The following is a 56539-nucleotide window of genomic DNA, read 5'->3' as shown; positions in this document are numbered from 1 at the left end:
GACGTCTCGATGCCGCTGATCCCTGCTCCCGCAACCGCGATTGTCATCAGTCGCTTTCGTTCCTCAGGATTCGTCTCTCCGCTTGCTTTCCGAAGGTTGGCTCGCCAGCGCTCCCGAATGTCTGCCGCGGCTTGCGGGTCGGTCAAGGCGATGCCGCCCTGATCGGGATCCGGTCGCCGAACGATGCTGCCGACCGCCACGACTAGAAGATCATAACGAATTCGGGCTTCATTTCCTTGCGCATCCGTATATCGAATCCGTTTTTCCACACTTTCCACGGACGTAGCCGTACCTTGCACGAATTCGACTCCTTCTGAACTATAATGCGTCCAGGGAACTATAATCTCTTCCCCGCTCGCGGCCGGTCGGAACATCATCACTTTGCGCACATGACCGGGCTGCTTGTCGAACAGAACAAACCGAATCCGCCGTCCCTTCGCCATGCCTCGGGTCGTTTCCTTTATTGCTTTGAGCACTCCAAGCCCTGCATGGCCGCCTCCGATGATTATGCATGTCATGTCATTCATCATTCCTCAGCTCCTTTTACGTTTTGCATATATAACGATTTAAGGCTCTGATTTGTGACATCGGAAACGAACGATTAACCTTGCATGAGCCCGTTTAATAAGCCGTACTTTCGTGCCAGTTTGTTGAGTAAATCTGCCCGTTAGCTCAACGAAGAATGAATTGCCAGTTTGGAAGCAACTCATAGTCCCTAATGTGTTTGTATTTTAGAACCATTACAGCTCCCGTATTATCTATACGAAACTTCATCGAATCCATCCCTACATCCAAATGAGGTCCCACATACGGAATCACTGTAACATTAACATCAATATGCGAAGGATGATATTCAAAGTTTAATTCAGTCCCTCCTAGAAAAGGCGAAAACGTAGGTATCACAGTTAGTTTATCTTCATAATATCGATTAATCTGTTCCTGTATATTTGGAGCTAACAAAGTAAGTACAAGCCGTTCCAATGGTTCTTCGTGTGGTTTAGCATAAACTGGCTGTATAAGCACGGAGAAAATGATGACTGCTAACAATAACCCGATATAGCTTTTAACATTCACTACTAATCACCCCATTGAAGTAATTTCCGTTAAGTGATTTGGGTTTATGCATGCAACTAGATAAAATGAAGATCCATTAACGTAATCTGCCAGTTAGCGCAACGAGGCTGCCGAACTATGCCGACAGCCTCGTTTTAGTTATTTATTAAGCTATCGTGTCCCCCCTGCTTACCCTTCCTTTTGTTTTGAAATATCTCCCTAAGGAAGAAGCGAGAAAAAGTAATGTAGATGTATTGGGTTTATTTCTCGTGGGTATTTCGGCAGCCCTACTCCTATACTCTAAACATACTTCCAATCACTGTTGTTTAGTTTAAAACTTGCGATAGAACTATGAAGTGAAGTGCCTCTTCAATTGATCCCATGTCAAAATCTTGATAGACCTCCCATTCTTATCGCATAAGAACAGATAATATTCATTGGAATTTTCGTATTTCGCAAGGGCTAACCCTGAAATGATTATTTCCTTAGAAGAGCCATTATCTTCTTCACATAGCATTTTTGTAATTGGACGGTTCACGTCATTATCCACATACATTATCACCTTCGCGCCGTCCAAATAAGCAGATACAATCATTGAAGACCTCCCCCTACGGTTTGCTCCCTGGATTAATTGAACAAACGTGTCCCGTTAGCTTAACCCCAAACAGAAAACAGCCATCTCCCCCAGTGGACGAAAATGCTGTTATGACGGTACCGGGTGGGTGGACGTGTTTGCCGTCAGCGCGCCTTCGCGAGTTTCGTGCCGCGAACTGTTGCCGTAGCGTATACGACAAGCGCTGTCCAGATGAGCGCGAAGCCGATGAGAAGAACCGGCGAGACCGATTCCTTGAACACGAATACGCTCAGTAACAGCATGATCGTCGGCCCGATGTATTGTACGAAACCTAGCGTGGACAGTGCCATCCGGGCGGCCGCTCGCGCAAAGAAAAGCAGCGGTAGCGCTGTTACCACGCCGGAAAGAAGCAGTTCGACGAACGTGGATACAGGTAGCGTCCATGCCGTCGTCTTTCCCACGGTGGCCAAATAGATCCAGTAGCCGAGCGCAACGGGTAGGACTACAGCCGTCTCCGATAGCAAGCCTACAGAAGCGTCTTGTCCGATCTTCTTCTTTGCGAGGCCGTACAAGCCAAACGTCGCGGCCAGTGAGATTGAGATCCATGGGAACCGTCCGTAGTCGATGGCGATGATGAGCACCGCGGCACCAGCGATGGCAATCGCGAGCCATTGGCCACGGTTTGGCTTCTCACGAAGGAAGACAACCGCAAGCAGAACGTTAAGCAACGGGTTCAAATAATAACCGAGACTTGTCTCGACGACATGATCGTTGTTGACCGCCCAGATGAAGATGAGCCAATTAGCAGCGATCAGCAGTCCGCTAGCGGTGAGCGACAGTAGGAGCGAGCGGCTAGCCGCAATCCGCTTCATGTCACCCCAGCGACGCTGAACGGTGACGAGAATACCCATGAAGACGAACGACCAGACAACCCGATGTGACAGAATCTCGCCTGCCGGCACATCGTTAAACAACTTCCAATAAAGCGGGAGAACCCCCCACATGATATACGCGATAATAGCATTGACCAACCCGTTGTTCATAATCAATTTCCCTCTTCTCACTCCGATATCTTAACGGATTATACGCCTCGATCATCGTTTAAGTAAAGGGATTAATATTTTGGCCCAAATAATATGTTACGGTATTGTATCACTTATTATAGGAAGGATTCTCGTGAATTTTGCTTCTGTACGCATAACGCAAAATTACCTTAAACTGCCCGATAGCGAAACGCGGCTACCGATCTATGTCGGCAGCCGCATTTTAGATATCTATTAAGCTATCGTGTCCCGTTAACTCAATAGCAAATGAATTACAACTCGGTATTTCTCCTAAAGCACACCGAACAGCACTCCCTAGATTATTGTTCAGTGGTAGTATGGTTATTATTGTTCTTCTGATCTTTTGATTTGTTATTAATCTTTATACAAGTATAGAAGAATATTAGGAAATCGTAATCGCCAAGCAACTTCATTATGAACGGCACCCTCAGCAATTTCAAAACGATAATTGATATTCTTTTCATCAATCACATTCTTGAAGGAAATATTCGAGTTAACATAAACATCCGAACCAAACGTTGCTGTTTGTTCTTTCGTTCCTACATCAAAATAAAACTTTTTTACATCTGATAAATCACTTTTTTTAGCAAAATCCTCTATTTCTTTCTGGCTTAACCAATAAGCATTAGAAAGTGCAGCTACTCTTTTAAATATAGACGGGTATTTGCACATTGCATAAGTAGAAATGATTCCTCCTGATGAGCTTCCCGCCATTGCCGTATCATCTACTATTGTCCTGTACTTATCATCGATATATGGCTTTAATTCTTCTACGATAAAATCAATATACTGTTCTCCTTCTCCACCTAAATCAATCGATTCATCAATGGATAATCCTCTATTTATGCTTTTTTCACTTACCCAAGGACCGTATTCATCAAATCGTTTTGTTCCTTTCGGGTTACAATCAATACCAACAACTATAAGTTCTAGGCCAATTTCCTCAAGACAATCAGCAATTCTCCAACTAGAACCAAAAAATGAATCTTCATCTCTATACAAATTCTGTCCATCGTGCATATATAAGACTGGATAATGTTTATTAGAATTCTCATACCTCTTTGGAAGACAAACTCTTATCAATCTTTCCGTGTTTAGTGCTGAGATATTAACTGTAAATTTTTCAATCATGTCTTATTTCCTTCCTAACATTTGTATATTCCTTACATACATTCGCCTTTTTGTTCACAAAAGCCTCTTATTAAAGCATAAGTTTTTTAAATAAATGACCCTGTACCGAAACCACTTTAGTAACTCCCTACCGAATCTATTCGCAACACTACTCTCCGCTTTACCACTATCTATAATACGGTTCACCGTAATTGATCTGCAACCTAATTGAAAATCGTCCTCATTTATGTAAACAATATATGTTCTTATCCTCAATCGGTAAACGATATATGTTCTTGTCACACGACAAAAAACAATATTTCTTATTCTATTATTAAATTTTAAAAGCCATTTTCACCAAAGGTTTTGTAACAAAGTGATAAATAATTACCGATATAATTAGACCTAATCCAAGACTACTAAAGATGCTACAAATAAGGAAAAAAACCACAAACATCGCCACTAAATCTGTTATATAATAAATTACTTTATTCTTTTTATTATTCACTACATCCACCTTCTTTCAGAATTGGTACGGCTTATTTACGAACTTAGTAAATAACTCCCTCCATATGTAGAGTATTCGTGAAATCATTGAGCTAATCTGCCCGTTAGCTTAATAAAAACAAGGAGCAGCTGCCATAGCAAACTGCTCCTCGCTCTGTTCAACTAACGTGTCCCGTTAGCGTAAAGCATCAGTGCTTTCAAGTACTGCCTTTATCCTCCTTACGCTAGAAGACGAGCTCTCTTCCTTAACAATTTTAAAAGTACCAAGGTCAGCCGTATTCACCGCGTGAGGACCGCCGCATATCTCTTTGGAGAATTTGCCCATCGTATATACTTTTACCATCTGGCCATACTTGCTCTCGAATAGACCAATAGCCCCTGTTCTACGTGCATCTTCAAGCGTCATCTCTTCGAACGTAATCCCGACGCCCTCGGCAATCGCTTCATTGACCAGCCGCTCGGTTGCCACGATCTCTTCTTCAGTCATTTTACGATGGAACGAAAAATCAAAGCGCAGTCTCTCAGCCGTTATATTGCTGCCCTTTTGCGCCACCTCATCTCCGAGAACCTTTCGTAGTGCAGCATGCAGAAGATGAGTTGCCGTATGCAGATTTGCCGTCTGTGCAGAATTATCTGCTAAACCGCCTTTAAACTTTTGGGCTGCTCCGGCTTGAGATAACTCTCTATGCTTCTGAAATTTCTCTAGATATCCTTCCAGATCGATGGCGATGGAACGCTCTGTTGCCAGTTCCATGGTCAATTCGATGGGAAACCCATACGTATCATAAAGTTTGAATGCAGCTGCACCGTCTATTTGACCATTTACTAATGAAATCGAAAGCTTATCGAATTCACGAAGTCCCTGCGCGAGCGTTTTTTGAAAACGAGCTTCTTCCGCCTGGAGTTCCCTAATAATTTTATCGCGATTGCTTTGCAGCTCTGGGTATATTAGCTCGTACTTGTCAATCACAGCGCTAGCGATATCCGCTAGACCGCCTTCTTGAATACTCAATTGCATTGCGAATCTAACAGCTCGGCGAATCAATCTTCGCAGCACATAGCCTTGGTCGACATTAGACGGAGTAATGCCGTAATTATCACCAAGGATAAATACTGCCGTGCGGGTATGATCCGCAACAACTCGATACGCTTTGGGTTGATTTTCGTATGCCGTCTCCGACAGTTCTGCAATTCGTGAGAATATCGTAGTAAACAGGTCGCTATCATAGACTGTTCCTCCATTCAAAGCGACTAGCACTCTCTCTAAGCCCATTCCCGTATCGACGTTTTTTTGATCAAGCGGTTCAAACTTTCCCTCCGCCGTTTTGTTATATTTCATAAATACATTATTCCAGAATTCAACATAGCGCCCACATCCACATGCTGGCGAACATGTAGGACCGCAACGTTCTTTATCCGAGATAATGAAGATTTCCGTATCGGGACCGCAAGGACCTGTTTGACCTGCTGGCCCCCACCAATTATCGGCTTTAGGCAAGAAGAAGATCTCTTCCTCACTTTGACCTAATGCACACCATATCTCGTACGACTCCTGATCACGGGGAGCATCATCATCTCCTTCGAATACAGTAACCGCAATTTTATGCTTGGGTATATCGAGCCAGTTCGGCGAAGTGACGAACTCCCAACTCCAGGATATGGATTCATGTTTGAAATAATCGCCAAGTGACCAGTTGCCCATCATCTCAAAAAAGGTGCAATGGGTATCATCACCGACTTCATCTATATCCACAGTACGTATACACTTCTGAACATTGGTTAACCTCGTTCCAGATGGATGCTTCTCTCCAAGTAAATAGGGCACCAGCGGGTGCATGCCCGCTGTCGTAAACAATACGGTGGGATCGTTATCGGGTATAACGGAAGCGCTAGAAATGACGGCATGACCTTTTTCTTGAAAAAACTGAATATACTTCGCTCTAATCTCTTCAGATGTATACAGTTTCATTGATATTTCTCCTTTTACTCTATTTTAGACAACAAAAAAACGCCCCAAGATTGGGACGAATTAATCGCGGTACCACCCAAGTTATTGTCTTCGCATTTAGCGATACAATCAGCTCAATTGACTATAACGAGTCAAATCGGCGGGCATTAACCGCACTCCTGAACCGGCAACATACTAAGTTTCGTAGGATTTCACACCAAAACATCCCTCTCTGAACGAAATGTAGCATATTTTGTTCATTCATTGATTTCATTTACATCATTTCCTAATTATTGTTATTGTAGCCAGTTAGAATTCAGATGTCAATCGTGTATATTAGCAACCTGCATAATACTCGAAAACCCACTCGTAATTAACGTAAACTGCCCGTTAGCGCAACGCGGCTGCCGATCTATGCCGGCAGCCACGTATTAGCTATTTTGTTAATCTATCATGTCCCGTTAGTTCAAAGTAAATCAGAGTTTCAATACGGTTATTGGTTCGTTGTGGATGATTTCGCCGTTCTCACGAAAGCCGAAACTTTCATAAAACTTTTTAGCGACAAAGTTATCGGCCTCATAACAAGTCCAGCAGTAATGTGCAGGCCCAGCCGGAAATGTCCGGATAAATTCCAAGATTTTTCTCATGACTTCCCGACCATAGCCTCGGTTCTGGTGGTTCTTGTCAATCATCAGTCGTAAAATACAATAGCTGTCATGTGCGATTGACGGGAGGTCGTATCCGGTGATTCCATAAGTTAACATAACAAAACCGACAGGCTGCCCATCCGAATAAATGGCAAATGGAATTGGATGTCCCCCATTGGTTGCAAGGATATAGCACGAAGCCACACTTGATAGATTGGACGCAACAAAGCGCCGCTGTTCTTCGGATACTTCCAAGTTAAATATGGCGCGTCTGTTTTCCAACGTTATTTTTCTGAGAGTAATCATTCAGGTCTTCTCCCTTTATCCATTATCGTTTTGCGCCGCGGTCGCATAAATAATATTACAGTTTTCACCAAAAAATTATAGACTTATATTGAAATTTTTTATACACTATTATGTATCCGTGACTTTTTTAGGTGTATCCTTTTTGGCATAAGGCAATTAGTGAATCGGTACATAATTGTGCCGGTTTTATTTTTTATTAACGTAATCTGCCAGTTAGCGCAACGCGGCTGCCGATCCATGCCGGCAGCCGCGTCTTAGTTATTTATTAAGCTATAGTGTCCCGTTAGCTGAATCAGCAAGCTGGCAGATCTCAGCATAATAAGCAGTAAGTAAACTACACTTATTCGCTACTTAATTGTTTATACATGTACCATAGAAGGTCTTGTGGCATTTTCTTTCCATGTTTACTTTCCTTCTTAATTATCCGCCAGTTCCCTTGAGCATCAATTAAGGTATAGACATAATTTGTTCCGTCGGCCTTTTTGAATAAAATATATGCCCTGTCATCTTTTATGAAAGTAATTGGGTTAATGAAATTCTTATAACCTGTACCCGCTTTATAGTCCTTCATTAGTTCTTTCTGAATTTCATCGCTTATTTTATAAAGGGATTTGAATCGTCCTTGCTCGGACTGATACGCTAATTGTTGATACTCAAACCTTTCAAATGAAGATAAGTCTATATTAAAGGTTTTTAAAATGTCTTCAAGGACTTCATTCTTAAATTTCGCAATTTTGAGTTCCCATTCATCGCCTTTGTGTTCATAGTTCATAAGCTTAACCCCTGTGGGACTAACATTAAAGGTGATTGTTTCAGTACCGAAAGGATTAGAATGGGCGTGTTCAAAAGTCGTAACTTCTAACTTTACAATGAATGAATATCCACCTTCAGATTCCCTTTTTATATCCAATACTTTTGACCAAAATAAAGCAAATTGTTTGGGATAACCATAATGGTGAATGATGGCATCTTTTATGTTTGGGGTAAGTGTTGTAAGCAAAGCATCATTAGCGATTTTTTCTTTCGATTCTTGTGGTTCAGCAAAAACAACAGAATACGTCGTTGACGCAGCAATAACGGAAATCAACAAGACTAACAAGCATGTTTTCCTCATAAAGCATCACCTCTTACGTTATGCTTCCCAAGAAAAGGTAATATATGAAACACAGTAGTGTCAAATTTTCAGACGTTCCATTTATTGGAACCGATAAAATAAGCAGGCTTTGGCAGCCTGCTCAACAATGTGTGTTATTCAACTATCGTGTCCCGTTAGCTTAATGATCTACGACGATTTTTGAGGATTTACCGGAGTCGGCACGGCGGGCTCATTCTCCCCTCCCATACGGCGGCGCGACGTCTCCATTTTGCCAACAGCCGGAATATGCTCCGACACCTTCGCAAGACCAAACACCGGCATATTGCCGTATACGCACTCATACTCGTCGGCTCGGATCTTATAGGTTTCATGGTAGATTCCGACTGTTCCATCCGTTCCGACCTTGCGGTTGAAATTTCTCCATGCGGTAAGATGCTGCCCTCCGCGGGCATATGCCTCCAGTTGCTCATACGAATCCCAATATTGGAGCAGATGGACGCTGCGCCAGCCCAGCATGAACTCCGTACCACGGAAGCCGAGCTTGCGATTGGTGTAAAGTTCCCGCAGCATGGGTCCCATTGCAAGAAATACCGGTAGCCATTTGTGTACAGCCCAGAGCCGATTGACGCGCATGCCGATTAGGAAGACGACGAAATCCCCCTCCATACGAGCTGTGTATCTTCCCGGTATTACTTTCGCCATTGTGATTCATCTCCCTCTACATTCCATTATTAATTAATAAAAAAGCTTAATTCTTTTTTATATTTCGCAACCTTCAAACGGCATTTATTTCCTTATAATACCATACTATACTGCCCGTTACTTCAATGAACATCAAAGCGAGCTTTCATGTATTTTTGACTTCCCCAAAAGAAAGAACATGCACTTCAAACTTGATTTCCATGTCAGACAATGCTTTTAATACATCAGGTTTCAATTCAAATCCCATCTGCCCCAAACCAGACCGTAGGCTAAAGAATATGTATGTTTCATGGTTGTTAGCAATGCTTCTTATGAACTCATTTGATGGCTTCAAACTGTTGAGAAAAGATTCCAATGCAGTATCCATTTGACCATCGCCAAACTTAACCTTATACGACCAATAATCATCGTTAATAACTTGGTCTGATGTGAGTGGTTCACCTTTTCTTTTTATCGTTGTAGGTTGAAGTTTCAAACTCGTTGTTATATCTTCAAAACTCAAGCTATTCCCTCTAATGATTAAAGAAACAAACCCTTCCAAACTGTTTTCACTCCCATTCCAAATCAAATATAATCATTCTTTCATCAACGTGTGCACCATATGTTGGAATTTACTTGTTATCGTGCGCTTCGCTATCACCAGTCTCTACCATACTCTACTGCCAGATAGTTGAGCAGGCTGCCAATCATGTCGGCAGCCTGTCGTCATGGAGCTATCGTGTCCCGTTAGTTCAATCATATCTCCGTAGATGTACTACTCCTCGTCATTAACTTCTGGATAAAACCGCTGTAAAACCTCATTCATACTTTTTTCTTTTGATACATCAAACTGTCTGGAGTAAATCTCGGTCTTCTTTAATCTCATCGTCAAAAAGATGAAAACAATCTAATGGCTGGACATATACCCACTCCACTAATTGACCATAAGGATTGAAATGCTTGGTTTCTGAATCTTTAGCTTCACGTTCTGCCTTTTCATACGCTTCTTCAAATGAATCAGCATATATAAGATATAACCTTTCTTCGTAAGTTTTCGATTCATCATAAGCGTCATCTATTGTTAATGGTTTTGGCTCACCAGTGATTTTAGCTTCAAACAAAAGTTTTACAGAATACCATTTTTCACTCTCATGAGCAACGTGTTCCATCACTTTGTTGCCTCCTTAAGACATATATAATTCAACAATCTCCCCGTAATAAACTTGATCTAATCATCTAAAGTCCATGTATGAAAGATAGCAGCAATTCCGTAATTTACTGCTTGGTCAAAACATTCAAGCGTTTCAGCTAATTCATCATCACCCTCATACTGTTCACGGCTTGCAATAAACTGATCTTCAACTTTCATCACTTCCCAGCCTTCATCGTTAATGTAGGCAGTCGCACTCGTCAAAGCAGAATTAGGAGCGGTTGAGTTGACCCAGCACGTAACATACGCACCTGCGAACTCATCTCTCTCTGGATTATCTATTTTAGGGATCGCCTCAAACATAAAACAATAAATTACCATCGAATTCCTCCACTATCATTTATGTTGTTTTCCTTTATACTGTTTTTCATTATCCTGCCCGTTAGCGGAACGCGGCTGCCGATCCATGCCGGTAGCCGCGTTTTAGTAATTTATTAAGCTATAGTGTCCCGTTAGTTCAATTTCTTATTATCGTATCTTAATCTCATCACATTTATAAAGCTGAATATGAAGATAAATAATGAGCCCCAAATAATATAGGGACCTATACTGAAAAGTCCAATCATCGAAAACGCTGTACAAAGAAAACCGATTGACAAGCACAGCTTCCAATATTGTTTGTTCATCAGCCACAATGTGACAAGAAAGATTAAAGTGAATGCTGAACCATACTTAATGAGTAATATCCCATTATGGTAATCGCTTGTATCAGAACCAAAATTATTAACATGCTGCAATCCAATCATTACGAGCCAAACGGAACCAGTTACCCCCACCATTATTCCTAGAATAGCAGCAAGTTTCATTCGTCGCCCTCCCTTTCTCGTTAACTAAAAAGGCAACCTTAAGCTATAGTTTCCCGTTAGTTCAATTTATTATTGTTTCATAGATTCCTTTTTTTCCTACGTTCCATTGATCTAGAGTAACCAAAACATTCTCTAAATAACTTCCTGCCTATATAATGTTGAAAATTTTTGTATTTATATTTGTAATATTCGTTCCAATAGCTAGTCATTCTATTATAGCTTTTGCAAAACAACTCAATATTTTCAAGACAAAATTTCTTAATACGTTCTGTATCCTCTTCTTTTAAGAAATCATAATTCATTTCTAATATTTCTACGACATATTCATCACATATTTTTACGATATAAGGAATTGTCCAATCTTCATAATCCATCTGAAGCAACGAATATATATGTTTTTGGCGAACAAACCCGTCACAACTTCTTGAATAAATGCAATGCAAAATCATTTTTTGTCGTACACTTAAATTTTGTATAACTTCATCTGAAATATCAATGTAGTAGATACGATAAGGAAACCTAATCACTTTGTTATCTTGAAAATATTGAATAATATCCTGGGACACACCAATAGTGACGTTACTATAAGTTTTATGGGGAATCAGTCCAACCGCTTTATTTACATCGTCTCTCAAAAGGTTTGGAAATCCATCTTGAAACATACATTCACATCCTTGCTTCACATAATGCTACAAATGTGTAGTTCAGCAAATCTACCAGTTAGCCTAATGAGGCCGCCGATCCATTTTTGGCAGCCTTTGTTTGAGCTATCGTTCCCAGTTAGCTTAATCTAATGCTCATCTACGTTTGCCTCTGTTTACCCAAGTGTGCCAAAGAAGAAAACTTGAAATAATGAAGGCTAATATTGCCAACAATAACTTAGTTCCAAGATCTTTAAACACAAAGGCAACAAGAAAATAACAAATTACAACTCCTACAGTTACCCACTTTTCTATGCGAAGAAATCTTCTACTTTGAACAAGATCATACTTTTTTACTATGAAAACCTCTAAATGATTAATTACAACAGAGATGAGAATTATTATCAATATTAATAGCAATCTTCATTCCCCTTTGCAAAAATGAAATGTTCTTCCTATCTAAGTTTTCGCGAGGTAATTTTAAAAGCCATTGTTAAACTCCAGGTAATAACTCAGGTATGATGTTTCTTCCATAATCAACAAGGTATGTGTTTAGTTTCGAAATGAGCTCTTGGTTAGTGGACTTGTAGATGTTCTTGTTATAAATTAAATAGCCTTGGCTCGAAAATTCTTTATCACTTGAAAATTCTAATGTGAAAATCTGTCCAACTCCACCAGGTCTATTGACCTTTGTATATTGCATTGCCTGTAAGTCGTTTATTATTTTTTCAATGGTCATCTTATCATCCAGCTTTAGAATGTTGCCATCACCGTATTTTATAACTACATGTTCAGGAACAGTAAGTATCTGAGTGACATTATTCTCAATCTGCTGAGTAACAGCCTGTTCTTTCTCACACCCAATCAGTTGCATAGAAATGAGTGCAACGAATAATGAGATTATCAATGACTTCATAATTACACCCCCTAACATATTTGACGCTTTTGTTTATTGGTAGGTTACAGACTAATTTCCTCCATAATCCTTCCCGTTAGCTTAATAAAGTGAGCAGGCTCCGCAGCCTGCTCAACAATGGTCTGTGATTCAACTATCGTGTCCCGTTAGTTCAGCAATTGAATTCCTGTTTTAAGACAAAATCCCCACCCGAATACAGTTTCTTTACTTGTTATCTCTGCCCGAATTGTGTTGACACCCGATCTCCAAGTAATAGGAATACATACATGGTCCGGGCGAATTCGGCCATCACGTTCTGGTGGGTCCCACATACATACACCTCGATACACTTCTTCCTCATTTATCCAAATCCGCACCTCATCACTGAATCCAAAGGAAACCGTAGACATCGCTTCCTCTGATAAGGTAAGAGTGCTCTTAATCTGTACTGATTTATCCTTTTCTGACGTATAGAGCCTATTAATATTTAAAGTGCCATTTTCTTCGGTAGATGTTTTAGTCCATTCATGCAGCTGATCTGGCTGCGAATTAGAGAAGTATGATTCAGACACAAGCCATTCATTTACAAACTGATCTTTATTTCTTTCATTTAGGGTTGACGGAATACTTGGGATTTCCTCAATAGATAGATCTCTTATGTACGCCGGTAAGTAGCCCCAAACTCCAATTTTGCCAAAAACCTCTCCATGCTGAAGTTTTGAAATAACTAGTTGTGGAATGCTAGTATCTTCGCCAATGTAAACTTTTGCTGAATGTCTGTCCACATCAATAGTAAACTTAACCCAGTCGCCGACATTATAATGTGTATAGGATACGTAACTTGGTCCATTATAAATTTGCCACGTAGTTGATCCGTTCATTACCGGATCATACTGAATCTCCCCATTCCCTTTGGTATAACCGGGGGAAAGATAAATTAACTCATAATTAGCCGAATCGCGTGCCCCAAAAGCCAACCCAATAAATCCTACTGCTTCTGGTATAGCTACAAAAGCCTGTATACGAAAGGATTCCAAATAAAATTCACTATTTATGAAAGCTGCAGCTCCTGCCTTATTTATATGTAATGCTTTGATTCCTTTCCATTCGCCTATAAATGCATTTGAATCTCCAAGACTAAGCTCTTGTAAATCATCTACCAAACTCCAAGACCGTCTACTGAAAATTCCCTCTACATCTTTCACTACATCCCCTCCATTTACTTTATTTACCATCAATTGTAAAGAACATTTGTTCCCTTGTCAATGTCATCAATATTTGTGTTAAACTGCCAGTTAGTATAACGAAAAAAGCAACCGATCGATAATCGGCTGCCTTCTTGTTGCTATTGAACTATCGTGTCCCGTTAGCTTAACCCATTCATCTTCTTTGCCTCAATAAAATAGTTCAAAGAATAAGTTTACTTTCTGTTCCTGAAAGCAGTCTTTTTATATTTCCCGTATGCCTGAAAATAGTCATAAACGCCATTAGGCATGCAAATAAATAAAAATATAAGGTATTCCCAAAAACAGGAATAAATGAAATAGCCGCAAAAAGCATTGTAGCACATATTGTACCTAAAGAAACATAACGGGTTACAGCTACTATTATCACAAAAAAGCCAAGGCATAAAAGGGCCATAACCCAGTTAACCATAAACAGCACAGCCACTGCTGTAAGTGCCCCCTTTCCTCCTTTAAACTTAAAATATACCGGCCAGTTATGCCCTATAACTGCTCCTGCGCCTGCTGCTAAAAGGCTTACGCAATCTTTAGTCTCTCCCGAATAAAAGTAAACGCCAAGGAACAAGCCTATATAACAGGCAACTACCCCTTTTAATATATCTCCCGCAAGAACAAACACCGCGGCAGATTTCCCAAGTACCCTCAGAGTATTGGTAAGCCCGGCGCTTTTACTTCCATGGCTTCTTATGTCCTTGCCGTATATTTTCCCTACAATCACCGCTGTATTAAGGCTGCCTAACAGGTAGCCCAAAGCTAAGGCCACAATAAGCTTTAAGATATCAATCATGACTCATCTCCCTTGAAATTATTTATTACGATTTATCTTCTTCAACGACACCACGCTATTCTGCCAGTTAGTTGAGAAAAGGCAGCCGATCTCAAGAAGTCAGCTACCTTTAATGTCTTTTATTGAGCTATCGTGTCCCGTTAGCGTAATCTCCAACGTTCTCTAAATAAGAAATAATATATCAACTGATCTCTTAGTTTTGTTTCTCTTTCAAAATTTAGTTTTCGAAGTAAGTTTATTGATTTTTCATTTTCTTGCTCGACAGTAGCTTCAATGAAATCTAAGCTCATCTCTTTGAAGCCAAAATCTATAACAGGCTTCAATGCTTCTTGCATAATTCCTCTTCCCCAATATCCCCTCGCTAAATCAAATCCGATTTCAGCTCTAGGTTGTTCACCTTGAAACCAGCAATGGAAGCCACAAGTCCCTATTAACTGAGCATCGCTCTTGCTAAAAATTCCCCAGCGACAACCAGTATCATCAATATGAAATCTTATGATTTCTTCAGCTTCATCTATATCTTTACAAGGACTTATATCCATAAATCTTGTAACATTCTCATCTGAAAAATGCCTAAATACGGCTTCAGTGTCGTCTAAAGTAAGAATGGCGAGTTTCAACCTGTCTGTCTCTATTTCAGGAAATATAATGGACAATTCTTATGGCCTCCGTTAAGTAGATTTTTCTAACTAGATAATACCACATATTGGAACTATCCTGCCCTTTAGCTTAATAAAAACAAGGAGCAGTTGCCGTAGCAAACTGCTCCTCGTTCTGCTCAACTATCGTGTTCCGTTAGTTAATTTACTGTTGCTTCCATTTGTTTCAATGGAATATAGCGACTGTTCCTCTCCAAACCTTTGAAGTTTACTTTCTAATTTCATTCCAACTCTCTCTAAAAGTTTGCACGATGTAACATTGGCAGTCTGTGTCTCAGCTAATACTTTATTTATATTTAGACCATTTAAAGCGAAATTAAGTATTTGACTGATGACTTCAGTTGCATATCCACCACCCCACCAGTCAGGGAGAAACTCATAGGATACCTCTGTGCCACCAGTTACATGCTTATCTAGGGAGACTAGACCGATAAACTGGCTACTGTCTTTGAGCCTAACAACCCAAAAGTAGCCATCATTATGCGAACGGTTTAAAGTATCATTGAACTTTGCTTTCGTATGTTCTTCAGGAATGATACCACCTAAGTATTTTCTAACCATTTCATTTACATATATTTTTTTCACATCTTCATAATCATCCGTTGTCAAACTCATAAGAAAACAACTTAAGGTCTCCAAAATGACTCCCCCAGCTCACTAACAATGTACGGCATATTCAATAGTACCATAATTCTCAGGCGGAATATTGAGCAATCCTGCCCGTTAGCTTAAAAAAATGAGCAGACTGCCGTAGTCTGCTCAACAATGTTTTTTTCAACTATCAAGTCCCGTTGTCACATCCCAACTATTGCACCAAACCACTTAGCACGTTGCAGATCGTCTTACTTTTCCTCGTCCGTTCTTACCTCTCCTTCGATGGGTACGATGAGTACGTTTTTGTATTGCGACTGCTGCAATCGGTCGATGCGTCCCAGCTCCATCCCTTTGCCGCTAGCGTCAATCTTGCCGAATATAAGTAGATCGTTCATCACACTATCGGTGAAGAATACTTGACTGCCAAGGATGTCCGGTTTCGTACCCTTCTCAATTATTTGGGGATAATTAAATGTGTCTCTCTGCCATTTCACTTCCGCTAAACCATCTTCGTTAATCTCCACATAGTTAGTTAATGACTTGTAATCAACCATGAAACGCATCGCCTGACCTTCGGGAAACGTATAATCTGTCGTGAAGCCTTCTCCCTGAGGAGTTAATGCGTCCTTGGCGTAGACCCGGGATAGACGGATCGCTAGCGTACGCGCTTCTGTTAGATCACCGCTCATTAGCTTCTTGTACTCTTTCTGGCCAGCAGGAGTCCGGATAATCACACGCTTGTCAGCAACATTATATGTAACGTATGCATTCAACGATTCGCTTATAAACCGCAGCGGCACATACGTGTGACCGTCCTTTATTACAATCGTGGCATCTAGAGTCATCTTCTTACCGTCGACGGTAGCCACTTTCTCTCCCGCTTTCAGTTGTACGACTCTGCTGTTATCCTTGCTTCGAGCAGAAACCGTTCGCGACTTAGCATCATAGGTATAAGTGAGCCATTCCGGATCATCGAGTGCCCTCAGCTGCACAAGCGTCCTTCCCTGTACGGTAATAACGCTGTCCTTCATCATTCCGTTGATAAACACCTGGTTCGATACTGCTGGCGTGCTCGCGTAAACCGAAGATTCCGTAACCAGCAGGCCAACTAGCAAAGTAGTCACTACCAAAGATTTCATCCATTTTTTCATTTTTCCACTGCTCCCATCTTTCTAAAGTGCCTTTATGATTTGAACGGGGATCCCGAGTATTTGTCGCACAAATCCCATGCTATATTAAACATTCAGGGTCATCAACTCCATCCACCTAGATCTTGCTATATTCGACGAAGCGGTTGAATAAACCTGCTACTTACAGCAGACAGAGTTCCTAATCCTAATGTTGCGCATAACTGCCCGTTAGTTGAGAAAAGGCAGCCGATCTCAATAAGTCAGCTACCTTCAAATGTCTTTTATTGAGCTATCGTGTCCCGTTAGTTCAACGGAAGCAGTCCCTTTGGCAGTAAGATATTTGAGTATTATATCGATTTCTTACATTCGCTAATATCGCAAATAGTAGATAATTTCAGATAATTTCTATCTGTCCAGTATCTTTTTCGAGCCTCTATTCCCCAATGTATCCAACTTAATTATTGAATTTAAAAACTTTGGAGAATCCGACATCATTCAGTTCTTTATCTTCTTCGGTAAATTGATTATTTGTGTACCCAGATAATGTTTTTCTCCAGAAACTTATAGTGTTCAAATTCTTGTCCGTTGGTGTAGTAAAGAGCATCCATTTTCCTCGATGTAAATTGAAGACTTCTCTTACGCCGTTTTCGCCTATACCTTTACCTCTATAGGGTCTTAGAATAAATATTTCGTTTATCATAAAGTCACAATTGTCAAATAAATAGGGTGGCGTTGTAACCAAGATAAATCCTGCTGGTAATCCATCAACTTTCAATAGATATGGAAACAGAACCCCCTCTTTTTCCCACCATATATCAAATACAGGTATTTGTTGTTCAAGTGTATGATACTTTTCATCATCCTCGAAAACACCATATTTATTTGGCAGTACATTCCGAATTTCCGCTAAATCGTGTAAGTATAGTGGATATAGGTTATTGATGATAAATTTGTTGTTACGTTCGCACAATTCGATTGTTAGATTATTCATAATATCCTCCATAAAATTGACTCTCTAAGAATACCGTCCATTTGTCACCATATTAAGGCGGCGAGGGAACTAAAACAAGGATATATTTTATTTAATTTGTTTTGTACTGAAGTTTGAATTATCCTGCAAGTTAGTTTAGAAAACGGCAGCCGAATAACCGGCTGCCGTTACTGTGTCTTATATTGAACTATCGTTCCCAGTTAGTTTAGTAATTTTGAAATTAACTAATACTGTCTTGCAGATATATTCATATCCATTTTCGCACCATCTTTGGTATAAATGTATACTTTCCAATTACCAGAAATGCCTGAAGCAATTTTTTCTTCAAAAGTCTGGTTTTTTTGAACACCAGTTGCGACAGCATAATCAGATAATAAACTCTTGACCGTTACGATAGATTGTCATGTAAACAGTTCCAACACCATCATTTTTGTAATAGACATCCAAATGTTTACCGTTTTCTGGAGCGGTTGTAAATTCACCCGTATAGGCACCTTTACCCGTATGACGAATTGGATTGATAACTTGAGAATTTCTAGGAGAAATATCACTACTGTCTTTTCCATGAGCCACATTTTTTGAAGTTCCAGATGCTTGAGTTGAATCTGTTCCAACTAAAATGGCTTCTTCAGCAGAACCGTATGTCTGTCCATATTCATTTTCAGGATAGTTAGGAGAATTTGTGTGGCTTTGATTAGTTGTACTTTTAGCAAATGTGCTTTGGAATACCATTACACCTCCCACTACACATACGATAAAAACCACACCAATCAATATTCTAATGCTTTTAGAATACATCCTCACATTTGTTCACTCCTAAACGTTTTCTCGCTCTTCACTCTATAGCCGTTGTCCCGTCTGTTTCACTTCTTAAACGACACCATATAATACAAAGTTCCACTAATCTGTTAGCACAACGCGGCTGCCGATCCATGTCGGTAGCCGCGTCTTAGTTTATATATAGCTATCGTGTCCCGTTAGCTTAAACACCAGGGCTTATCATCCCCCATGATTCGGTCAACGATATGTTCGGCTCCCCACACAGCTGCTATCTCTAGTCCTTCACATTCCGAAGAAAATCCCATAACAACCGTGCTTGGATTCTGAAATGAATATTTTGGGTTTTCAAATCATTCAAAACATATACTTAATTTACTTTCGTAAAATCGATGTGTTAACGACTTACACAAGTATATATATAATGACGTATAAAATAACAATGAAATGTATAGGTATCTTAGTCTTTTTACAAAAGATTTCTGTTATTCTTGCCATATATGGAATTACAAATTTCCAGAACAAATAAAACAAACAGATTTGAACCACAAAAAATAATAAATCATATTCTAATAAATTTTTTAACGGATCATTTAGTTTTAAAAGTACTAAAGTTATTCCAACAAAACTCCAAAACGAATAGTATGAATTTTCTTCTTTTTCCTCTTTCAAAATTATCGACACCTTTGCTTTTGAGCGTTTGATACCTCCAAAAAATTCTATAAATAAATTTATGGATCAAGTATTATTACGCTTCTATTATAATAATAGTAATCCATAAATTCCATCTTTTTCCGTTATCCTGCCCGTTACTTCAACAAACGAAAAGGAGCGACCGCGGAGGAAGTTCCTAAATTATCGTTCCTCGTTTTCTTAATGCTTACTTGTATCGTCCTTCATCAATTCTGTTCTTTGCCAATGTTCGTATGTCTTCGTCCTCATCGTTAATTAATATACTTAGAACTTGCAATGTTGCTTTTTTATTATGGACAATCCGTTGTCTGACAGAGCTATCTGAGTCTTTTGCCAGTTTTAATTGTAAGTGTTCAGGTAGTCGATTTTTTGTTGCAACGTTAAATCTAACCCTTTCATCTGCATCGTCAGCGAGAATTTCCATTATCTCAACAGGAATTGATTTATTATGTGCTACCCATACACGCATATCAGGGTACTATTTAATTACTTCTAACCAAACATCAAAAGGTGCATCATCCCATGCAGCTTTCAGGTACTCATCCATATTTTCACTAGTTCTTAACCTAACAAATTCTTCAGCAGTAATAATCATCTCTCAACCTCAATTTGCAGATTCATTCCACCATTTTATCATAAAGAGTTTTAAACTAATCTGTCCGATAGCGCAACGCGGCTGCTGATCAATGCCGGCAGCCGCGTCTTATTTATTATTAAGCTATAGTGTCCCGATAGCTTAGTTAACTACTGTACTTCTTTTCCCAATTGTCTAACCAATCCTTATTATTCATTCCCGTTACTTCCTCCAGCGTTTTACCATCAATTGAGTAAACGCTACCTACCAAACCGTCGATATTAGGAAAAGAATATCCGCCGATAACCTTTCCTTCGCTAAGCATTATATAAACATTTGTATTCGATTTATTTATTTTTTCTAAAGGGTGATTCGATACAATAAATCGATAGATAATTATTTCCTTCCCAAAATACTTATCGGGTTCTACTTTTTGAACAGCCCACGCCTGTCGGTATGGTATCGATTCCGTAGTTCCGTATAGTTTGTTTTTCTCTAAAGTGTATCTGTGAAATTCACCTTTATGTGAGATGATTGTAAAGCCTTGTGCCTTAACATATTCTGCGGCAGTTTTTTCATCGCCTGTGAGTTCTTTGTTGCATCCAATAAGGACGAGAAACAAAAACCCTATTATTAGACCAATGCTTATTACTCTCCTCATTCACACCTCCGAAATCGTTTATTCTTTTAGACGTTGGAATTCTATGGAAGTTGCATTAAACTGCCCGTTAGTGAAACGCGGCTGCCGATCTATGCCGGTAGCCGCGTTTTAGTTATAGATTAAGCTATCGTGTCCCGTTAGCTCAATAGTCTTATGTTTTAATTAGAGTCGCTGCTTATAGTTGTGAGGCTTGCCGAACACCTAACGCAGTGACGTCCCGACGGGCTTAGGGGGCTGGATGTGGTCATTCGCTTCTCAGAGTGACCCGGAGCGTCAATATGGTGTTAGCCGAAGGAAGTTCTGGAAGCAGCCATTGCATTTAAGGCGTTCTCAAAATAGCTATATACTTCATCTGCAATTCCCAGAAACTCTTCAACAAGTACATTACTATCCAAGTAACAAGCATACAGATAATCAACTAAAGCGGAGTCAATCTCACAATAGTTTAATATGGCATTCTTCATCTTAATAATGTCATCTTGCCATACACCTGTATCTTCTAAAACCAAAGAGTATAATGCACGAATTAATCTCTTAGAGTAACCTTTAATATATCTAGTTTTCATTGTGTTATCACTAGCATTAGAAAGTAAACTATGTATACGATCTACTTCCTCCTTGGTCTCTGTATTTAAGTCTAAAATGAACTCTGGAGAAATAATTATCGGTGGTACTTTTTCACCAACGTCATGACCATATATGCAAACACAAATTATCTTTACCCAAAAACCCCACTCATTTGGTTTACTTAATACATCGTCAATCGAGCAAATTATCGTATCAATCTTAGTTACTACTGGATATTCTTCCAAAAGCCTGTCTTTAATATTTGACAATCTTTCGTAATCAATATCTTTGGGATTTACACATACAATAGTAAAGTCTGCATCTGACTTAAAAGGTTTAGCAGTTCCTTTTGGAATCGAGCCACACATATAAATGCTATGAATCTTACCTTTAAATTCGGTAAGTATATTATCTATATACTTATCAACAAAATCCTTATATTCACTTTGTATTACAATTCTATTTATAACTTTTTCTAATATCATATAGACTCCTCCTAAACTAAGAACTTCTTTCGACTAACGTCTTTTTGCGAACTTCGTAAATTCGTCGTGACTTAAGTTATTCGCGAAATCATTCAACTATCCTGCCCGTTAGCGGAACGCGGCTACCGATCCATGCCGGTAGCCGCGTTTTAGTAATTTATTAAGCTATAGTGTCTCGTTAGCGTAACGGAACGTGCCGATCGTGTGGTATTTGGCCACTTCGCTTAAAATTCATTTAACACCTGAAATAAAAATTGTAGGCAGAGCCCATACGACGCGGCTTTACCTTATTTTCTCATAAACTATTTTATCGTTGATTAGGAAGCTTTTGAATAATATCGGAATAAATATTGACTTTTGTTTTTAACTCCACCGATTTGCCGTTTTCATCTTTGTAAATAGCTCTCGCTGGCCCGTATCTATTTTCTATAAACAGGACGTTACTATTGTGATAGGCCTCAAAGAGGGGATCGGTATCAAAAATAAAATTGGGAGGAATATCCCCAGATGTATGGGATCGATCAGAATCCGCAAATTAACCGACAGCCGTTGCTTTCCCATCTTTAATGTTAACAAGAGTTTCATTCCGACCGTCCAGTAACATGTATACATCTGCTCTTCCTACAGGGAAAGAATATTCATGGTAGACTCCAGATAAATCAAGCGGTTGAAAATCAAACTTTATAGGCAAAGAAATTGCGGCTTTACGTGCAGCTTGCAAGTCCTGTTGAGTAATCTGCTTCATATCAAATTTATAACTGTCGGAGTTCACAAAAACCATTTTGCGAAGGGTTTCATAGTCTACATGATAGCCTAAGGCCTCACTCACAAATCGAATAGGGACAAGCACACGTCCATCCTGATTTTTTGCGGCCTGATCCATTTGTATTTTTTGATTCCCTTTATAGGCGACCTTACTGCCTACAGTAATCTTCAAGTATTCTCCGTTTTTATTCTGTAAAGTCACTACCTTTGAAGAAGGATTCCAACTGTAATGAATCCCTAAAGACGCTAATGAACGGATAGGAATAAACAAGCGATTATTATCCATAGTCGGGTGTACATCCATTGAAATAAAATTCCCATTAACGTTTAGCTCCACAGGCCTTTTATTATAATCCACCGCTGCATGAGCATGTTGATAGCCCATTAAACTAAAACTTAGTACCATAAATAAGGCTACAACCAATTTCTTCATTATTCATTCTCCTCTTGTAAAATTATACCTCACCTTCTCAAGTAGACGTATTAAGCTGCAATGAAGTTGCGCTAAACTGCCCGTTAGCGCAACGCGGCTGCCGATCCATGCCGGCAGCCGCGTCCTAGGTATTTATTAAGCTATAGTGTCCCGTTAGCTGAATAAGGCTCTTTCTTTTAGCCCCCGTTTATTACTCCGTATCTATTTTGTTTTCCCATCCAAGAACTAGCATCACGCCACTTTAGACCCTTGGCAGAAATCCAGCTATTAGAGCCAAGTGTATAATTTTCGGGTTCCCAATCATAGTTATCAGCCCAATAATATAAACCTTTATGGAAAATCAGTTTTGCATCAAAAATAATTGGATCGTAATTAATCTGACTTGGAACAATATGAAATTGGGTTACACCTTCAAACAACAACTCAATTGCAGATGGATCACGAAACTGCCTCTGGAAAAGGATTCGTACATTAGTATCGAGTTCTAGTGACATACCCATCGATAAATTTTCATCAACATAACTCTCTGTCCACATGTATAGTTCCTTTAAACAACTATCATGGAATCCACCAAATTTATTCAAAAGATTTTCAATATCTTTATTATCTTTAACTTCTAGCCAAGCCATTGGTTACCTCCTGCTTATTAGATATTACCTTCATTTAATTACCATTTTCTTCTTCAACTAAACTGCCCGTTAGCGCAACGCGGCTGCCGATCCATGCCGGCAGCCGCGTTTTAGTTTTTTATTAAGCTATCGTGTCCCGTTAGCTTAACTTTAGAGTCTGCTTAACCAAATTAATGAATGAGTGTTTATGCTCGGGATGGCATGCAATTATGTATGGTTCAGGATTCATTCCTTCAAAATCTCCCCCGTTGAAATCAACTATGGAGGCTCCAGCTTCTTTTGCAATTAGTATCCCAGAGTACAAATCGTCACCTTCGGAATTAAAAAGAAAAATCCCATCTATATCCCCACGGGCTAGCATGCACCAAAGAAGTGTAGGCGCCCAAAGTCGTAAGACTCTTTTGAATTCTATATCCAATTCATGCTTTAAAGACATAGCTTTCTCGTCTTTTTGCACCAAATGACCTTGTATCCAACCAACTGTCATTTTATTAGTCTTTTTCAAGTTCTTCCCGATTGATAAAGGTTTGCCATTAAGCGTCGCACCTTTGTCTTTTTGTGCAACATATAAATCTCCTAAATGAGAATCATATATGACTCCAAGTACTGGTTCTTTTTTATAGATGAGGGTAACCGACACACCATACACAGGGAGACCAATTGCATAGTTGTTTGTTCCATCTAACGGGTCAACTAACCATAACCAATCACTCTCATTACCCGACCATCCAGTCTCCTCGCTCCGTATCTGATCATCTGGAAAATGAGCGAGAATGGATTGTAATATTATTTTTTCTGCTAGGTGATCCACAATTGTGACCACATCACCGTCCTCGCCTTTTTCAACGATTTCCTTTTCCTTGAAAAAGTATTCTTTCGCAAGGTTTCCAGCTTCTACTACCGCTTTAATCGCAACTTCCGTTGCTAAACTAATTTTATCTTGCATATTCATCACATCTCTCTAATTTTCTATTATTTTAAAGTGTTTCTTTTTCTACTATTTTCTATATTTATTCACGTTATCCTGCCCGTTAGTGAAACGCGGCTGCCGATCTATGCCGGTAGCCGCGTTTTAGTTATAGATTAAGCTATCGTGTCCCGTTAGCGTAACAGGCTCGCAAAATAAAACCAACATCCTCAGGTATCGTACCAAACTTCGTCTAAACAAATATCAAAATAAAGCTTTTGCGTAACAATGCCTAGGATTTCCACCATACATTTGGCGGGTAAATTTGAGGGAAAACCCTTCAGTTTCTAAATTTTTTATGCTTATAAAATTTTCGGGATGGACTGTTGAATATAGATAACGGCATTCTTTCTCCCTAGCTCGTTTTTCACGCAACTTGTTAAAATGACTTTGTAAACCCCGACCCCTAACGGATTCATGGACTATCGTTCCATCAAGAACAGCTACATAATTTAGTTCTTGCTCATGAACCCCGAATTCCCTGCCAAGATTTTTTTCACTCAGTCCAGGGAACGCCAATACTGAATATGCTACGAGCTCCCCTTTAATAAAAGCACAATATATTTCACCTTTATCTTGAATGTAGGTGCTAAAATAATAATTATCATGCATCGCAAAAAGCTCTTGTGATGGGAGTCTCGATAGTACACCTTCCATGAGTGTAAACATATTTGATACATCCGAAAACCCTAACCGTCGGATCTCAAAATCTTCTATACTCCGCAAAACAAAACCCCCATCAGCATTTTAATAATAACCCAACTCACTCTTAACTGAACTATCTACAAATATATATAACTATCCAAATAAATCCAACACTTTATTATGCAAAACTGCCCGTTACATCAATGAAAAAGGCAGCTGATCGTTTGACCTGCTGCCGCTATATCATGATTCAACTATCGTGTCCCGTTAGCTTAATCGAGATTACGTACCTAGCGCCGAGTCCGACGGACTTAGCCTTGCAGGGTTGTGAGCTTGATTCACTTCTCTGCCTATCACTTCTTGCTAACCTAGGGCGTAGCCCGCAGCGTAGATATGATGTTAGGTTAAGGTAATGCCATCTTTGATACACTTACGAGTCTTCTTTAATTGTGTGTACAGTCCTTGGGTTTCCGATAATTATTATTCCTTTATTAAGATCTCTAATATGCCATGATTCTTCATCACTCGGATCTGATACAAATGTTCTTATAATAATCCCATCGTCCATCTCGATTTGTAAGTCATTTGTAATTGGTTCAATAGTTATTCTCTTTATTGGCTTACTATACAATTGTTTGAAATACCCTATAATATTTTCAAGTTCTTTTTCATCTTCCGTTTGAGCTGCTCTTGATCCCGTTATCACTTCTACACTACATCTAAAATGCCATGTCGGTTCTAACCAGATACTATATCCTTGTTTAAGGTCTCCTGGTTCACAATCACAATATATTATCAAGGAATTCCCAGCTAAACGAACAAATTGAACTGTTCGATTCACTATCGAATTAATCATTTCTTGAATTTCCTCTGAGATCATCGATTCACCTACAATTTATATAATTTTGCATTACGCCTAACGTCTTATTCATGAACTTCATAAATAACTCCATATGTAGGCTATTCGCGAAACTTTTGAACTATCCTGCCCGTTAGTTGAACAAAGGCAGCCGACCATTACGTCCGGTTGCCTCATGTATTGGTTCAGCACTATTGTATCCCGTTCAAGCCTATTTCACAGTAAAATCTGCAAAGGCAGTTGTCTTGTACCACTCATATATTTATGGAGCCCAATTAATTGAGCGATCATCATTTTTAGGTACACTACGATTCTCCATGCCGACTGTAACGGCAAGAATTAAAAATGCCCCATGGCGGGGTGATTGGCCCTCTCTGAACTTATACACCAAATTGCTTTAGGTGGTGGTCTAAATGCTTATAAGTTCCTTTGCCCCATTGCTCAGGCGTAAGTTTTCCAAAAAACGGATGCAGGCGATTCGCGCACTTCTCCGGCCCATTCGCTTGAAACGCTCTTAGTTTTCGTTTCAATTCGCCCCTTTCGAATTCGAATTCTTTTTCATCCGTTATGCGTGCCGCCGGAACCGTGGGTGAATTGGGTTTCATTGGCTTGTCGTTGTAAATAATCGATTTGAACAATGGGCCTATTAACTTTCCGAGCCAATGCCTCTGGGGAACGTAAATGCCCATCGCGATGTCCTGGAACGATGAACAATGGGCAAGCATCTGAGCGACGTTCATTATCCCCCATCGCGGTTCGGAATTCGGCGTTAAATTGTCGATACGGCAAATGATCTCTTCCATATGTGAATCAATGAAAATATTATTCATGCGCGAATTGTCCCCTATTCTTTTTGATTTCGAGTTCCACAATACATCACTCACATATGTTGAAGTCCGATGCGATTTCCTTCAGAATCAATGAATGTCCCTATATAACCCGATGATTTTCCTGTATATGTTTTCTCCATGACTATCCTTCCCCCCGCCTCGATAACCCGCGTCAGGATTGTTGCTAAATCAGGGCTTCCGTCCAGATACACGGTGACGCCATCAGCTGCCGGTTTGTGTTTAGACCCCTGAACCAAGGCGCCCCCATTAAACTGCTCCTGTACTGGAAAGAATGCATATCGATCTTCTCCCAACGCCATGGTTGGCATTTCTATCTGAAAAAGATGCTCGTAAAACGTTTTGGCTCGTTCCAAACTTACCGCGGGAATTTCCACCCAAATAAATAAGCGCTGCATGAAGTCGTACCTCCGAATTTAGATTTTGCCTTTCAACTTTACAGACGAATGAGCATATCAAAAATCATCGGTACCTTATAAAGTTTTTCTCATGAGTTCTATTTCGTTATGTAGGCAGCTCGAATCGACTGAACAATTCGCTATCAATGAAGGTATGAATATGTAATATCTTATTGCCTTTTAATTCGAGTACATGTATACCCCATGGTACGAATGACCGCTCCTTGGGACTCCATATATATTGGGCATAGGCTGAATTTTGTCCATTGGCTGAAATAGGAAGAAGCCGAGATCCCTCACAATGGCTTCGTGTAATTTTATAAAATGAGGCCAGATCAGCTCGGCCGCATACCCACATATCAAATGGTGGCATCGATAGGCTGCCGTTCTCATGAAATAGCTCCAATAGCGCGTCAATATCATACCGTTCGAAAGCATCCACATAGCAGGAGAGAAGGTTCGGGTCAGGCCCGTCGTCCGTATGTCGGAGTTCATCTGAACGAAGCTTCGTACGAGTCATCGTTCCTCGGGCTCTCTGTAACGCACTGTTGACGGCTGCCGGCGTCATGCCTAATGCTTCCGCCGTCTGATTGGCCGGCCATCGAAAGACATCATGCAATATGAGCACGGCTCGTTGGCGGGGCGGTAGCGTTTGCAGAAGTGCAAGAAACGATACTCGGAGTGTATCCCTCCGGACCAGTGAATCCTCAGGATCCCCTTCAGCATGAGGGGCCGGCCAGATCCAAGCGGAATGGTCTCGCTTATGACGAGGTTCCTCGATGGACACCGCAGGATCGATCAGATCCATGGGAAGGGCGCGGCGTTTAGCCTGCCGCAACTTATCTAAACATACGTTTGAAGCAATACGGTAGGCCCAGGTTTTGGGGGAGGATTCATGTCTGAACTGAGCTCGACTTTGCCAGATACGGATAAAGGTTTCCTGTACGGCATCATCCGCATCGAAAATGGACCCTAACATTCTGTAGCAGTATGAAGTTAGTTCCGGCTTTAAACTCTCGAATAGCTTCTGATCTAAAGCATTTCCATTCATTTGCTCACCCCCAAAATGCCAGATAGTTTCCCGGAATTCGCACCTCTACCTAATATTTGAAAATTATTTTCTTTAATATATTTTCCATAGTACCGCTTTTATTAGCCGCTTGATTTTACCACTTTTAGTCTCATTATATCTTAAAGTATTGAGCTATGCTGCCCGTTAGCGAAACGCGGCTACCGATCCATGCCGGCAGCCGCGTTTTAGTTATTTATTAAACTCTCGTGTCCCGTTAGTTCAATAACAATAGTTATTTTTCATGGCAAATACTGATTGTCATTGCTGCTTTTTATTTAGATGCTACAAAAATAGAGTTTTGTTTTTGCCATTCGGAGGGACCAATTTTGTTCCAGTAATCACCAGTTTGCTTATCGAAAATGATAAAATAATCACTTGCTACCATTATGAATTCATATCTGTTTTGCACATCTTGTGTTGGAACTTGCTTGTTCGGCGTTTGGATATTTTTTGTTTCTAAAGATTGCGAAATAAACCATGAACTTAAAAGAAGACATATACCTAAAAATACTACTGATAAGAACTGAAAGTTTTTACTCATTTACAACCTCCTTAAAGTAGTTAACACTAGTATGTATGTATTTACTTTAGTACGTTTCCAATGGTTGGAAAGTTGCGTTAACCTGCCCGTTAGTTCAATGACAGATGAGAAGCTGCAGTGATTCGAGTACCTCCACTCAACCATCAAAAATGATCAGATAATTATCTATTCGGTCAAGTATCCATGTTCTTGTCGTTTTCCGAGAAGTATATATGTTCTTGTGATTCACCTTTATTCATATGCATCAAAAGTATACCTTTGCACACACGTGCGATTTATACACTTAAAAAGGCGTCCGTTATCCGGCACGCCTTTTCTAGATCATACTAAAATTCACCGCTTCGCCTTATAAAACTCATGATACAGCTTCATCAGTGCCCTCTTCTCGATCCGTGACACATAACTCCGCGAGATTCCCAGTTCCTTCGCGATCTCCCGCTGCGTACGCTCCTCGCCGCCTGCTTCGAGTCCGAAACGGCCTACGACGACCTCTTTTTCACGATCATCCAGGATCTCGAGGTTTTGATAGATTTTCGATTTCTCAATTTTCAGCTGTACCTTCTCCACAACGTCGTCGGCTTCGGAGCCGAGAATATCAATTAACGTAATTTCATTGCCTTCCTTATCTGTCCCTATGGGGTCATGCAGGGAGACGTCCTTACGTGTCTTCTTCAGACTGCGGAGATGCATCAGGATCTCGTTCTCAATACACCGAGCCGCGAACGTCGCTAATTTCGTGCCTTTATTGGGTTGAAAGCTCTCGATGGCTTTGATCAGACCGATCGTGCCGATCGAAATTAGATCCTCGAGATCTTCGCCGGTGTTATCAAATTTCTTGACGATATGCGCGACGAGCCGTAAGTTATGTTCCACGAGCATATTCCGCGAATACGCATTGCCCTCCGCCATCTGCTGCAGATGCTTCATCTCTTCCTCTTCGGTTAATGGCTGGGGGAACGCGTTATTTTTAACATAGGATACCAACAGAGAAAGCTGCTTAATGAACATGGCGATCGTTGACAAAAATCCAAGCATTACTCCACCTCCTAAGACGTGCACGGTCTCCATCCGAATGACTGAGATCGTTACATTCTATGTGGGCGGGAGCCTATCTGTGCCTGTACGCGGGAAAATAGTACATCAGCCGCGATGCGAAAGTACGTTGACGGCTAACGAATCCCAGTAGTCTTATTTACCCTAAAAATGCCCGAATAAAAATCTAAGGAACTCCACGAGCGCTATGTACACCAAAACCGCACAAAATCGTTCGTTCTGAACACAATAACGCCGCTGGAGTTCCTTAGCCAGAAAATCCCCCTAAATTTACTCCAATAGCGTCTATGAGATTCGTTAGATGATTGCGGCCAAATGTACTTAGGCTGAACACGACCAAGTGAGTTTGGCACCCTACGATCCTGCGCTACTGCTATCCATCGCCCCCATGCGCCAAAGCGCCCGAACAACGAAAAAAACCAAGCCCGCACTTGGCGAACTTGGCTTTCCTCTTCTATGACACCGACTGCAACTACCGCAGTAAGCTTGGGCCTATTGATTAGGCATTACAATATACAGGCTGGACGCATACCGGTTTGGAAACTTCAACCGATTGCCCGGTATAGTTCAGCTTCCCTGTCGATGCATCGACGCGGAATACGACAATATTGTTCGTGTCGCGATTCGCTGCGAGTACATATTCCCCGCTTGGCGTTAGTGCAAAATGGCGCGGATGGCGGCCCTCGGTCGATACATGCTGGATGACCGTCAAGGTACCTGATTCAGGATGAACTTCGTAGACGACGATGCTGTCATGTCCGCGGTTCGATCCATACAGGTAGCGTCCATTGGCGGAAATAGCAATTTCCGCGCAGCCATTCTCGCCGCTGTAATCATCCGGCAGCGTGGACACGGTCTCAATCAAGCTCAGCTCGCCCGATTCCGAATGATAAGTGAAGACGCTCACGGAGGAACTAAGCTCGTTAATCACATAAGCGAATTTGCCATTCGGATGGAATGTCAGATGTCGCGGACCTGAACCTTCCGGAACCGCAGCTTCTCCTTGCGGTACAAGAACGTTACGATCGGAATCAATCGTGTAACACTTCACGCGATCAATGCCCAGATCGGATACGTAGAGATAACGCTCATCCGGACTGAAAAAGGCCGAATGCACATGCGGTTGATTCTGATTCGGATGCGGCCCATGACCGTGGTGCTGCTGTACATCAAGTTGCTGACCAACTTGTCCATCCGCTTCAAGCGCGACTAACCCTACGCATCCCCCATGATAGCTGGATACGATCAGATAGCGGCTATGCTGGTCCCGCTGAATATGGCATTGCGGAGCATCCAGTGACTTCGCGCGGTTCATCACATTCAGCTTACCGCTCACCGTATCGATCGAGAAGCTGACGACTTCTCCGATCTTCTTACCTTCTTCCGTTGCATTTTCGGCGATGGCATACAACCTTTGGTGATCCATATCTACATTTACATAGGTCGGATTTTTCAATCCCGACACTTCATCAAGCTGGGTCAACGATCCAGACTTTTCGTCAAATGAATACACATATACGCCGAAAGCATCCGCTTCGGCATAGGATCCTACGAATACGAGCATGCGTGGTTCCATTGAAGTAACCTCCTTCAGTACATAGATAATATGTATGTTGCTGTTTCATAACTTTACACTTGATACAGGAGGAAAATCAATACACCAAGCACTTCCCGCTCAATCTGAGCGGAAAGCGACCTAATATTTCTATGCTTGTCCACCCGTAAGAAATCCACGACTAGCGTCGGTTCGTGTTCATATCGTGTTTGACGATGTCCGTGACGAGCCTTAAGTGATGTTCCACGGGCATATTCCGCGAATACACGTTGCCCTCTGCCATCTGCTGCAGATACTTCATCTCTTCCTCTTCGGTTAATGGCTGGGGAAAGAGTTATTTTTAACATAGGATACCAACAGAGAAAGCTGCTTAATGAACATGGCGATCGTTGACAAAAATCCAAGCATTACTCCACCTCCTAAGACGCGCACGGTCTCCATCCGAATGACTGAGATCGTTACTTTCTATGTGGGCGGAAGCTATCTGTGCCTGTGCGGAGGGAAAATAATACGTGGAGCAACCCTCGTTCTTGAGCTAGAGCACTCCAATGACAAAAAAGCCAAGTCCGCTACAAAGCGAACCTGGCCTTATATATTCTCGATTTTATCTCGTAGATTGAAGTAAAAATCGGTCGACATCCTCTTTCACCGGCATGCCGTCCTGCGCACCGAACTTCGTCACCGCGAGCGCTGAGACGCCAACGGCGAACCTGACGCTTGTCTCGATCTCCTGCCCCTTGGACAGGGCGCAGGCTAACCCCGCGTTGAACGCATCGCCAGCCCCCGTCGTATCGACGACTTCCAGACGGTGGGCGGCCATATACTGCAGGCTTCCGCCTTTCTTCTTCCATGCGGCGCCCTTGCTGCCTAACGTGGCAATGACAACTTCCGGACCTTGCTCCAGGAGCGCATCCATCACGGATTCCAAGCCTGCATCGCTTGGATCGATGCCCGTGATTGCGCGAAGCTCAGTTTGGTTCGGCGTGATATAGCGGACCTTGCGAAGGATGTGATCCGGAATGTCACATGCCGGGGCGGGATTCAGAATGACTGGAATGCCATGCTGGTCAGCGATATCGACGGCAGCCGCTACAGCTTCTATCGGAATTTCGAGCTGCACCAACACCATCGAAGCTTCTGCGATGACACTGCTCCAGGCGCGTATATCTTCGGCCGTGAGTGATCCGTTCGCGCCCGGAACGACGAGAATTGTGTTATCGTCAGGCGTCAGTGTAATCGAAGCGATGCCGGTTGCCGCAGCATTTGTCTGCTTCATATGCTCAGTGCTTACGCCGCTTGCCTGCAAAGATGCAATCAGGCTCTTGCCGAAGCTATCCTCGCCGACAGCGCCCAGCATGACAGTATCATGTCCGAGACGTGCACACGCAACTGCTTGGTTACCGCCCTTGCCGCCAGGAATAAAATGAACCTCCTGCCCGAACAACGTCTCCCCGCTCTCTGGGAATCGCGAAGATTGCACGACGATATCCATGTTCAAGCTTCCGACGACAACCACTTTCCCATGATCCGCTCTCATGACGCGTCTCCTCCCAATAGACGACGCATCAATAGCTGAACAAGCCGTTCCGAATCAACGTCTAAGCATACCTCCACATTGGCATCTTCCGTGAAGGATGCTACGGTCTGCCCCGTCCTTGGTCGATGGTCGTATTCGATCTGCACGCTCATTTTCTTCGTCTTCACAAGACTACGATCGATCAGTAAGGATACGGTAAGCGGATCATGCATGAAGGTGTGCTCTTCCTTCACGAAGTCGAACCAGCGTCCCATCATATCCGCAAGCTTGAGGTTCAGCGGATCATTTGAGCGGATGAGATCCTGTCTCTCCTTCTCCGTGATCTGCACCTTCAGCGTAACGTCGAGCCCCACCATCACAATCGGCGCTCCGCTGCCGAATACAACCGATGCAGCTTCCGGATCGCAAGCGATGTTGTGCTCCACGACCCGAAGGTCCGCGCCATTATCGCCTAACCGGGTAACGCCGCCCATCAGCACGATCTCTTTGACGTTTTTCGCGACCATCGGTTCACGAATTAAGCTCGTGGCAATATTCGTGAGCGGACCGATCGGAATCAGCGTGATTTCGCCGGGATTGCTCATCACCGTGTCGATAATAAAATCGACGGCGTGGCGCGAATCATAGACGAGCACTTCGTCGCCATCCAGCAACCCGTCTCCCTCATGCCCAGCCATCCAGATCGGACGGTTGCTCAGCAAGGAATTATCAAGTCCTGCCATGACAGGCACGTCCGTCTGGCCAGATAACTGCAGCATCTTCGCAACCATCTTCGCGCGCAGATCCGAATTGCCGTAAACCGTTGTAACCCCTTCTAACTTCAGCTCAGGCGAGCGCAGAGCAAGCGCAATCGCCAGTGCATCATCGATATCGCTCCCGATATCGGTATCTATAATGATACGATTCATCGTTGTCATTCTATCCACCCTCTCCCCATGGTTCTGAATCCATGCTCTCTGCTCTGTATGAGATCTAGCAAAAATACTTCTGCATGATTCCCGATTTAACCTCATCTTCAACGAACGCCGCTTCCATCGCGTAAGCGTTCATGCGCTGCAGCTCGCTCATATGGAAGTCGTGATGAAGCATAAGCCGCTCATACTCCTGATTCAATGTCGTATTCGATACGGTTGTGTTATCCGTATTCACGGTGACCGTGATGCCTGCATCAAAATATCTTCGAATCGGATGCGCTCCCCAAGCCGTTGCAGCCTTCGTCTGAATGTTACTGCTTAAGCACATCTCGAGCGCAATCTGCTGCTCTCGGATGTGTTGCAATAAGCCAGGGTCCTGCGCTAAACGGACACCATGCCCAATTCTTCGGGCATGAAGGCCAAAGATAGCCGTACGTATGCTCTCAGCTCCTGCCGCTTCACCGGCATGAATCGTAATCGGAATGCCTAAGCGGAACGCCTCCTCGAAGACAGGCTGGTGAAGCTCCGGCGGATACCCCGCCTCGTCGCCAGCCAGGTCAATCCCGACAACGCCCTTGCCGATGAAGGCCTGAACCTGTTCCAACACCTGCCAGTTCCATTCAATCGGGTGGTTACGTAGACAAATCAAGATAAGACGAGCTACCGTTCCAGTCGCCTGCTCCCCGGCTTGCATCCCGGCGAGCACGGCGGCCACAGCCTCCTTCAGCGACAATCCTTGCTCGATATGCAGCTGCGGGGCAAACCGAATTTCGATATATTTCACATTGTCCTTCGAAGCATCTTCTACCGCTTCATAAGCAACGCGCTTCAGATTGGCCGCTGTCTGGAGAAGCGCTGCGGGCAGCTGGAACTTCTCCAAATATTCAGCCAGACTCGTGCAATCATCCGTAACGTGCAACTTTGACAGCAATTCGTCTTCCGTGTCCGGAAGGGCGATCCCAATCTCCTGGGCCAACGCCTTAACCGTGGACGGACGAAGTCCACCGTCAAGATGATAATGAAGCTCTACTTTGGGCAACTGCTCTATCGAATTTGTCATCATGATCGGTTCGCTTTCGTCTTGGCTAGCTTACGTTTCTTCATTTTCACTTCTGTCACCGCATACACGACCAACCCGATGACCGTAACGACATAAGGGGTCGTACCGACAAGCTCGGCTGGAATCTTCAAGACTTGCAGCGCGTTCGCAAGCGCATCTGCCGCACCGAACAGCATCGAAGATAAGAACGTGCCGATTGTCGTGCTTCGACCAACCGCTTCCGCGGCGATCCCGATCCAGCCCCTGCCGGCGGTCATGTCCCGTGTGAAGAGAGACAAGTAACCCATCGACATGTAAGCACCGCCAAGTGCTGCGAAAAATCCGCTGATCAGCAGTGAAATAAACTGAATACGGTTAACCCGAACGCCTACCGATTGTGCAGCCTGCGGGTTCTCCCCGACGGATCGAATCTGCAAGCCGAGCGGCGTTTTGGCGAGCATGTAATATAATCCAGCAACGCATAACAAGGATACATACGTGAGCACGTTATGTCCTGATAAGATTGGCCCGAGCACCGGAATGTCCTGCAGGAGCGGAATATGCAAGGACGGCAGCGTCATGCTCTTCAGCGAAGTCGATGCGCCTTTATCCCCACTAACGAGGTAGAGGATGAACACCGTACCGCCGGACGCGAACATATTCACCGCGATACCGCCCAAGATAATGTGCGTCTTGAACTTCAAAGTAAAGAATCCAAGTAAAGCCGCGATCATCACGCCTGCCAATACAGCAAGCAGCAGGCCGATCCAAGCGCTTCCCGTATAGGCGCTCACAATGACGCCCGTTAAGGCGGAGACGAGCATCGTCCCCTCCAAGCCGATATTGACGATACCTGCCTTGTTCGAGATTAAGGCGCCTAGCGCAGCGAACAAGATCGGCGTCATCACGCGAAGCACCGAGAAGGCGAAGTCCGTCGAGAACAGAATATTGAAAAAGTTATTCACGGATACCCGCCTCCTTCAGCAGCATTCGTGTCTTCCAGAATTTCAGGAATTGCTCTGCGGAGATCAGCAGAATGATGACCGCTTGAACGATCGAGATCATCTCCGACGGAACGTCAGACATGCGAGCCATCAAGTCGGCCCCGATTCGGATATAAGCTAAGAATAACGAAGCACCGATGACGGATAATGGATTATTTTTCGCAAGCAGCGCAACTAAGGCACCATCCATGCCGTATCCCGGCAGTGAAGTCCATTGGAACCGGGAATACATCCCGAGCACTTCAACCGATCCGCCCATACCAGCCAAGAAACCTGCGATCAGGTGGACTGTGATAATCACTTTGGTCGTATTGATGCCGGAATATTCGGCAAAGGCACGATTCGAGCCTGTCATGCGAAGCTCATAGCCCCATTTGGTCTTATACATGTAATAATGCACGGCGAAAATGCACAGGAGCGCAAGAATAAGCCCTGTATGAATACGTGTTCCAGGAATGATGTTGTCCAGCAGCGCTGTCTTCTGAAACTTATACGAAGCATTGATGAATGCTTGCGTATCGCGCAGCTTGTAGTTCAGCAAGTACAATCCGACACCGAACAGAATGCTGTTGAACATTAATGATGAAACCAGCTCGTTCACATTCCATTTGGCCTTGAAGTAACCCGGTATGGCCGATAACAGAGCACCCGTTAATGCACCGGCCAAGATCGCCACGCCCGGATGCAACCAACTGCTCAAGGTCGCATGAATCGCGATGGTCGATGCCAAGATACCAGAGAAATAGAAGAGTCCTTCCGCACCAAGATTGAATAAATTCGTCCGGAACAGCAGCACGACCGATAGACCGGTGAACATTAATGGGATCGACATTTCAATGACATTACCGATATGCGCCACTGAATTGATCGGCTCGAACAGGAAAATCATAATCGTTCCGACGGGATCTTTGCTAATAATGGCAATAATCAGGAACGTAAGGAGCAGAGAAATGAGAATAACCGCAACGGTCCGAATCTTCTCAAATTGGGATGCTCTAAACATGGATAGCCCTCCTTACTTCAGCTTCGCTCTGCACGTTGAGACCTAACATGGCAAAGCCTAAATCTTCTTCCGTCACTTGTTTGACATCCGGGTAATAAGCGACAAATTGACCGTTATACATCACGAGCAGGCTGTCGCTGACTTCCAGAATCTCGTTCAAATCGGCCGACAGCAGTAGAATGGCGCAGCCGTCCTCCCGCATTTCTAGCAGCCTCTGGTGAATAAGCTGGGCCGCTCCGATATCCACGCCTCGCGTCGGCTGTTCGGCGATCAACAGCTTAGGATCCGCCTCGCATTCCCGTGCGACGACGACTTTCTGCATGTTGCCGCCGGATAGCATACCGATAGGCTGTGCTGGGCCTTTGCAACGGACTTTATAACGTTCAATTTGCTCTTCCGAGAATTGGATGATTTTCTTTTTATTCAGCGTCAATCCTTTGTTCCAAGCCTTCATTCGGTAGAACATGGACATCAGGTTGTCCGAAATGCTGGCATCTTTCGCCACCCCTTGACGCATACGGTCTTCCGGGATATACGATACGCCAACATCCCGAATTTGCTTAATTGAGTGCCCTAGAATCGTATGTTCACCGACCGTAACGGTACCTTGTGCATCAGACAGATTACCTGTTAGCGCATTGACGAGTTCTGCTTGTCCGTTGCCTTCAACGCCTGCAATCCCTACAATTTCGCCTTCGCGAATCGTAAAGCCGATGTTGCGAAGCAAAGGCTTGCCGTCCTCGTTCTTATACGATAGATTGTCCACACGGAGAACCGCTGCACCGGGCTCGCGAGTCCCTTTGTCGTATTTCAGCACGACGTCCCGACCAACCATCAAACGCGATATTTCCTGCTCAGACACAAGAGCCGTCTCGTGTACACCTTCGGTCTTGCCGGCGCGCATGATCGTAATTCGATCGCAAATCTCTTTCACTTCCTTCAGTTTGTGCGAGATGAACACGATTGTATGGCCTTCCCGCTTCAACGCCTTCAGCTCTCGGAATAACTCTTCCGTTTCTTGCGGTGTCAATACGGCCGTCGGTTCGTCTAAGATGAGAATTTTGGCGCCACGAATGAGTACCTTCAGAATTTCGACCTTCTGCTTCATCCCGACGGATAAATCCTCTACCTTCGCAAGCGGATCGATCGCGAGATTGTATTTCTTGGACAGCTCCTCCGTCAGTAGGACAGCTTCCTTATAGTTAATATTGAAGCCCTTCGTGGGTTCCATACCGAGTATAATATTCTGAACCACCGTGAACGATGGAACGAGCATGAAATGCTGATGCACCATCCCGATACCATTATCGATAGCATCCTGAGCCGACATAAATCGTACCTTCTGGCCCGCCAGCAGCATTTCGCCTTCACTCGGTTCTTCCATCCCGAAAATCATCTTCATAAGCGTCGACTTCCCGGCTCCATTCTCGCCGACGATCGCATGAATTTCGCCCTCGTCGAGCGAGAAATTCACATTGGAATTGGCGACGACACCGTTCGGATAAACCTTCGTAATGTTACGCATTTCCAGTAACGGAGTAGACTCCATGACGTGATATCTCCTTTCATACCGCATTTGTAGACAATGAGAAGGGGCTCCGGCTTGCAGAACCCCACCCTCGCAAATGAATTATGGTTTCACAGAACGGCGAATTTCTTCGATCTTAGCCGTATCCATGCCCATCGCATTGCTAACCTTGATCTCGCCAGAAGCAAGCTTCTTCTTCAGATCTTCGATTTGCGATCTAATTTTTTCAGGCAGCACGCTGTCGTAGACGCTGTTCTCCGCAAGGCCTACGCCATTTTTCTGAAGACCGACAACTTCGAGGCTTCCTGTCGTCAGCTTGCCATCTTTGGCTTCTTTTACCGCGTTGAAAATCACTTCATCGATTTTTTTGATCGCAGAGGATAGAATCAGGTTTGCTTTTTCTGGATCCGTTCCTTGCATCATCGCTGATTGGTCGGAATCGACACCCACTGCATACTTCTTCTGATCTTTGGCTGCGTCGAACACACCAAGTCCCGTACCGCCAGCAACGTTAAAGATGACATCGACGCCGGATTTGTACTGAAGCAACGACAGCTCTTTTCCTTTACCCGGATTCGCAAAGTCTCCCGCATAAGAGATAGCCACCTTAATGTCCGGCACAACGTATTTGGCCCCTTCGATGTAACCGATCAGAAAGGCGTTAATGCCAGGGATGTCCATGCCGCCGACAAACCCGATTTTTTTATCCGGATTCGCATTTGGAAGGTCCGAAGTGGATGTTAATGCTGCCATTGCTCCAGCTAGGAAAGATACTTCGTTCGTCGCGTAGGACACCGCATAGACATTCGATGCTACTTCGTTGATATCCGTATCATAATTAATGAATTTTTTGTCTGGATAACGCTCTGCTGTCATATTCATGAGCTCCGTAATTTGCGAGCCCCCGGAAATAATGACGTCCCAATCCTGGGATGCAACGTCATTGAAGGTCGGTTCCCATTTTGTCTGGTCCGCGCCCATTTCGATGACTTTCGTCTCCGCGCCAAGCTCATCTTGGACTTTCTTCAAGCCCGTATTCGCAGCGTCAAAAAACGATTTATCCCCCAGCGTTCCTGGAATAAGCAGCACAACTTTGTATGCGTCCTTGCCGTTATTTGCAGCATTTGCATCTGACCCTGCACTTTCGTTCGTCGTGTTTTTGGAGCAAGCGGTTACAAGAATCATAACCATGAGGACGAGTAAGCTTATCGTTTTTTTCATGACCGAACCCTCTTTTCATAGTTGTATTGATCACAACGACGACCGGATAATTTTAATATTTGGCTATCGCTGTGCTATAATCCTAACAAAATAGCGAGCATTATTTTATCCGAATTCGGTCAATATTATTATAGGATATGGCTATGGGGGTGCGATTCTGAGCTCACTAGACTTTATGTTCTATTCCACAAGGGAATCGAAACGATATATTCCACTGCATCGTCATGATTGCTATGAGTTTGTTTATTATTTTGGCGGTTCGGGCGAGTCGCGAATTGGCTCCAAACGGTTTACTTTCAGCGATAATCGATTTGCCGTGATTTCACCGGGAACGCTGCATGACGAGCGGCATGATTCTGAAGGGGACGTTCTATTCATTGGATTTCATAGCGACAACGAGGCGCTGCGCAAGCTGGACGGTATATTCGAAGATCACGGCAGCCGAATGAAGGAATTGATTCTGCGCATGAACGAAGAGTTTATGGAGAAACAGCCGTCTTATGACGAGATGCTAAATATCATGACAGGCGAGTTGATCATACTCATCGAACGTTTGACGACGATCAAAAAAATCGAGGAAGCTTCCATAAACCAAATGCAATATGTTCGAAATTATTTGGACGAGTTCTATCGGGAGAAGATATCGATCCGGTCGCTTGCCAAAATGTCAGGATACAGCTATGATCGATTCCGCCATCTGTTCAAGGAGAAGTACGGCATGGCGCCGCTCCAGTATATCTTCAAGAAACGGATCGAGTATGCCAAACTGATGCTCTATGAAACGAACGAGCAAATCTCCGAAATTGCGCTAACGTCGGGATTTTCTAGCGAAGCGCAGTTCTGCAGCATGTTCAAGCGTGAGACGGGCACGACTGCTACGGCTTTTCGACAGCGCACCAAACGATAAAATGCAAGAAAGCAGTTGCTCCCCATCCTCTTCAAATGGGTTGCAACTGCTTTTTTATCCGATACACATCTCACTTGCCTAACGTTTGGTATTCATCCACTTACCATTCGTGAAATCCGGGATCGCTACCGCCTGACCGCCCGTGGCGATGGAACTCTCGCTAAGCGCCGAGATGCTCATCCAACTCGCCATATCATAGACATCGATCGGCGTCTGCGTTCCTTGCTGCACGCTGTCGAAGAAGTCTCGCAGAACTAGCCAGTCCATGCCGCCGTGGCCCTGCTTGATGCCTTCCTTCTGATACGCCTCCCAGATCGGATGATCGTATTTCTCCCGATACTGCTCGATATTTCCCCATTGCCCTTTCCAATCCGCCTCGTGGCTATGCTCCCCGTCAATGAACAAGGAATCGTTATCCTCGGTATACATGCCCTTGGTTCCGCGAACCGAGAAGTTTCTTGAATAGTAGCGTGGCAGCGTCGTATCGAGCGTCAACGTGATCGTCTCGCCGCGAGCGCACTTGATTGTCGTCGTCACAATGTCGCCTTGCAGGAAGTTCACCTTCGCGAGCTCCTCGTCCTGCTTCACGTTCTTCACGTAATCATGAAGCCCTGCTGACTTGGACGCGACGGAGACGAGCGATACCATCCGATTGCCATGATTGATGTCGAGGATGCGGGCAATCGGTCCGAGCTGATGCGTCGGATAATTATCGCAGTTGCGGTGAATATAATTGTTCAAGCGATAATGGCGATTCTCCTTGCCATAGGCGATCTCATAGCGCAAATCATGCATGTATCCACCTGTACAGTGAACAATCTCCCCAAGCACGCCCTGCTGCACCATATGCAGGAGCATCAGCTCTGTTCGCCCATAACAGCAATTTTCCAGCATCATGACTGGCACTTTGGTGCGCTCATAGGTTTCAACCAGTTTCCAGCATTCCTGGATGGAATATGCCCCGCCAACTTCGCAGGCCACGTATTTGCCATGCTCCATCGCGGCGACCACCAGATGGATATGGTCCGCCCACGAGGTGGTGACCACGATCGCATCCACCGACGGCATTTCTACAATCTCTGTATAATCCTTCGTCGTGATCGGCCGCTGACGTCCCGACTGCTCCACGATTTTCGCCGCTTGTTCGCAGCGATCCTCGTATAGATCACAGACCGCAACCACTTCGATATCATCCATATGCAGCATTAATTGCATCATCCCGATGCCTCGTCCACCTAATCCAATCACGCCGATTTTCATTTTCGACTTCATGCTGATCTCCTCCATCGCCTTCATGATTATGCCCAAAGGCCACCTAACCCTTAGGTCTCTGATTCATCCTCTAAAATATTCCTGATGACCACCCCTCATTCCTTCCATTTTGTCACAAAAATTTTCTTTTACATCAAAAAAAAGAACAAAAAAATCGATATAAATGATGAAATCAATCATCATTTCACATATGACTTTAAGGTCCATATAGAAAAAGGACTGCCCTTAGGTCATCGATGGATGATCTTGGGCAGTCCCTATGAAGATTTTCTATTTTCCGATTTTCTCGATTGGATCTACACGTCCATAAGTCACGTTCGGCGCTTGCGTTGGAGCTGCCCAGCGGACTGCGTTCGAGATCACCTTCAAGACTTCTGGCTGATGGTACACAGGGAAGGTCTCGTGACCCGGTCTGAAATAGAAGATTCTCCCTTGGCCTCTGCGATAGCAGCAGCCGCTGCGGAACACTTCACCGCCCTCGAACCAAGAGATGAATACCAATTCGTCCGGTGCAGGAATCTCGAAGCGCTCGCCATACATTTCTTCTTTTGGAATTTCGATATATTCGCCGAGCCCTTCCGCAATCGGATGACCAGGCTCGATGACCCAGATCCGTTCTTTCTCGCCGTCATCACGCCATTTTAACGCACCTGTCTTTGTTCCTAGCAATCTCTCGAATATTTTGGATGCATGACCGGAGTGAAGCACGATTAATCCCATGCCGTCTAGCACTCTGCTGCGGACCTTCTCAACAATGTCGTCACGTACTTCTTGGTGAGCGATATGCCCCCACCAAATCAATACATCCGTGTTCGCGAGCGTCTCATCGCTTAGTCCTTGATCCGGGTCATCCAGAACAGCTGTCTTCACTTCGAATGTATCTTCTGTTTTCAAATAGCTGGCAATCGCGTTATGAATCCCTTCCGGGTAAATGCCTGCTACCACTTCATTGTGACGTTCATGTCGATATTCATTCCATACGGTAACTTGAATGTGTGCCATAATTAATCCTCCTAAGGTAGTGTGATCCAACGTTCCTCTTCACAAGATTGAGGATTGCGTCTATCGTGACTTGATTGGTTTGTCGTGGTGATTAGAATTTCTACCTTAGTATAGATTGTGATAGAATAATTGAGAATGTCGGATCAAGACACTTTTGTACAAAAGCGACTTTTGGATGAATGAAGGAGAGTATCGATGCTTGCAATTCCTATGGACACACTGTCCACGATCAAGCTTGTCGGTTATGTATCATATAAGACGCCGTGGCGTCATTTTAGACGCAATGTGAACGAGTATATCCTCTACTTCATGAAGAGCGGCGAGATGCATATCCAGGAGAATGGTGTTCAATATATTCTAAAAAAAGGCGACTCCTTCATGCTGGAACCAAACCTTGAGCATGAGGGAACGGCGAAGCATGCCTGCGACTATTACTATATTCATTTTACGCATCCAGAGATTCAATCCGTTGAAGTCGAGGATCTCCATACTCTTGCAAGACGTATTCTTCTCGAGGAAGGCGGGGGCGGAACGCCCATAGAACCTTCCATCTGTTATCTGCCGAAATATGTTCGGTTTGCGACGAGCTCAAGACTCCAGCATTTCTACCATGTCCTAAGCGAGATGGTGCAGCTCTATCACGGCCGCTCTTACAACCGAACACTTACAGCGATGCGGTTATCCGAGCTCTGTATTGAGATTTCCCGAGAATATCTGATGACGGAGCTGCAGAGCAATCATCAGAAGAACACGAAGTCTTTAATCAAACTGAATGCGCTGCTAGACTTCATTCATTTGAACTATGCGCGCAAAATTACCGGAGCCGATATTGAGCAGGAATTCGCATGCAACTTCGACTATATGAATCGTGTGTTCAGCCAAGTGACAGGGCATACGATTACGAAATATATCAATCAGATTCGGATCAATCATGCGAAGGAATTGCTAGATGCCACCCATCTAAGTATCGGCGAGGTTGGTTATCTCGTGGGTCTAGAAGACCCTTATTATTTCAGCAAGGTGTTCAAGAAATATGTGGGCATGTCGCCAAGTGAGTATAAGGGGGAGCTTTGTTGATAGTTACCGACCGGAAGAACTCAACTTTCTCACACTGAAATACCCAAACGAGGCTGTGACAGAAGTTCAGATTCGAACTTTTGCATCAGCCTCTTTAAGTAAATAGATATAGGAAGTATAGCCGATTTGTTATTTAGACTTCCACCTCCGAATACGTCGATACATGGTGCGGTCCCGAAGTTTGAGAAAATGAGACATGGATGGCCGTCTATTTGCTTCGATGATCCATAAATGCCCCGTTTTATCCACTCCCATATCGAGACCATAAATACGTTGACTGGGATAGATTTGTTTTAATCGGCTTGCTGTTGTGACAGCTAGTCGATTAATTGCGGGCAGCAAATTGCGTTTCTTGGAAGGTTGTAGTGAACTTTTCCGAATAGCAGTCCGAACTTTACGAACAGTTCCTCCGCTTCTTGTGATATTTGTAACAATATATCCTTTTCCTGCTACCTTAGCAACTTTACCAGTTACTTTCCATTTTTTCGAGTTTCTTTTGCGTTGAACAATGACCCGCAAATCGAATGTCCGGCCATTTATCTTCGCAAGGCTAATTCGAGGCTGTACTAAATAATCATGCGTCCTGGAGTGAAGCTGAATGTGATTGAAGACTTCTTCTTTTGTATTCACATGATCAATGTTAGACTCATGATGAATTCGATATTGACCGCTTGTAAGTGATGTTACCCGATAGACGTTTCTGCCGCGACTGCCGTTAATCGGTTTAAAAATGATATCACTATATTTATCGAGCAGCTCTCTGAAATTAGTTGGGGTTGCCATTAACGTTACAGGAATATGCGGCCTGAGTCGATCGTCTTGCTTCATAAATTCATTTTTTCTAATTTTTTCAGCTCCGCTCATCACTCATCTGCCTTTCGAAAGAAATCACTTGTCCGCGGGTAATTTTCAAGAGATTTTAAGAATGCTGTCATCCCCGATGTTCGCGATTATCCAGCTTACCGGGATAAATCGTAAAACCCTGATCGTATAAATAATCGTGCATCTCCTGAAAATCGTATCCGCGGCAATCCGGTTCGACAATGGACGTTACGATCTTGGAGTGATGTTCCTTACTCACCTGAAAGGTTATCCATGGAAGGCAGATACTTCTTTTCTGCTTTTTGAAGCTCTTCTGCCTCTTGCAACCGGAAGATTTCTTCTAAAGTGGCCACGCTGCCTTCGACATTAACAATGCTTTTTTCGTTGAAAATTTTTTGGGATATCTTTTGCATTGCAGCAATGGATGCTCTCATGTTGTGGTTTGCCCAGATAACGACATTGACCCCCAGTTCCTGAAACCGCTCCGTCGGCGTGGAATAGTACTTGGTTGGTACAAGTACTACCGGATGTCTACCGGCCCATTCATTCATAAAAGCTTCAATTTCTGTAATATCCGAACTTTTGCTGTGCATCAAAATCGCGTCTGCACCAGCCTGTCGATAAGCCTCTGACCGTTTCAATGCCTCTTCTAGACCCCATCCTGCAATAAAGGCTTCCACTCTCGCCACAACCATAAAGTCGTCGTCAAGCTGGGTATCTTTCATCGCTTTGATCTTGCCGCAGAACTCTTCAATATCTGCAAGCGGCTGGGCCTCGCTGTTAAGAAATGAGTTCGTTTTCGGGAATAACTTATCTTCAATACATACGCCTGCGATATGACGCTGTTCTAACTTTTTCACCAATCGTCTTGCGTTGTTGAAGTTTCCATATCCGGTATCTCCATCCAATAGAATCGGGATCGTCGTCGCATCGCTCATAAACTCTAGAACATCCAGAACTTGTGTCCAGGAGGCTTCATTATTGTCCCTTACACCCAATGATGCGGAAATGGATAATCCGCTGGCCCAAATCCCTTTGAATCCTGCCTCCTCTACAATTTTCGCCGACAAGCCATTATGGGCCTCCATCAAAAAATCCAAATGAGGTGAATGAACGATTTGCTTGAATTGTGACGCTTTCTTCATGAGCTGTATCCTCTCTGTCGTTGTTGAGATATGCATTAATCTGTGATATATACTTATTCCGTTTCATTCGAATTGTTGTAGGCTACATGTCCGTTGAACCGCCCTCTTAATAAGATGAAAAAAAGCATTTGACTCCTTCAAGATTTTGAAGGTTCAAATGCTTCTATGGATCCATCTATGAGGCACGCTTGAATAGTGATTATTCATGGTATGATAGGTCTAACCTGCAGATCTGAGGAGGCATCACTGGATGTTAAAAAATCAACGGTTTACGATTGGCGAGATGGCAAAAATGCATTGCATTCCCCAATCGACGTTACGATATTATGATGAAAAAGAAATCTTCCAACCGAGCAAAGTTGATCCCGACACCCACTATCGCTATTACACAACCGATCAATTCCCGCTCATCAATTCCATTATGTTTCTTCGGCATTTAGGCGTCCCACTTCATGAGATCAAACAATATACGGATCAGCGTACACCGACCGTAGCGCTGGGTTTATTGCAGAAACAGAAGGACCTAGTGCTCCAGAAGCAAAAAGAGCTTGAATATGTTCTCTCCAAAATTAATCACCATATCGACATCATTAGAAACACATCGCAGGCCTCCAGCGCGGAAGTTGTATTTCGGACCTTGCCGCAAAGAGCGATGTTATCCGTCGAAGTCGTTAACCCTGCAACCGACGAAATGTTCGAATACTATATTCTTTCACTCCAAGAAAATCTGCGGAATAGCTTGTCCTTCCCGAATGTCGCTTTGTTCTCAGGGAATATCGGGGTTACAATCGCAAAAGAATCCATTCTTGCCAACAACTATCAGGAATTTCGCCGCGTTTTCTATTTTCTCGATACCATAACCGAACCCATCCCTCGAAGCGAGTTCATTGAGGCCGGACTCTACGCCTGTATCCAGCATCACGGCAGCTATCTGGACACCCACAAATCCTATGCGATCTTACATCAGGCGATTCAAGCGCATGGCTTCGACATTCAAGGTGATTCCATCGAACTCGGCTTAATCGATCTATCGATGACCGAAAATGAAGATGAATTCGTGACAGAAATCCAAATCCCTGTCCAAAAAAGATAATAAAAAACTCCTCTTCTTGGTATTGACCTTCAAGTAACTTGAAGGTTTACAATGTGAAAACCAACAAGATAAAGGAGTTTTTCGTCGTGCAAGAAGTATCTGTATCTGCTCATCAACATTTACGCGAACAAAAAATCATGCCATTGTTCGTATCCTATTTGATCCCCGCCGTCCTTGGGATGGTATTAATGTCCGTTAATATTATTATTGATGGCATCATGGTTAGCCGCGGTGTCGGAGCGAATGCGCTGGCCGGGGTAAATGTATCGCTGCCTGCCTTCTCGATCATCTTCTCCATATCATTATGGATTAGTATTGGAGGCGCAACGTTATATTCGATGGCTCTGGGGGAGAATGATATTCCGAAGGCGCGGAGCGTATTTACCCACTCCATCATCACCGCGATCGTCGTGGTCCTGTTAATTACAATGCTCTGCTTGTGGAATTTGGAACGTGTCGCGCTTCTGTTCGGGGCGAACGAAGTCATTTTGCCTTATTCCGTGGATTATTTACGAATCTTATTCACATTCGGCATCGTCTACGTGCTGGAATCGGTCCTCAGTACATTTATCCGCAATGACGGAAATCCAAATCTAGCGATGGCTGGATTGATTACGACAGCGGTATTGAATATCATCTTGAATTATTTCTTCATTTTCGTTTACGGCTGGGGAGTTCAAGGATCTGCGGCAGCCACAATTCTATCCGCTGCAATCGGATTCCTCGTTCTACTGACTCATTTCATGCGCAAAGACAGTATCCTAAAGCTTACTTTCATCCGATGGGACTGGACAATGCTGCGTCATATTATCGTCATTGGGTTTCCTAGCTTCGTAACGGAGATTGCGGTTGCCATTGTAACAATCTTATTCAACATCACGTTCATATCCTATCTAGGTGAGACGGGGGTTGCGTCTTATGCCATCGTCAACAGTATCCATTCCATGATGCTGCTCGTATTTCTTGGTGTTGGCGCGGCACTGCAGCCCATTTCGAGCTTCCATTATGGTGCCGAGCTGTTCGATCGATTGAAGCAAGCGCTGAGGCTTGCGATTAAGACTGCCGTATGGCTCGGAGTTGTCGCTATTATCGTAGGGTATTTCGGAGCGGACTATCTCATCTTGCTATTCGGGGTGGAGTCGGAACAACTGTTCACCATGACAAGTGTAGGGATCGGGTTATTCTTCCTTCAATATTTGTTCCTTGGCTACAATATGGTGTACGCCGAGTATTATCAATCGATTAATCAGACAGGGAAGTCGCTTGCCATTATTCTTAGTCGAGGCTTGATCTTACTCCTCCCACTGATCTGGATCCTGCCGAACTGGTTCGGCGCGACAGCGATCTGGCTCGTTGCTCCAACAGCTGAGGCTATCACTGCGCTCGTACTGTTCATCTTCGTTCGCCGCAACAAGCAGCAAAGGGCAGTGATGATACCATCATAAGGATTTAACCATAGCAGCTGGGTGAGGATCTCATTTCATTCGATGTACCTGAGATTCTCTTCCTCTGCAATACTCTGGATCTCCTCCGACGAAATGCCAATGATCGGATAGTCTTCTTCCTGCTGCTTCTTCAAAGCGCGTTCTTTGTAAAATCGTGGACTGCCTTCAGCTGCATCTTCATCATAGAACAAGAGAATGCCGTCAGTCTTGCGGAAGAGCAGATCGTCCCTTGCCCTTAGCTGCCAACCTCCGCTATACGGCTCTTTGCTTACCGATGCGTAATAGTCCACACCCTTCAGCAGCTTCTGATAATAGTCTTGCTTGTCCTCTTTCCACTTCTCATCAGGATTCATATAAGCCGTCATGATGGAGACACGGAAATGGGGATAGTCTGCCTTGAGCGCAATGCCCACTTCGATGGCCCACAAGTCAACCCCGTACTGCCCAGGTGTAATCATCCATTCTAACCCTTCTTCGATCAAAGGTCTGAGCCGATTCTCGATCGCTTTCTGTATGTACCCAATCCCAACATGCTTCTGACTGAAAATTTGAAGCTCATGCGCGCGATACCCGGTGACCAGCAGATTTTTCATATGTTGCTCCTTGTCCGATAACCTCATAATCCTCTCATTATAGCGGTTCTGCCAAGAACATGCCATGCTACTGCAACTTACAGATGAATACTGCGTACAATACAGGGATACGATAAATGAATGATTTGAGGAGGCACTACACATGGGAGCAACAAAATCCAGAAAACGCAGAGAAAAGCAAATCCGTGAAGGAAAATATGATCCAGCCAATCGAAGAGGAACATGGCATGGCATTCTGCCTGTTGAACGTACGACACCAACACTTCGCGAAGCACTTGCCAAACAACAGAACAAATATAAACAAAAATGGAATCAGACGCATAAGAGCGATGATTCCATTTTTATTTTCATCTGACATGTTATTTGGTTCTCTTATCCTTATCCTCTTGTAACGCGAGCTGTTTATGCATCTCATCCTCTGGGGAAGATGTGACTTCTAGAATGTCAAGCAAGAACATGAAAATCGGAATACCGATGATCAATCCCCATACACCCATGAAATGTTCCGAGAAGATCAGGATAATGAACGTATAGAAGATCGGAAGATCGGTCTTCGCCGACATCAGCTTCGGATTTAATATATACGACTCAATCGCATGCAGTATCATAATAATGATCAGAATATAGACAATATACATCAATCCGCCGATACTGTAAGCAATAATACTGAGCGGGATCAACGAAATGATAACCCCTGCGACAGGAATCAATCCGAGTAGGAAGATCATAATGCCGAGTGCAATCAATTGCGGGAAGCCCATGAAATAAAGGGCAATAACGGAAAGAATACAGTTCACAACCGCAATAATGAATTGCGCTTCGATCACTTTACCGAATGAATTAACGAATTTCTTGCAGAAATACGCTAGCTCCTCATAGAAGGGTCCAACCTTGCTGTCTTTGAATTTCGCTGTGAATTCCGTAATTCGTTTCTTCTCGAGGAGAATGAACAAACTTAAGATTAGGGCCATGAACACCTGCATGCTGATCTTACCGATGTTCGTGATATTTTTGAGGATGAGGTCAAAACCTTGCCCCAAGTATTTATCGAGTTCAATCTTCTCGATCGTCGGAGCCAAATACCTCGCGATCTCATTATCATTCGGATCGAGACTAAATCCGGTAATGAGGTCAATCAACTGTGTAATCTGTTGGGTCACGACCGGCAAATACTTGTAAATGACGGCAACGATCCCGGCGACAAGGAGGAGATAGAGCGTAACAATCACGGCCTTCTCATTGATCGGAACGATTCGCCTAATTCCTTTTGTCGTAATTGTGGAGAGTTGATTCATCAAGAAGGTGAAGATGAACGTGATAAGAATAAGATTGATCATACTCCGCATCAAATACAGTGCAAGAGCGATCCCGATTAGAATAATAACGCGTTTAAACCCATTACTTCGAAAAAAATTAACCATGCATTCACTCCTACCCCGACACTTATCTCTATTTTATGATTTTTGACACATATCATACCTATACGCAATTACAGCCATTCCGTTCCAATAATTAATTGCTAATCCTTGCGTAATATTAACCCCGATACCACACGATGGACATGAATCCTAACCAGATTGCAAGCGGAATCAACAGGCTAAAGATGGCGTGATACCACATATACGAAGTTCTACGAAAAAGACTTAGTACTCGATCTGTAAGGAAAAACAAAACGGCAGAAATTAGGCTAATCCATACTAGAACAAAGCCAAATACGATGTGAAGACAAGCAGATACAACAAATTCTAGAATTCGGCTTCGCTGCCTTAACATGACCGTAGTGAAATAATCACTGAAGAACGATGTGGCCACACCGTACGTCGCAATCACTGGAAAGCTGTATATCATATAGATTGGTACAATGCCGCTGGTTAATCCAGTATACCATGCCTCGGATCGCGTCCCGAAGAGGTCGGGATACATCATTGCAAACACGATCCCAAACAAAGAACACGAAATCGAAGCGGCTATGAATTTCCTGGGCAATACTTCTTTGACGAAATCAATGAACCTCATCCCTTCAACTCCCATTAACTTTTTCTTATTTTTCATATGTAACATGGCTCTCTATCATTTACAACCATTTAATTCCAGACATTGAATCGACAAATATTATAGCAATGGTTGTCGACAGATTTCACTTTAGTATGCTATCATAGGATTCTGATAACGTGGTAACACACTAAAGTGTTTTATATTCGATAAAAGGTGGTCATCCTTCATGAAACGTACAGCAATTATTGGACTCGTATTCGTTGCACTCTTCACTCTTCTTACTGGCTGTTCCGGCTCTACTGACAAAGATACGATCGTCATTGGCATCGATGACAAGTTCGCACCTCTTGGGTTCCGGGATGATCGTAATGAGCTTGTCGGATTTGATATTGACTATGCAACTGCAGCTGTCCAGAAGATGGGCAAAAAGGTGAAATTCCAGCCCATCGATTGGCAGACTAAAGAATCTGAATTGAGCAGCGGTCGAATCGACTTGATCTGGAACGGCTATACCATTACCGATGAACGAAAAGAAAAAGTACTCTTCACGAAGCCGTATCTCAAAAATGCTCAGGTTGTCGTAACACTCGCGAATTCCCCCATCTCTAAGCTTGCTGATTTGAATGGCAAAGTTGTTGGGCTCCAGACGCTCTCATCCGCGTCGGATGCACTGGCTGCAAGCCCAATTCATGAAAGTGTTAAGACGGTTACAGAATTCGCTGATAACGTTCTTGCCTTGAGTGATTTGAAATCTGGACGCATTGATGCGGTGGTTATCGATGAGGTTGTTATTAAATACTACATGGCCAAAGAAAAAGATAGCTTCAAACTGCTCGATGAATCGCTGGCTCCAGAAGAGTATGGCGTTGGCGTAAAAAAAGGCAACGAAGATTTGCTGAACCAACTGCAAAAGGCACTTGATGCATTGAATCAAGATGGCACGGCTGCGAAGATCTCGAATAAATGGTTTGGTGAGGATAAAGTGCTTAAGTAGGCAAATGATATAAAATAATGAACAAGCTGGGCTTTCTTCGAGAAAGCCTGTTTTATTTCAGATTACGTATTTATTCGTTTCACCTGGAGAGGACTGTACGCTATGACTACCGATTATTTCATCAAAATTATAAAACCGCTGCTGGAAGGCGCGCAGATGACGATCCTATTATTCTTCATCGCCATTATCGTCTCTGTTCCGTTAGGGTTTCTCCTTACGCTCGCCGTGAATAGCCGTGTAAAGCTCCTCTCGCGTCTGGCCGGAATCTATATCTATCTGATGCGCGGTACACCGCTGCTCTTACAATTGTTAGTGATTTGCTTTGGACTCCCGATGATTCCAGGCATAGGCCAATACTTGGTCTTAGATCGGTTCGTCGCCGCTTGCCTCGGCTTCATCCTGAACTATGCGGCTTATTATGCTGAGATATTCCGAGGCGGACTTCTCGCAATTGACAAAGGACAATACGAAGCCGCACAAGTGCTTGGCCTGAATCGCAGACAGACACTCGTACGTATTATTCTCCCGCAAATGTTCCGAATCGCTTTGCCAGCTATATCGAACGAATCGATTACCCTCGTGAAGGATACCGCCCTGCTCTATGCGGTTGCCGTACCGGAGCTATTACACTTTGCACAGACCGCTGTGAATCGTGACTTTACATTGATGCCCTACATTTATGCAGGGATCATTTATCTGCTTATGACGCTCCTATTGACCCTCTTCTTCAAATGGCTGGAGCGCCGATTGAAATTTGATTAATAAAGGAATGGCGAATAATGGGGATTATCGAAGTATCTCAATTGAAGAAATCTTATGGATCAGTTGAAGTCTTGAAACAAATTTCTTTTGACGTGAATCCAAATGAAGTGATCGCGGTCATTGGACCTTCTGGCTCAGGAAAGAGCACGATGTTGCGCAGCCTGATTCATCTCGAAGAAGTGCAAGGCGGCAGTATTCGGATTGCAGGTCAACCCCTTGTTCAGCAAGGAACTTATGGGAAGGCGCAGGAAATCCGAGACATCACCTCACGGATGGGAATGGTGTTCCAGCATTTCAATCTATTCCCGCATCTGACGGTGACTCAGAATCTCGAACTCGCTCCGCTGCAGGTCAAGCGTGAGTCTGCAGACGCTGTTCGGCGCAGAAGTACGGCATTACTAGCAAAGGTCGGACTGTCTGAACGCGCATCCGCATTACCATCGCAGCTCTCTGGCGGGCAGAAGCAGCGTGTGGCAATCGCTCGTGCACTCATGATGAATCCGGACATTCTACTCTTCGATGAGCCGACCTCCGCGCTTGATCCGGAATTAACGGGCGAAGTTCTGCAAGTCATGAAACAGCTAGCAGAAGAGCAAATGACGATGATCGTCGTTACCCATGAAATGGGCTTCGCGAGAGAAGTCGCGGATCGGGTCCTATTCATGGATGGTGGAGAAATCATCGAACAGGGGACGCCGGAGCAATTGTTCACGAACCCGCAATCGGAACGCACACGAGCATTCTTGAACAGCAGTTATGCTTAATAACAAGACCTCTCCAATGGATCCAATCGATCCGATGGAGAGGTCTTTTCTTTGTTGATTCATTTACAGGTATTCGAGCAAGACGCTTCGCTATGAGCAGCTTCAATTCCAACATCGGACTATCTGTTGGAGCCGATTCCCTTCGAAAATCATGCGATAAATATCTGGCATCGATGTCTGATTCCAGAAATCAAATCCATAACTCGAATCATAATAGTTCATGATGACCGTCATGATATTGCCATGGGTCCCGATAACGATATTCTTGCCGCAATAGGCAACCAGCAATTCTTCCATCACAGGAATGGCTCGCTGCTGTGCTGCTCTCGTCGATTCCCCGCCATCCATCGCATAGTCGATATCATCGAATGATTTTGCAACCGCCTGTTTTTTCTCTTCCCACGACACATGATGATGCCCTTCGACGAATCGCTCTTGCAATGCTTCGTACGGAAGAATTGACAGATTCGCCTGATCTGCCAAAGATTGAACCGTCAGGATAGCTCTGGCGTACGGACTCGAGACAACGACATCAATCGCTTCGTTGCGAAGAATATCTGCCACCCGTTTTGCTGCCTGGGCCCCTGCTTCGGAAATGCCTCGTGTGCGCTCTTCTCCGTATCGAAAAGGTGACTCGGCATGCCTCACCATGTAGATATTCGTTCGCATGTTGTTCACCTTTAGGATTGCGAAAGCAGCACTTTATACTGTCTAATCGTGTTCAAATGCATGCCTTCGTGAAATAAATTAAAGGTTAGAAATTGCTCTGGGGAGGCGAGTTCCATCCCCGCTGATGTCGTATATGGCGGATCGATGGGTTCCTGCAGACGATGTTCAAGCGCTGCTTGAACTCGCTCGTTCTGCTGCGCTAAAAGCTGCTTCAGTTCTTCAAGGCTCGGAACACGAACCGACTCCGGTCGCGTAAGCGGTGACGTACCATTCTCGAACTGCTCTTTGAAGCCTTCTGGAAGCTGCATCGGAAGTCCAATATTTTGAAATGCGAATCGTTCGAACACGACATAAATATGGCCTAAATTCCAATGGATATGATTCCGAAACCCATCGGGAACTTGATTCGCCATTTCCTCGGAAACGCCATCAACCACTTTTAACAACATTTGACGAACGAAACGCTGCTGATTAAATACAAAATGACTCATGCGCTCAACCCCTATCGATTATTTAGTCTATTGACACTGACTTGTTACGATAACTCCTGCAATTGGCTGAATTCGGCGACAAAATCGAGCGGTATTAACGGTTCTTCGGAGATGACTTCGTGTTGATGCTGCAATAATCTCTGTAGCTGCTCCTCATTTTCCCTCGACAGGTGGCCAACTTGAATGAATACAATATACAACAGGGTATGGCGCAGCTTAATGAAATCTTGGATATAAGCAATTTCTTCGATTGTTATTGAATTTTCCCGCAGATAACCCTCCATAAAACAACGGAAAAATGTGCGCGCATAATCAGTCATATCATCATTCTTCGTAGGAGCATATCGCATCGCATAATATAAGGTGATTCCGATATCATTGACGAAATACGTATACCCACAATCGTCGAAATCGAATGGATAAATGTCGCCATGATCGATAAAGAAGTTTTTCTGATGAAGATCCGCATGCACGAGACCATAAGTATCTCGCGTTATTGGCAGAGAGCGTAAAGTCTTCAATCGTTCCTCTAAGATGCCAATGACCGGATCATCTGCCGGCAAATATTTGTCGGCTCGCAATTGTTCCTCTTGATCCCACGTCTGGCGTTGAATAAGCGGAGAGCTAACTTCGTAATTCTTCGTATGACGGTGCATTCTGCCGAGCATGGCGCCCCATTGCTCGAATAGCGGCTCATCCCACACATCCGCCGTGATATCTATTCCTCGTGCTTTGACGTAGACAATCGCAAGGAAAGAGCCCTGATCTGCAGCAATTTCCTCAACGAGATTCCCTTGTTCGGATGGAACCACACGGGAGCCTTTGATGCCTTGATCTGCTAAATAATTCACCCATTCGATTTCCCCTCGAATGTAATTCACGCTTCTGCGCAGGGTATGTGTTATTTTGAGAACGTAATCTTCGCCCTGCTTCGTATATTCATAGACGAAACTCTCAAACCCGCCCAGCGAACGAACCTCCTCCGGTTCGACACCATAACGACGAGCTGCATCATGTAAAATTTGATCTGTATATAATGCCTTAATTTCAGGAATCATCTGTTCTGTCTTCCTCCCTATGTTCTGACCATTCCGCATGGAATTGCTGCAAGAACGCCTCCATGAACTGATGTCTGTTTGCTGCGAGCTCTTTGGCATAACCCGTATTCATTAATTCTTGTAACTTCAACAATTTCTCGTGAAAATGGGCGATCGCTGTCTTCGTGTTCGAGCGATGCTCCCCCGGCTCGTGAATCAGATGCCCACGCGACCCTGCGAAGGCAAAAGTTCGCGCAATCCCGATCGCACCGATCGCATCTAGACGATCCGCATCCTGCACCACCTGACCTTCAATGGTCGTCATCGGTGCATTGTGTCCACCGTTATAAGACATGTTCGCAATGATTTCCATGACCGGTGAGATGACTGCCGGGTCTTCCCCCACACGCTCTAACCAATCTCGTACACGATCCAAACCCTCTTGCTTCGATGTATTGAGCTTCACATCCGCTACATCATGCAGCAGTGCTGCCAATTCACAAATGTAAGCATCCGCATGCTCACGATCCGCGATCTCAAGGGCTAAGTTGCGAACACGATGAACATGCCACCAATCATGCCCGCTCGGATCCGACGCTAAGAACTCCCGGGCAAATTGCTCGGCAAGTTCTATCATTTGTCCTTCCTTCCTGCGCATGTGCCACCCCCTTTGAAGTCATTTTCCTTCTATTCGTCGAGAGTTATAATCTGCTCTGGATTTTCGTATTTTCGGATGTAGAGATATGCGATCAGGAACAGC

63 protein-coding genes and 2 pseudogenes (2 of these 65 cut by a window edge) are annotated in these 56539 nt (G+C 43.6%); 8 read left to right on the top strand and 57 right to left on the bottom strand.

The annotated features are described in order from the left end of the window. The 44 genes and pseudogenes from ACFQZR_RS12330 to ACFQZR_RS12115 form a co-directional block, all read right to left on the bottom strand. Positions 1-527 carry the 5' portion of an NAD(P)/FAD-dependent oxidoreductase gene (locus ACFQZR_RS12330; RefSeq protein ID WP_379348812.1) on the bottom strand. It extends 667 nt beyond the left edge of the window, so the window shows 527 of its 1194 coding nt (coding positions 1-527); it begins with the start codon at positions 525-527; its stop codon lies off the left edge, out of view. Positions 528-672: 145 nt separating this feature from the next. Beyond that, positions 673-1074 carry a DUF3888 domain-containing protein gene (locus ACFQZR_RS12325; protein WP_379346189.1) on the bottom strand — a complete coding sequence of 134 codons (402 nt, stop codon included), beginning with the start codon at positions 1072-1074 and terminating at the stop codon, positions 673-675. A gap of 328 nt (positions 1075-1402) precedes the next feature. Continuing rightward, positions 1403-1648, bottom strand: coding sequence for a hypothetical protein (locus ACFQZR_RS12320; RefSeq protein ID WP_379346187.1), 246 nt, complete (start codon positions 1646-1648; stop codon positions 1403-1405). Positions 1649-1791: 143 nt separating this feature from the next. Further along, positions 1792-2670 (bottom strand): EamA family transporter RarD, encoded by an 879-nt coding sequence (gene rarD / locus ACFQZR_RS12315; RefSeq protein ID WP_379346185.1) that lies wholly within the window; start codon positions 2668-2670, stop codon positions 1792-1794. Positions 2671-3045: 375 nt separating this feature from the next. Continuing rightward, positions 3046-3822, bottom strand: a complete 777-nt coding sequence (locus ACFQZR_RS12310) for an alpha/beta hydrolase (RefSeq protein WP_379346183.1) — start codon at positions 3820-3822, stop codon at positions 3046-3048. A gap of 661 nt (positions 3823-4483) precedes the next feature. After that, positions 4484-6277, bottom strand: a complete 1794-nt coding sequence (locus tag ACFQZR_RS12305) for an alanine--tRNA ligase (RefSeq protein ID WP_379346181.1) — start codon at positions 6275-6277, stop codon at positions 4484-4486. Between the two features lie 455 nt (positions 6278-6732). Beyond that, positions 6733-7209: a GNAT family N-acetyltransferase gene (locus tag ACFQZR_RS12300; protein WP_379346179.1), complete on the bottom strand. Its 477-nt coding sequence runs from the start codon at positions 7207-7209 to the stop codon at positions 6733-6735. A 340-nt stretch (positions 7210-7549) separates the two neighbouring features. Beyond that, positions 7550-8299 carry a DUF3888 domain-containing protein gene (locus ACFQZR_RS12295; RefSeq protein ID WP_379346178.1) on the bottom strand — a complete coding sequence of 250 codons (750 nt, stop codon included), beginning with the start codon at positions 8297-8299 and terminating at the stop codon, positions 7550-7552. A 192-nt stretch (positions 8300-8491) separates the two neighbouring features. Beyond that, a complete protein-coding gene (locus ACFQZR_RS12290) occupies positions 8492-9007 on the bottom strand; it encodes a DUF4188 domain-containing protein (protein WP_379346177.1) in 516 nt (171 codons plus the stop codon). A 145-nt stretch (positions 9008-9152) separates the two neighbouring features. Then, a complete protein-coding gene (locus tag ACFQZR_RS12285; protein ID WP_379346175.1) occupies positions 9153-9509 on the bottom strand; it encodes a DUF4279 domain-containing protein in 357 nt (118 codons plus the stop codon). Between the two features lie 322 nt (positions 9510-9831). Continuing rightward, entirely contained in the window at positions 9832-10155 is a 324-nt protein-coding gene (locus tag ACFQZR_RS12280; protein ID WP_379346173.1) for a DUF4288 domain-containing protein, read from the bottom strand. A gap of 59 nt (positions 10156-10214) precedes the next feature. Further along, entirely contained in the window at positions 10215-10517 is a 303-nt protein-coding gene (locus tag ACFQZR_RS12275) for a hypothetical protein (RefSeq protein WP_379346171.1), read from the bottom strand. Between the two features lie 131 nt (positions 10518-10648). Continuing rightward, complete coding sequence (locus tag ACFQZR_RS12270) at positions 10649-11002, bottom strand: hypothetical protein (protein WP_379346169.1); 354 nt, start codon at positions 11000-11002, stop codon at positions 10649-10651. 77 nt (positions 11003-11079) lie between these two features. Next, positions 11080-11664, bottom strand: a complete 585-nt coding sequence (locus ACFQZR_RS12265) for a hypothetical protein (protein ID WP_379346167.1) — start codon at positions 11662-11664, stop codon at positions 11080-11082. A 472-nt stretch (positions 11665-12136) separates the two neighbouring features. Further along, positions 12137-12559 (bottom strand): hypothetical protein, encoded by a 423-nt coding sequence (locus tag ACFQZR_RS12260; RefSeq protein WP_379346165.1) that lies wholly within the window; start codon positions 12557-12559, stop codon positions 12137-12139. Between the two features lie 146 nt (positions 12560-12705). Then, positions 12706-13773: a hypothetical protein gene (locus ACFQZR_RS12255; protein WP_379346163.1), complete on the bottom strand. Its 1068-nt coding sequence runs from the start codon at positions 13771-13773 to the stop codon at positions 12706-12708. A gap of 172 nt (positions 13774-13945) precedes the next feature. Then, positions 13946-14569, bottom strand: a complete 624-nt coding sequence (gene plsY / locus ACFQZR_RS12250; RefSeq protein WP_379346161.1) for a glycerol-3-phosphate 1-O-acyltransferase PlsY — start codon at positions 14567-14569, stop codon at positions 13946-13948. Positions 14570-14709: 140 nt separating this feature from the next. Then, positions 14710-15225, bottom strand: a complete 516-nt coding sequence (locus ACFQZR_RS12245; RefSeq protein WP_379346159.1) for a GNAT family N-acetyltransferase — start codon at positions 15223-15225, stop codon at positions 14710-14712. Between the two features lie 126 nt (positions 15226-15351). Continuing rightward, a complete protein-coding gene (locus ACFQZR_RS12240) occupies positions 15352-15843 on the bottom strand; it encodes a GNAT family N-acetyltransferase (protein ID WP_379346156.1) in 492 nt (163 codons plus the stop codon). A 227-nt stretch (positions 15844-16070) separates the two neighbouring features. Further along, positions 16071-16973 carry a copper amine oxidase N-terminal domain-containing protein gene (locus ACFQZR_RS12235; protein WP_379346154.1) on the bottom strand — a complete coding sequence of 301 codons (903 nt, stop codon included), beginning with the start codon at positions 16971-16973 and terminating at the stop codon, positions 16071-16073. Positions 16974-17406: 433 nt separating this feature from the next. Next, positions 17407-17943, bottom strand: a complete 537-nt coding sequence (locus ACFQZR_RS12230; RefSeq protein ID WP_379346152.1) for a GNAT family N-acetyltransferase — start codon at positions 17941-17943, stop codon at positions 17407-17409. 366 nt (positions 17944-18309) lie between these two features. Beyond that, the gene (locus tag ACFQZR_RS12225) at positions 18310-18741 is read right to left on the bottom strand and encodes a hypothetical protein (protein ID WP_379346150.1); all 432 of its coding nucleotides are present in this window, start codon (positions 18739-18741) and stop codon (positions 18310-18312) included. A gap of 859 nt (positions 18742-19600) precedes the next feature. Next, positions 19601-19882, bottom strand: coding sequence for a hypothetical protein (locus ACFQZR_RS12220; RefSeq protein WP_379346148.1), 282 nt, complete (start codon positions 19880-19882; stop codon positions 19601-19603). Between the two features lie 271 nt (positions 19883-20153). Then, positions 20154-20648, bottom strand: a complete 495-nt coding sequence (locus ACFQZR_RS12215) for a hypothetical protein (RefSeq protein ID WP_379346146.1) — start codon at positions 20646-20648, stop codon at positions 20154-20156. A 284-nt stretch (positions 20649-20932) separates the two neighbouring features. Next, on the bottom strand, positions 20933-21700 hold the full coding sequence (locus tag ACFQZR_RS12210) for a nucleotidyltransferase domain-containing protein (protein WP_054024997.1): 768 nt from the start codon (positions 21698-21700) through the stop codon (positions 20933-20935). 535 nt (positions 21701-22235) lie between these two features. Continuing rightward, entirely contained in the window at positions 22236-22898 is a 663-nt protein-coding gene (locus ACFQZR_RS12205) for a copper amine oxidase N-terminal domain-containing protein (RefSeq protein ID WP_379346143.1), read from the bottom strand. A gap of 176 nt (positions 22899-23074) precedes the next feature. Beyond that, entirely contained in the window at positions 23075-23527 is a 453-nt protein-coding gene (locus tag ACFQZR_RS12200) for a hypothetical protein (RefSeq protein ID WP_379346141.1), read from the bottom strand. A gap of 139 nt (positions 23528-23666) precedes the next feature. Next, positions 23667-24473: an inositol monophosphatase family protein gene (locus tag ACFQZR_RS12195; RefSeq protein WP_379348810.1), complete on the bottom strand. Its 807-nt coding sequence runs from the start codon at positions 24471-24473 to the stop codon at positions 23667-23669. Between the two features lie 225 nt (positions 24474-24698). Beyond that, positions 24699-25220 (bottom strand): GNAT family N-acetyltransferase, encoded by a 522-nt coding sequence (locus ACFQZR_RS12190; RefSeq protein WP_379346139.1) that lies wholly within the window; start codon positions 25218-25220, stop codon positions 24699-24701. Between the two features lie 349 nt (positions 25221-25569). Continuing rightward, the gene (locus tag ACFQZR_RS12185) at positions 25570-26019 is read right to left on the bottom strand and encodes a hypothetical protein (protein WP_379346137.1); all 450 of its coding nucleotides are present in this window, start codon (positions 26017-26019) and stop codon (positions 25570-25572) included. A 359-nt stretch (positions 26020-26378) separates the two neighbouring features. Further along, on the bottom strand, positions 26379-26828 hold the full coding sequence (locus ACFQZR_RS12180) for a DUF1569 domain-containing protein (RefSeq protein WP_379346135.1): 450 nt from the start codon (positions 26826-26828) through the stop codon (positions 26379-26381). 50 nt (positions 26829-26878) lie between these two features. After that, positions 26879-27244 (bottom strand): VOC family protein, encoded by a 366-nt coding sequence (locus ACFQZR_RS12175; protein ID WP_379346133.1) that lies wholly within the window; start codon positions 27242-27244, stop codon positions 26879-26881. A gap of 106 nt (positions 27245-27350) precedes the next feature. Beyond that, the gene (locus tag ACFQZR_RS12170) at positions 27351-28295 is read right to left on the bottom strand and encodes a sigma-70 family RNA polymerase sigma factor (RefSeq protein ID WP_379346131.1); all 945 of its coding nucleotides are present in this window, start codon (positions 28293-28295) and stop codon (positions 27351-27353) included. Positions 28296-28587: 292 nt separating this feature from the next. Further along, complete coding sequence (locus tag ACFQZR_RS12165) at positions 28588-28857, bottom strand: hypothetical protein (RefSeq protein ID WP_379346129.1); 270 nt, start codon at positions 28855-28857, stop codon at positions 28588-28590. A 333-nt stretch (positions 28858-29190) separates the two neighbouring features. Beyond that, complete coding sequence (sigK, locus tag ACFQZR_RS12160; RefSeq protein WP_018757275.1) at positions 29191-29892, bottom strand: RNA polymerase sporulation sigma factor SigK; 702 nt, start codon at positions 29890-29892, stop codon at positions 29191-29193. Between the two features lie 517 nt (positions 29893-30409). Further along, positions 30410-31486 carry a lactonase family protein gene (locus ACFQZR_RS12155; RefSeq protein WP_379346127.1) on the bottom strand — a complete coding sequence of 359 codons (1077 nt, stop codon included), beginning with the start codon at positions 31484-31486 and terminating at the stop codon, positions 30410-30412. Between the two features lie 172 nt (positions 31487-31658). Next, positions 31659-31873, bottom strand: a pseudogene (locus tag ACFQZR_RS12150) (RNA polymerase subunit sigma-70); the annotation flags it as partial. Between the two features lie 196 nt (positions 31874-32069). Continuing rightward, positions 32070-33002, bottom strand: a complete 933-nt coding sequence (gene rbsK, locus ACFQZR_RS12145) for a ribokinase (protein WP_379346125.1) — start codon at positions 33000-33002, stop codon at positions 32070-32072. Continuing rightward, positions 32999-33910 (bottom strand): nucleoside hydrolase, encoded by a 912-nt coding sequence (locus ACFQZR_RS12140; protein WP_379346123.1) that lies wholly within the window; start codon positions 33908-33910, stop codon positions 32999-33001. The genes rbsK and ACFQZR_RS12140 overlap by 4 nt, the downstream gene beginning before the upstream one ends. A gap of 64 nt (positions 33911-33974) precedes the next feature. Then, positions 33975-34979, bottom strand: coding sequence for an adenosine deaminase (gene add, locus ACFQZR_RS12135; protein ID WP_379346121.1), 1005 nt, complete (start codon positions 34977-34979; stop codon positions 33975-33977). After that, positions 34976-35920 carry an ABC transporter permease gene (locus tag ACFQZR_RS12130; RefSeq protein ID WP_379346119.1) on the bottom strand — a complete coding sequence of 315 codons (945 nt, stop codon included), beginning with the start codon at positions 35918-35920 and terminating at the stop codon, positions 34976-34978. The genes add and ACFQZR_RS12130 overlap by 4 nt, the downstream gene beginning before the upstream one ends. Then, positions 35913-36962 (bottom strand): ABC transporter permease, encoded by a 1050-nt coding sequence (locus ACFQZR_RS12125; RefSeq protein ID WP_379346117.1) that lies wholly within the window; start codon positions 36960-36962, stop codon positions 35913-35915. Before ACFQZR_RS12125 ends, ACFQZR_RS12130 begins: the two co-directional genes overlap by 8 nt. Then, positions 36955-38511, bottom strand: coding sequence for an ABC transporter ATP-binding protein (locus ACFQZR_RS12120; RefSeq protein WP_379346115.1), 1557 nt, complete (start codon positions 38509-38511; stop codon positions 36955-36957). The genes ACFQZR_RS12125 and ACFQZR_RS12120 overlap by 8 nt, the downstream gene beginning before the upstream one ends. An 81-nt stretch (positions 38512-38592) precedes the next feature. Next, positions 38593-39711 carry a BMP family ABC transporter substrate-binding protein gene (locus ACFQZR_RS12115; RefSeq protein ID WP_379346113.1) on the bottom strand — a complete coding sequence of 373 codons (1119 nt, stop codon included), beginning with the start codon at positions 39709-39711 and terminating at the stop codon, positions 38593-38595. A 175-nt stretch (positions 39712-39886) separates the two neighbouring features. Here ACFQZR_RS12115 and ACFQZR_RS12110 point away from each other — a divergent pair, with 175 nt between their 5' ends. After that, entirely contained in the window at positions 39887-40618 is a 732-nt protein-coding gene (locus ACFQZR_RS12110) for a helix-turn-helix transcriptional regulator (RefSeq protein ID WP_379346111.1), read from the top strand. A gap of 78 nt (positions 40619-40696) precedes the next feature. On the opposite strand, the gene ACFQZR_RS12105 is transcribed toward ACFQZR_RS12110, so the two are convergent. Together ACFQZR_RS12105 and ACFQZR_RS12100 are read right to left on the bottom strand one after the other, a co-directional pair. Beyond that, complete coding sequence (locus ACFQZR_RS12105; RefSeq protein WP_379346109.1) at positions 40697-41890, bottom strand: Gfo/Idh/MocA family protein; 1194 nt, start codon at positions 41888-41890, stop codon at positions 40697-40699. Positions 41891-42160: 270 nt separating this feature from the next. Beyond that, positions 42161-42892, bottom strand: coding sequence for a ThuA domain-containing protein (locus tag ACFQZR_RS12100; protein WP_379346107.1), 732 nt, complete (start codon positions 42890-42892; stop codon positions 42161-42163). 195 nt (positions 42893-43087) lie between these two features. Here ACFQZR_RS12100 and ACFQZR_RS12095 point away from each other — a divergent pair, with 195 nt between their 5' ends. Next, on the top strand, positions 43088-43969 hold the full coding sequence (locus ACFQZR_RS12095) for a helix-turn-helix domain-containing protein (RefSeq protein ID WP_379346105.1): 882 nt from the start codon (positions 43088-43090) through the stop codon (positions 43967-43969). A gap of 129 nt (positions 43970-44098) precedes the next feature. On the opposite strand, the gene ACFQZR_RS12090 is transcribed toward ACFQZR_RS12095, so the two are convergent. From ACFQZR_RS12090 to aepX, 3 genes and pseudogenes are all read right to left on the bottom strand, one after another. After that, a complete protein-coding gene (locus tag ACFQZR_RS12090) occupies positions 44099-44833 on the bottom strand; it encodes a YheC/YheD family protein (RefSeq protein ID WP_379346103.1) in 735 nt (244 codons plus the stop codon). A gap of 88 nt (positions 44834-44921) precedes the next feature. Continuing rightward, positions 44922-45044, bottom strand: a pseudogene (locus tag ACFQZR_RS12085) (2-aminoethylphosphonate--pyruvate aminotransferase); the annotation flags it as partial. Next, positions 45043-45936 (bottom strand): phosphoenolpyruvate mutase, encoded by an 894-nt coding sequence (aepX, locus tag ACFQZR_RS12080; protein ID WP_379346100.1) that lies wholly within the window; start codon positions 45934-45936, stop codon positions 45043-45045. The pseudogene ACFQZR_RS12085 and the gene aepX, both read right to left, overlap by 2 nt. A gap of 250 nt (positions 45937-46186) precedes the next feature. Between aepX and ACFQZR_RS12075 the strand changes: the two genes are divergently transcribed. Next, a complete protein-coding gene (locus ACFQZR_RS12075; protein WP_379346098.1) occupies positions 46187-47029 on the top strand; it encodes a MerR family transcriptional regulator in 843 nt (280 codons plus the stop codon). 137 nt (positions 47030-47166) lie between these two features. Beyond that, entirely contained in the window at positions 47167-48474 is a 1308-nt protein-coding gene (locus ACFQZR_RS12070) for an MATE family efflux transporter (RefSeq protein ID WP_379348807.1), read from the top strand. A gap of 35 nt (positions 48475-48509) precedes the next feature. Here ACFQZR_RS12070 and ACFQZR_RS12065 read toward each other — a convergent pair whose 3' ends face one another. Further along, positions 48510-49067 carry an SLOG family protein gene (locus ACFQZR_RS12065; protein WP_379346096.1) on the bottom strand — a complete coding sequence of 186 codons (558 nt, stop codon included), beginning with the start codon at positions 49065-49067 and terminating at the stop codon, positions 48510-48512. Positions 49068-49209: 142 nt separating this feature from the next. Here ACFQZR_RS12065 and ACFQZR_RS12060 point away from each other — a divergent pair, with 142 nt between their 5' ends. Then, a complete protein-coding gene (locus tag ACFQZR_RS12060) occupies positions 49210-49422 on the top strand; it encodes a hypothetical protein (RefSeq protein ID WP_379346094.1) in 213 nt (70 codons plus the stop codon). 4 nt (positions 49423-49426) lie between these two features. Here ACFQZR_RS12060 and ACFQZR_RS12055 read toward each other — a convergent pair whose 3' ends face one another. After that, a complete protein-coding gene (locus ACFQZR_RS12055; RefSeq protein ID WP_379346092.1) occupies positions 49427-50488 on the bottom strand; it encodes an AI-2E family transporter in 1062 nt (353 codons plus the stop codon). Between the two features lie 115 nt (positions 50489-50603). Next, on the bottom strand, positions 50604-51119 hold the full coding sequence (locus tag ACFQZR_RS12050) for a hypothetical protein (protein WP_379346090.1): 516 nt from the start codon (positions 51117-51119) through the stop codon (positions 50604-50606). Between the two features lie 169 nt (positions 51120-51288). Here ACFQZR_RS12050 and ACFQZR_RS12045 point away from each other — a divergent pair, with 169 nt between their 5' ends. The 3 genes from ACFQZR_RS12045 (at position 51289) to ACFQZR_RS12035 (ending at position 53582) form a co-directional block, all read left to right on the top strand. Beyond that, complete coding sequence (locus tag ACFQZR_RS12045) at positions 51289-52056, top strand: amino acid ABC transporter substrate-binding protein (protein ID WP_379346088.1); 768 nt, start codon at positions 51289-51291, stop codon at positions 52054-52056. 102 nt (positions 52057-52158) lie between these two features. Continuing rightward, positions 52159-52818 (top strand): amino acid ABC transporter permease, encoded by a 660-nt coding sequence (locus tag ACFQZR_RS12040; protein WP_018757255.1) that lies wholly within the window; start codon positions 52159-52161, stop codon positions 52816-52818. Positions 52819-52835: 17 nt separating this feature from the next. Further along, the gene (locus ACFQZR_RS12035; protein WP_379346085.1) at positions 52836-53582 is read left to right on the top strand and encodes an amino acid ABC transporter ATP-binding protein; all 747 of its coding nucleotides are present in this window, start codon (positions 52836-52838) and stop codon (positions 53580-53582) included. 102 nt (positions 53583-53684) lie between these two features. Here the strand turns inward: ACFQZR_RS12035 and ACFQZR_RS12030 are convergent, their stop codons facing one another. The 5 genes in view from ACFQZR_RS12030 to ACFQZR_RS12010 are tightly spaced (at most 44 nt apart) and all read right to left on the bottom strand, a layout consistent with a single transcriptional unit that may run on beyond the window. Then, a complete protein-coding gene (locus ACFQZR_RS12030; protein WP_379346083.1) occupies positions 53685-54251 on the bottom strand; it encodes a histidine phosphatase family protein in 567 nt (188 codons plus the stop codon). Positions 54252-54262: 11 nt separating this feature from the next. Beyond that, positions 54263-54742: a DinB family protein gene (locus ACFQZR_RS12025; protein WP_379346081.1), complete on the bottom strand. Its 480-nt coding sequence runs from the start codon at positions 54740-54742 to the stop codon at positions 54263-54265. A gap of 44 nt (positions 54743-54786) precedes the next feature. Then, on the bottom strand, positions 54787-55800 hold the full coding sequence (locus ACFQZR_RS12020; RefSeq protein ID WP_379346079.1) for a phosphotransferase enzyme family protein: 1014 nt from the start codon (positions 55798-55800) through the stop codon (positions 54787-54789). Next, the gene (locus tag ACFQZR_RS12015; RefSeq protein WP_379346077.1) at positions 55790-56437 is read right to left on the bottom strand and encodes an HD domain-containing protein; all 648 of its coding nucleotides are present in this window, start codon (positions 56435-56437) and stop codon (positions 55790-55792) included. Before ACFQZR_RS12015 ends, ACFQZR_RS12020 begins: the two co-directional genes overlap by 11 nt. A gap of 29 nt (positions 56438-56466) precedes the next feature. Next, a protein-coding gene (locus ACFQZR_RS12010; RefSeq protein ID WP_379346075.1) for a hypothetical protein crosses the window boundary here: on the bottom strand, positions 56467-56539 show its 3' end. The gene runs 650 nt beyond the window's last position; the window shows 73 of its 723 coding nt (coding positions 651-723); its start codon lies beyond the right edge, outside the window; its stop codon occupies positions 56467-56469.

Source organism: Paenibacillus sp. GCM10027629 (assembly GCF_042676425.1).
Taxonomy (GTDB): Bacteria; Bacillota; Bacilli; order Paenibacillales; family Paenibacillaceae; genus Paenibacillus_K; species Paenibacillus_K terrigena.
Note: the sequence above shows the minus strand (reverse complement) of the source record. Positions and strands in the feature narration are given on the sequence as shown.

Bases quoted from the DNA above. Each gene is read 5' to 3' on its own strand.
- ACFQZR_RS12305 (WP_379346181.1), bottom strand. From the start codon at position 6,277: ATGAAACTGTATACATCTGAAGAGATTAGAGCGAAGTATATTCAGTTT.
- ACFQZR_RS12320 (WP_379346187.1), bottom strand. From the start codon at position 1,648: ATGATTGTATCTGCTTATTTGGACGGCGCGAAGGTGATAATGTATGTG.
- rbsK (WP_379346125.1), bottom strand. From the start codon at position 33,002: ATGAGAGCGGATCATGGGAAAGTGGTTGTCGTCGGAAGCTTGAACATG.
- ACFQZR_RS12105 (WP_379346109.1), bottom strand. From the start codon at position 41,890: ATGAAGTCGAAAATGAAAATCGGCGTGATTGGATTAGGTGGACGAGGC.
- ACFQZR_RS12120 (WP_379346115.1), bottom strand. From the start codon at position 38,511: ATGGAGTCTACTCCGTTACTGGAAATGCGTAACATTACGAAGGTTTAT.
- aepX (WP_379346100.1), bottom strand. From the start codon at position 45,936: ATGAAGAAAGCGTCACAATTCAAGCAAATCGTTCATTCACCTCATTTG.
- ACFQZR_RS12270 (WP_379346169.1), bottom strand. From the start codon at position 11,002: ATGAAACTTGCTGCTATTCTAGGAATAATGGTGGGGGTAACTGGTTCC.
- ACFQZR_RS12100 (WP_379346107.1), bottom strand. From the start codon at position 42,892: ATGGCACACATTCAAGTTACCGTATGGAATGAATATCGACATGAACGT.
- ACFQZR_RS12310 (WP_379346183.1), bottom strand. From the start codon at position 3,822: ATGATTGAAAAATTTACAGTTAATATCTCAGCACTAAACACGGAAAGA.
- ACFQZR_RS12210 (WP_054024997.1), bottom strand. From the start codon at position 21,700: ATGATATTAGAAAAAGTTATAAATAGAATTGTAATACAAAGTGAATAT.
- ACFQZR_RS12170 (WP_379346131.1), bottom strand. From the start codon at position 28,295: ATGAATGGAAATGCTTTAGATCAGAAGCTATTCGAGAGTTTAAAGCCG.
- ACFQZR_RS12060 (WP_379346094.1), top strand. From the start codon at position 49,210: ATGGGAGCAACAAAATCCAGAAAACGCAGAGAAAAGCAAATCCGTGAA.
- ACFQZR_RS12260 (WP_379346165.1), bottom strand. From the start codon at position 12,559: ATGAAGTCATTGATAATCTCATTATTCGTTGCACTCATTTCTATGCAA.
- ACFQZR_RS12040 (WP_018757255.1), top strand. From the start codon at position 52,159: ATGACTACCGATTATTTCATCAAAATTATAAAACCGCTGCTGGAAGGC.
- ACFQZR_RS12265 (WP_379346167.1), bottom strand. From the start codon at position 11,664: ATGTTTCAAGATGGATTTCCAAACCTTTTGAGAGACGATGTAAATAAA.
- ACFQZR_RS12195 (WP_379348810.1), bottom strand. From the start codon at position 24,473: ATGCAAGATAAAATTAGTTTAGCAACGGAAGTTGCGATTAAAGCGGTA.
- ACFQZR_RS12125 (WP_379346117.1), bottom strand. From the start codon at position 36,962: ATGTTTAGAGCATCCCAATTTGAGAAGATTCGGACCGTTGCGGTTATT.
- ACFQZR_RS12205 (WP_379346143.1), bottom strand. From the start codon at position 22,898: ATGAAGAAATTGGTTGTAGCCTTATTTATGGTACTAAGTTTTAGTTTA.
- plsY (WP_379346161.1), bottom strand. From the start codon at position 14,569: ATGATTGATATCTTAAAGCTTATTGTGGCCTTAGCTTTGGGCTACCTG.
- ACFQZR_RS12115 (WP_379346113.1), bottom strand. From the start codon at position 39,711: ATGAAAAAAACGATAAGCTTACTCGTCCTCATGGTTATGATTCTTGTA.
- ACFQZR_RS12090 (WP_379346103.1), bottom strand. From the start codon at position 44,833: ATGAGCGGAGCTGAAAAAATTAGAAAAAATGAATTTATGAAGCAAGAC.
- ACFQZR_RS12230 (WP_379346152.1), bottom strand. From the start codon at position 17,943: ATGAATAATCTAACAATCGAATTGTGCGAACGTAACAACAAATTTATC.
- ACFQZR_RS12020 (WP_379346079.1), bottom strand. From the start codon at position 55,800: ATGATTCCTGAAATTAAGGCATTATATACAGATCAAATTTTACATGAT.
- ACFQZR_RS12065 (WP_379346096.1), bottom strand. From the start codon at position 49,067: ATGAAAAATCTGCTGGTCACCGGGTATCGCGCGCATGAGCTTCAAATT.
- ACFQZR_RS12300 (WP_379346179.1), bottom strand. From the start codon at position 7,209: ATGATTACTCTCAGAAAAATAACGTTGGAAAACAGACGCGCCATATTT.
- ACFQZR_RS12070 (WP_379348807.1), top strand. From the start codon at position 47,167: ATGCCATTGTTCGTATCCTATTTGATCCCCGCCGTCCTTGGGATGGTA.
- ACFQZR_RS12275 (WP_379346171.1), bottom strand. From the start codon at position 10,517: ATGGTAATTTATTGTTTTATGTTTGAGGCGATCCCTAAAATAGATAAT.
- add (WP_379346121.1), bottom strand. From the start codon at position 34,979: ATGATGACAAATTCGATAGAGCAGTTGCCCAAAGTAGAGCTTCATTAT.
- ACFQZR_RS12240 (WP_379346156.1), bottom strand. From the start codon at position 15,843: ATGAGTTTGACAACGGATGATTATGAAGATGTGAAAAAAATATATGTA.
- ACFQZR_RS12035 (WP_379346085.1), top strand. From the start codon at position 52,836: ATGGGGATTATCGAAGTATCTCAATTGAAGAAATCTTATGGATCAGTT.
- ACFQZR_RS12235 (WP_379346154.1), bottom strand. From the start codon at position 16,973: ATGAAAAAATGGATGAAATCTTTGGTAGTGACTACTTTGCTAGTTGGC.
- ACFQZR_RS12045 (WP_379346088.1), top strand. From the start codon at position 51,289: ATGAAACGTACAGCAATTATTGGACTCGTATTCGTTGCACTCTTCACT.
- ACFQZR_RS12050 (WP_379346090.1), bottom strand. From the start codon at position 51,119: ATGAAAAATAAGAAAAAGTTAATGGGAGTTGAAGGGATGAGGTTCATT.
- ACFQZR_RS12225 (WP_379346150.1), bottom strand. From the start codon at position 18,741: ATGTATTCTAAAAGCATTAGAATATTGATTGGTGTGGTTTTTATCGTA.
- ACFQZR_RS12175 (WP_379346133.1), bottom strand. From the start codon at position 27,244: ATGCAGCGCTTATTTATTTGGGTGGAAATTCCCGCGGTAAGTTTGGAA.
- ACFQZR_RS12075 (WP_379346098.1), top strand. From the start codon at position 46,187: ATGTTAAAAAATCAACGGTTTACGATTGGCGAGATGGCAAAAATGCAT.
- ACFQZR_RS12180 (WP_379346135.1), bottom strand. From the start codon at position 26,828: ATGAATAATATTTTCATTGATTCACATATGGAAGAGATCATTTGCCGT.
- ACFQZR_RS12155 (WP_379346127.1), bottom strand. From the start codon at position 31,486: ATGGAACCACGCATGCTCGTATTCGTAGGATCCTATGCCGAAGCGGAT.
- ACFQZR_RS12215 (WP_379346146.1), bottom strand. From the start codon at position 20,648: ATGAGGAGAGTAATAAGCATTGGTCTAATAATAGGGTTTTTGTTTCTC.
- ACFQZR_RS12025 (WP_379346081.1), bottom strand. From the start codon at position 54,742: ATGAGTCATTTTGTATTTAATCAGCAGCGTTTCGTTCGTCAAATGTTG.
- ACFQZR_RS12110 (WP_379346111.1), top strand. From the start codon at position 39,887: ATGTTCTATTCCACAAGGGAATCGAAACGATATATTCCACTGCATCGT.
- sigK (WP_018757275.1), bottom strand. From the start codon at position 29,892: ATGCTTGGATTTTTGTCAACGATCGCCATGTTCATTAAGCAGCTTTCT.
- ACFQZR_RS12220 (WP_379346148.1), bottom strand. From the start codon at position 19,882: ATGCGTGTATGGGTAGCACATAATAAATCAATTCCTGTTGAGATAATG.
- ACFQZR_RS12015 (WP_379346077.1), bottom strand. From the start codon at position 56,437: ATGCGCAGGAAGGAAGGACAAATGATAGAACTTGCCGAGCAATTTGCC.
- ACFQZR_RS12165 (WP_379346129.1), bottom strand. From the start codon at position 28,857: ATGAGTAAAAACTTTCAGTTCTTATCAGTAGTATTTTTAGGTATATGT.
- ACFQZR_RS12280 (WP_379346173.1), bottom strand. From the start codon at position 10,155: ATGGAACACGTTGCTCATGAGAGTGAAAAATGGTATTCTGTAAAACTT.
- ACFQZR_RS12185 (WP_379346137.1), bottom strand. From the start codon at position 26,019: ATGATCTCAGAGGAAATTCAAGAAATGATTAATTCGATAGTGAATCGA.
- ACFQZR_RS12290 (WP_379346177.1), bottom strand. From the start codon at position 9,007: ATGGCGAAAGTAATACCGGGAAGATACACAGCTCGTATGGAGGGGGAT.
- ACFQZR_RS12030 (WP_379346083.1), bottom strand. From the start codon at position 54,251: ATGCGAACGAATATCTACATGGTGAGGCATGCCGAGTCACCTTTTCGA.
- rarD (WP_379346185.1), bottom strand. From the start codon at position 2,670: ATGAACAACGGGTTGGTCAATGCTATTATCGCGTATATCATGTGGGGG.
- ACFQZR_RS12140 (WP_379346123.1), bottom strand. From the start codon at position 33,910: ATGAATCGTATCATTATAGATACCGATATCGGGAGCGATATCGATGAT.
- ACFQZR_RS12095 (WP_379346105.1), top strand. From the start codon at position 43,088: ATGCTTGCAATTCCTATGGACACACTGTCCACGATCAAGCTTGTCGGT.
- ACFQZR_RS12200 (WP_379346141.1), bottom strand. From the start codon at position 23,527: ATGGCTTGGCTAGAAGTTAAAGATAATAAAGATATTGAAAATCTTTTG.
- ACFQZR_RS12055 (WP_379346092.1), bottom strand. From the start codon at position 50,488: ATGGTTAATTTTTTTCGAAGTAATGGGTTTAAACGCGTTATTATTCTA.
- ACFQZR_RS12255 (WP_379346163.1), bottom strand. From the start codon at position 13,773: ATGGTAAATAAAGTAAATGGAGGGGATGTAGTGAAAGATGTAGAGGGA.